Annotated in this window: 29 protein-coding genes, 1 tRNA gene and 2 pseudogenes; 23 read left to right on the forward strand and 9 right to left on the reverse strand. The window is 55.6% G+C overall.

Annotation, left to right across the window (positions count from 1 at the left end; all coding sequences use genetic code 11):
- Positions 1-75 precede the first annotated feature (75 nt).
- A pseudogene (locus ACE6ED_RS26385) lies at positions 76-191 on the forward strand (IS5/IS1182 family transposase); the annotation flags it as partial.
- A 530-nt stretch (positions 192-721) separates the two neighbouring features.
- Here the strand turns inward: ACE6ED_RS26385 and ACE6ED_RS26390 are convergent.
- From ACE6ED_RS26390 to ACE6ED_RS26410, 5 genes are all read right to left on the reverse strand, one after another.
- Positions 722-1,990 (reverse strand): response regulator, encoded by a 1,269-nt coding sequence (locus ACE6ED_RS26390; protein ID WP_410830434.1) that lies wholly within the window; start codon positions 1,988-1,990, stop codon positions 722-724.
- Entirely contained in the window at positions 1,959-3,782 is a 1,824-nt protein-coding gene (locus ACE6ED_RS26395) for a sensor histidine kinase (RefSeq protein ID WP_410830435.1), read from the reverse strand. The genes ACE6ED_RS26390 and ACE6ED_RS26395 overlap by 32 nt, the downstream gene beginning before the upstream one ends.
- Before the next feature lie 332 nt (positions 3,783-4,114).
- On the reverse strand, positions 4,115-5,395 hold the full coding sequence (locus ACE6ED_RS26400; RefSeq protein ID WP_410830436.1) for a glycoside hydrolase family 27 protein: 1,281 nt from the start codon (positions 5,393-5,395) through the stop codon (positions 4,115-4,117).
- A 116-nt stretch (positions 5,396-5,511) separates the two neighbouring features.
- On the reverse strand, positions 5,512-6,393 hold the full coding sequence (locus ACE6ED_RS26405) for a helix-turn-helix domain-containing protein (protein ID WP_410830437.1): 882 nt from the start codon (positions 6,391-6,393) through the stop codon (positions 5,512-5,514).
- 164 nt (positions 6,394-6,557) lie between these two features.
- Entirely contained in the window at positions 6,558-8,543 is a 1,986-nt protein-coding gene (locus ACE6ED_RS26410; protein ID WP_410830438.1) for a beta-galactosidase trimerization domain-containing protein, read from the reverse strand.
- A gap of 179 nt (positions 8,544-8,722) precedes the next feature.
- On the opposite strand from ACE6ED_RS26410, the gene ACE6ED_RS26415 reads away from it, so the two are divergent.
- The 9 genes from ACE6ED_RS26415 to ACE6ED_RS26455 all read left to right on the forward strand — a co-directional run bounded on the left by ACE6ED_RS26415 (position 8,723) and on the right by ACE6ED_RS26455 (position 23,200).
- On the forward strand, positions 8,723-9,664 hold the full coding sequence (locus ACE6ED_RS26415) for an AraC family transcriptional regulator (protein WP_410830439.1): 942 nt from the start codon (positions 8,723-8,725) through the stop codon (positions 9,662-9,664).
- Between the two features lie 232 nt (positions 9,665-9,896).
- Positions 9,897-10,661 (forward strand): SGNH/GDSL hydrolase family protein, encoded by a 765-nt coding sequence (locus tag ACE6ED_RS26420; protein WP_410830440.1) that lies wholly within the window; start codon positions 9,897-9,899, stop codon positions 10,659-10,661.
- A 59-nt stretch (positions 10,662-10,720) separates the two neighbouring features.
- On the forward strand, positions 10,721-13,030 hold the full coding sequence (locus ACE6ED_RS26425) for an AraC family transcriptional regulator (RefSeq protein WP_410830441.1): 2,310 nt from the start codon (positions 10,721-10,723) through the stop codon (positions 13,028-13,030).
- Between the two features lie 413 nt (positions 13,031-13,443).
- Positions 13,444-14,478: an ABC transporter permease gene (locus ACE6ED_RS26430; RefSeq protein ID WP_410830442.1), complete on the forward strand. Its 1,035-nt coding sequence runs from the start codon at positions 13,444-13,446 to the stop codon at positions 14,476-14,478.
- 15 nt (positions 14,479-14,493) lie between these two features.
- Complete coding sequence (locus ACE6ED_RS26435; protein WP_410830443.1) at positions 14,494-15,384, forward strand: carbohydrate ABC transporter permease; 891 nt, start codon at positions 14,494-14,496, stop codon at positions 15,382-15,384.
- 158 nt (positions 15,385-15,542) lie between these two features.
- The gene (locus ACE6ED_RS26440; RefSeq protein WP_410830444.1) at positions 15,543-17,087 is read left to right on the forward strand and encodes an ABC transporter substrate-binding protein; all 1,545 of its coding nucleotides are present in this window, start codon (positions 15,543-15,545) and stop codon (positions 17,085-17,087) included.
- A gap of 140 nt (positions 17,088-17,227) precedes the next feature.
- Entirely contained in the window at positions 17,228-20,998 is a 3,771-nt protein-coding gene (locus ACE6ED_RS26445; protein WP_410830445.1) for an Ig-like domain-containing protein, read from the forward strand.
- A 336-nt stretch (positions 20,999-21,334) separates the two neighbouring features.
- A complete protein-coding gene (locus ACE6ED_RS26450; protein WP_410830446.1) occupies positions 21,335-22,273 on the forward strand; it encodes a copper amine oxidase N-terminal domain-containing protein in 939 nt (312 codons plus the stop codon).
- A gap of 78 nt (positions 22,274-22,351) precedes the next feature.
- Positions 22,352-23,200: an Rpn family recombination-promoting nuclease/putative transposase gene (locus ACE6ED_RS26455; RefSeq protein WP_410830447.1), complete on the forward strand. Its 849-nt coding sequence runs from the start codon at positions 22,352-22,354 to the stop codon at positions 23,198-23,200.
- Positions 23,201-23,335: 135 nt separating this feature from the next.
- Here ACE6ED_RS26455 and ACE6ED_RS26460 read toward each other — a convergent pair.
- Positions 23,336-23,409, reverse strand: a tRNA-Pro gene (locus ACE6ED_RS26460).
- Positions 23,410-23,720: 311 nt separating this feature from the next.
- Positions 23,721-25,688 carry an NAD(+) synthase gene (locus tag ACE6ED_RS26465; RefSeq protein ID WP_410830448.1) on the reverse strand — a complete coding sequence of 656 codons (1,968 nt, stop codon included), beginning with the start codon at positions 25,686-25,688 and terminating at the stop codon, positions 23,721-23,723.
- A gap of 575 nt (positions 25,689-26,263) precedes the next feature.
- Here ACE6ED_RS26465 and alaS point away from each other — a divergent pair.
- The 11 genes from alaS (at position 26,264) to ACE6ED_RS26520 (ending at position 41,223) form a co-directional block, all read left to right on the forward strand.
- Positions 26,264-28,897 (forward strand): alanine--tRNA ligase, encoded by a 2,634-nt coding sequence (gene alaS / locus ACE6ED_RS26470; protein WP_410830449.1) that lies wholly within the window; start codon positions 26,264-26,266, stop codon positions 28,895-28,897.
- A 473-nt stretch (positions 28,898-29,370) separates the two neighbouring features.
- Complete coding sequence (locus ACE6ED_RS26475) at positions 29,371-29,646, forward strand: IreB family regulatory phosphoprotein (protein ID WP_410830450.1); 276 nt, start codon at positions 29,371-29,373, stop codon at positions 29,644-29,646.
- A complete protein-coding gene (gene ruvX / locus ACE6ED_RS26480; protein ID WP_410830451.1) occupies positions 29,643-30,059 on the forward strand; it encodes a Holliday junction resolvase RuvX in 417 nt (138 codons plus the stop codon). The genes ACE6ED_RS26475 and ruvX overlap by 4 nt, the downstream gene beginning before the upstream one ends.
- A gap of 11 nt (positions 30,060-30,070) precedes the next feature.
- Positions 30,071-30,379, forward strand: a complete 309-nt coding sequence (locus tag ACE6ED_RS26485; RefSeq protein WP_410830452.1) for a DUF1292 domain-containing protein — start codon at positions 30,071-30,073, stop codon at positions 30,377-30,379.
- On the forward strand, positions 30,372-30,677 hold the full coding sequence (locus ACE6ED_RS26490; protein WP_410830453.1) for a DUF1292 domain-containing protein: 306 nt from the start codon (positions 30,372-30,374) through the stop codon (positions 30,675-30,677). Before ACE6ED_RS26485 ends, ACE6ED_RS26490 begins: the two co-directional genes overlap by 8 nt.
- A 185-nt stretch (positions 30,678-30,862) precedes the next feature.
- Positions 30,863-31,906, forward strand: a complete 1,044-nt coding sequence (mltG, locus tag ACE6ED_RS26495; RefSeq protein ID WP_410830454.1) for an endolytic transglycosylase MltG — start codon at positions 30,863-30,865, stop codon at positions 31,904-31,906.
- 54 nt (positions 31,907-31,960) lie between these two features.
- Entirely contained in the window at positions 31,961-32,893 is a 933-nt protein-coding gene (locus ACE6ED_RS26500; protein WP_410830455.1) for a peptidase U32 family protein, read from the forward strand.
- 49 nt (positions 32,894-32,942) lie between these two features.
- Positions 32,943-34,244: a peptidase U32 family protein gene (locus tag ACE6ED_RS26505; protein WP_410830456.1), complete on the forward strand. Its 1,302-nt coding sequence runs from the start codon at positions 32,943-32,945 to the stop codon at positions 34,242-34,244.
- 188 nt (positions 34,245-34,432) lie between these two features.
- A complete protein-coding gene (locus ACE6ED_RS26510) occupies positions 34,433-36,727 on the forward strand; it encodes a methyl-accepting chemotaxis protein (RefSeq protein WP_410830457.1) in 2,295 nt (764 codons plus the stop codon).
- 524 nt (positions 36,728-37,251) lie between these two features.
- Complete coding sequence (locus ACE6ED_RS26515) at positions 37,252-39,204, forward strand: methyl-accepting chemotaxis protein (RefSeq protein WP_410830458.1); 1,953 nt, start codon at positions 37,252-37,254, stop codon at positions 39,202-39,204.
- Positions 39,205-39,372: 168 nt separating this feature from the next.
- A complete protein-coding gene (locus tag ACE6ED_RS26520; protein ID WP_410830459.1) occupies positions 39,373-41,223 on the forward strand; it encodes a peptidoglycan D,D-transpeptidase FtsI family protein in 1,851 nt (616 codons plus the stop codon).
- A 296-nt stretch (positions 41,224-41,519) separates the two neighbouring features.
- Here the strand turns inward: ACE6ED_RS26520 and ACE6ED_RS26525 are convergent.
- A pseudogene (locus ACE6ED_RS26525) lies at positions 41,520-42,617 on the reverse strand (AI-2E family transporter); the annotation flags it as partial.
- Between the two features lie 232 nt (positions 42,618-42,849).
- Here ACE6ED_RS26525 and ACE6ED_RS26530 point away from each other — a divergent pair.
- The gene (locus ACE6ED_RS26530; RefSeq protein WP_410830460.1) at positions 42,850-44,250 is read left to right on the forward strand and encodes a polysaccharide deacetylase family protein; all 1,401 of its coding nucleotides are present in this window, start codon (positions 42,850-42,852) and stop codon (positions 44,248-44,250) included.
- 751 nt (positions 44,251-45,001) lie between these two features.
- Here the strand turns inward: ACE6ED_RS26530 and ACE6ED_RS26535 are convergent.
- Entirely contained in the window at positions 45,002-45,208 is a 207-nt protein-coding gene (locus tag ACE6ED_RS26535; RefSeq protein WP_410830461.1) for a hypothetical protein, read from the reverse strand.
- Positions 45,209-45,401: 193 nt separating this feature from the next.
- Between ACE6ED_RS26535 and ACE6ED_RS26540 the strand changes: the two genes are divergently transcribed.
- Positions 45,402-45,991: hypothetical protein (locus tag ACE6ED_RS26540; RefSeq protein WP_410830462.1), on the forward strand; the 590-nt coding region annotated here is incomplete at its 3' end.

The raw sequence follows: 45,991 nt of genomic DNA on the forward strand, positions 1-45,991 counted from the left end.
AGTCCGTACACTTGTACCCCTACTTTCTCTGGCGGCTACAAAAGGCGGGAATCTGGGATGAAATCTGAAAAGCATGAATGCTCTTTTAATAAAATGAAAAATTATCGGCGTTTGGCAACCCGCTATGACAAGACAGCGAGCATGTTCAAAGTTTTTTTGGCGTGATTTCGATGAGGCTATGGCTGAAGTAAGTTTGCGTACAGACTCTAATTGAAAGTGCAGGAGGACTCCGGAAAAAAAGGTGTGGTTTATCTTCCAGCTGCGCTTCCTTCGGCTTCTGCCGCCTTCTGCTGCCTACTGCCGCCTACTGCTGCCTACTGCCGCCTTCTGCCGCCTACTGCCGCCTTCTGCCGGCTTCTGCCGGCTTCTGCCGGCTTCTGCTGCCTACTGCCGCCTACTGCCGCCTACTGCCGCCTACTGCCGCCTACTGCCGCCTACTGCCGCCTACTGCCGCCTACTGCTGCCTACTGCCGCCTACTGCCGGCTTCTGCTGCCTACTGCCGCCTACTGCCGCCTACTGCCGGCTTCTGCTGGCTTCTGCCGCCTACTGCTGCCTTCTGCCGCCTTCTGCCGGCTTCTGCTGCCTTCTGCCGCCTACTGCTGCCTACTGCTGCCTTCTGCCGCCTACTGCCGGCTTCTGCCGCCTACTGCCGCCTACTGCCGCCTACTGCCGCCTTCTGCCGGCTTCTGCCGCCTTCGTCCTCGGGCGGAAGGCCCCGGACTACTGGCGCTCTTTACGGTATTCCGAAGGGGACTTGCCGAAGCGTTTTTTGAACAGGACGCTGAAATACTGCGGGTTCCGGTAGCCGACCTGCTCGGACACCTCATAGGATTTCGAATCGGTGGCAGACAGCAGCTCTGCGGCTTTGTCCATCCGGAGCTGGATCAGATATTCGCTAAAATTCATGCCTTTATATTTCTTGAACAGCGTGCTGGCGTAGGCCGGGGAAATGTGGACATGGTCGGCGATAGCGGCCAGGTTCAGCTCCTCCTCGTGATAATGCCCCTTGATGTACTGCTCCATTTCCCGCAAAAGGGTCTGGTGCGAGCTCTGCGAATGGCGGATTTCGCCGCTGACGAACACGCCCGCACCGCCGAGAATCGGCTTCAGCTGCGAAGCGGCGAGCGCTTCGCTGTAGGACATGGAGATCCGTTCGATGCCTTCGCGGCAGCCGCCGAGCCCGATACTGACAGGCATTTTCAGGCAGGTCTCCAGCGTCCGGCGGATCTCTTCCAGGTGGGCGGTAAGCTCGGCTTCAGCAGCGCCGGATTCACCGGGTGCCGCAAGGTTAAAGAGCAGATTCACCCGGTTATTGTAAACGGCCGAATACCGGTAAGGGTAAGCTTCGGAGCGGAGTTCGGCGCAAATGTTGTGAATGGAGAACAGCAGCAGCTCCGCGTTGTCTCCATCGCCCGGCCGGGCGTAACGCCGGTTGTCGTCCGGCTGGATGACCGCCACCCGGTAATACGGGTTCGGCGCGGCAATCCCGAGCAGCTCCATTTCCCGCTGTGCCCACTCAGGGCTTGCGCAGCCGTCCAGAAGCTCGGACCAAAATTTGTTCAGAATCAGCGTCTGGCTTTTTCGGGCTTTTTCAGCTTCACGTTTTTCCGCAAGAAGTTCACTGCCGGCTTTTTCGGCCGCCTTCAGAATCACCTCGTAATCCTCGTACTTGAGGATATAATCAGCCGCCTGCAAACGCAGGGCCTGCTTGGCATAAGCGAAATCATCATAGCCTGTTAAAAAAACAACCTTGGTCCCGGGATATTCGGCGTTAATCCGTTCGGCCAGCTGCAGGCCGTCGAGAAACGGCATCTGAATGTCTGTCAGCACAAGGTCCGGCCGCTGCGACTCCATTAGCCGGAGCGCTTCTTCGCCGTCCGCGGCGGCGCCTGTAACGGTGATGCCCGCCCGTTCCCACGGAATGTTGCGCCGCAGGCCTTCGCGTATCCACATATCGTCATCTACAATCAGCAGTTTGATGTTCGTCATTTGGGTGTTCTCCTTCCTTATGGAACCGGGGGATGGTAACGGTAATCCGGGTATATTCCGTCTCGATGCTGTCGAGGGCGATGCCGTACGGCCGGCCGAACCGCAGCGCAAGCCGGCGGTGGGCGTTCCATAATCCAAATGTCTGGGCTTCGCCGCCCGCCGTGTCCGAATCCAGCGATTCCCGCAGGGCCGCGAGGCGGGCGGGAGGGATGCCCTGGCCGTTATCGTAAACTTCCAGGATGGCGGTATCTCCCTCCGGATAGCCGGTGATGGCGACCAGGCCTTTGCCCCGTTTTTTCTTGATGCCATGATAGACGGCATTTTCGACCAGCGGCTGCAGGGTCAGCTTGGGAATCCGCAGGCTGAGCAGTTCGTCCGCCACCTCAATCGCAAACTCAAAATCCTCGTTGTACCGGATATTCAAAATCATCAGGTAGCTGCGGACATGGTCGATTTCTTCCGCAAGCGTAATGAGCTCCCGGCCTTTGCTGATGCCGATCCGGAAATAACGAGTGAGCGCGCCAACCATAACGGAAGCCCGTTCTTTTTCGCCGAGATCGATCAGATGTTTGATGGACCCAAGGGTGTTATACAAAAAATGCGGCTGGATCTGCGCCTGCAGCGCCCGCATTTCCGCGCCACGCTTCTGTTCCTGCTCTTCGCGGACTTCGTTTAGCAGTTGCTCAACCGAATCGGCCAGCCGGGTCAGGCCAGTCGCCAGCACGCCGATTTCGTTGCGCTGGTCGATGTCGAAGCTCACGGAGAAGTCACCGCGTTCGAAGCGTTTGACCTGCTTGGACAAGTAGCGGATCGGGTTGCTTAAATTGCGTGCCGCCAGTGCCGCCGCGAGGGCGACGAGCACCAGGATGGCCAGGGTGACGGCAACCGCGATCCACTTGATCCGGCTTGCCCCTTCCAGAATGTCCTTCTCCGGCGCGATCGCCGCCAGCACCCAACCGTTCAGCGGGAGCGTATGGTAGGCGATGTTCATTTTTTCCCCGAGGGCGCTGTCGACAGTAAGGCTGCCGTTTTGCCCCGACCGTCCCCGGAGTACTTCGATGGTGTCCGCGCTTACTGCGTATTCTTGTTTCAGCGTTTTGGAGAACAGCTCCCCGTCCGGGCTGATGAGCGCCAGCGCTCCGTTTGGGCTGATCTTAACGTTCTGCATAATCTCCAGAAAATAGCTCTCCCGCAGGTTGATCAGCACAATCCCGCTTAAGCTTGAAGTGGGGGTGCCGATCATTTTGAAGCTGCTGATCACCCGGCGGTTTTCCACCGTATCGAAGATGGTATCCTTGTGGCTGTTCAGCCAGTAGTAGCCTTTTTCGGAACTGTGGTACCGCTCCTGCCAGGCCGGCAGATCAATCGAGACGTTCCGGGGGACGTATTCCTGCTGCAAATTAAACGAGCGGCCGTTGTTAAAAGCCACAAAAATCGAGTCCACCATGGCATTGTAAGAGTGGTAAACGCTTTCAAGTCGGTTATGCAGTTCGATTATATCGTTGAACTTCTGCGGTGTGTCGGGCTGATCTTTGGCGGACAGCAGGTTCCGCAGCGAAGTTGTATCCTCCAGGTTGACGAGCTGCTCAAAGATCGTCAGGAACTTGTCGTCGAGAAACAATGCCGTCTGATAGGTGGTATCCGAAAGCGAATAAAGTGAGTTTTTGCGCAGCTGGTCGCTGGCGGACCAATACGAAAATAACGCCGTTACAATAACGGACAGGGTGAGCACCGGCAAAAACGTAATCAGCAGCTTGGTTTGAATCGGTTTATCCAGGAAATAACGTCGCATGGCCTCTTCCTCTCTTGAAGCTTGTCCGGATAGGGGTGGATCAGACAATGAGTCTAGCACAGGATTCGACAAATGAAAACAAAAGTTGTCACGGTGCAGCGGCTGGAACAGCGGATTTGAGCAAGCGGCCGACCGTTTAAGCGCATCTACTAACAACTATGCAATCATGGCGGTTTGCCTCGCGGCACGGGGGATTCAGTCCCAAGGGTTTACGGGGGGTTAAGGAGCAGTGAACAGCCGTATACCGCACGGAAAAAATCACACGCAAAAAAAGGCCGTCCCCGCCTTAAACTGGCGGTAGTGGACGTCCTTTTTGGATAAAAATAAAGCGGTTAGCTGAAACGGTACAGGCGCACGCCGTGGGACGGCACCTCTGTCCGGAGCAGCCCGGCCGTAAGATCGGCAGGTTCACCGCTCCAGAGCTCGGCGCCCTCCGCGCGGCCGGCCAAGCCAATCCGTTCGGCCGGAAGCTCATAGGCCTGGCCGCTCTCGCCGGTGTTAAACACGGCAGCGTAACGGGAGCCGTCCGCATGCTCGGCGGTCCAGACGATCAGACCGCCTTCCCGCAGCGCTTCCTGCGCGCCGAAGCTCTCACGGTGCATGCGCAGCACCTCGCGGTTGGTCAGCAGCGACAAGGTCCAGTCGTCACAGTCGCGCAGCTCGCCGCCAAAAATAAGCGGCGAACGGAAGATGCTCCACAGCGACATCATCGTCCGCTGCTCGTCGCGGGTGAAGCGGGTCCAGCGGTCCGAACCGCCGCCGTCGACCGAGCGGATGCCGATATGTCCGAGCGGAAGCATGTCGCAGTCCGGCCAGCAGCCCGGCTGCGGCACGCCCTGCCAGGCGCGGCAGCGGTCGAACATATCCAGGAGCAGCGGCCACTGGTCCCAAAAATCGTCGGTCACCCGCCACATGTTGGCATGCCCGGAGAAAAACGCCGAATATTCCACCGGGGCAGGTCCGGGGGAGAGGCTGAGCACCATCGGCCGGCCGCAGCGTTCGATCGCCCTGGCGATAAGCGCGATTTCCGGCTGATGCGTGTCGTACAACCGGGAGGCGGCGATATCATCCACTTTTACCAGGTCGACTCCCCACTCCGCATACAGCTTGAAGAGGGAATCGTAATACGCCTGGGCGCCATCCTTCGAGGCATCTACGCCGTACATGTCCGTATTCCAGGGACAAATGGAGTTCGTATGCGCGATATCACGGGCGGTCGCGGCGGTGCCCAAAATCGGGGTCCCGGCATGGGCGGCCTGCCGGGGGATGCCCCGCATGATGTGAATGCCGAACTGAAGTCCAAGGCTGTGCACATAGTCGGCCAGAGGTTTAAATCCTTGACCGCCCACCGCGGACGGGAACCGGTTAGCCGCCGGCATCAGCCGTGAATATTCATCCATTTCCAGCGGCACAAACGGCCGGTATTGGGAGGAATTCGCGTAAGGTTCATACCACTGAATATCTACAGTAATGTAGCTCCAGCCGTATTCCTTGAGGTGCTGCGCCATATATTCCGCATTACCACGAATTTCGGCTTCCGTTACGGCGGCGCCGTAGCAATCCCAGCTGTTCCAGCCAAGCGGCGGTGTAGGTGCTGCAAGCTTATGGTCCATTTGTAAGACTCCTTTACAGATCAGTTGTTTATTATTGCTTGTTGCAACTTTATCTTAATAAAGGAGATACTTGATATCTATAGTAATGTTGAACGGAGAACTGTAGAATATTGCGGTCAGTCAAAAAACAGCTTGCGGTAAGTCAGGCTTTCGCTTCCGCTGCGGAATTCGCCCGGCGTGAGACCCGTGACGTTCCGGAATGCCTTAATAAAATAGCTTCCGCTGGAATAGCCGACCCGCTCCGCGATGGCTTCGAGGCCAAGCTGCGTCCCCCGCAGCAGCTCCATCGCCTGTTCGGTCCGGATGCGGGTCAGGTAGGCGACAGGAGTCATCCCTGTGCAGGCGGAGAAGCGGCGGATCAAGTGATATTTGGACAAGGAGACATGCTCCGATAGCTGATCGATGCTGATCATCCGCGCATAGTTCAGCTCGATAAATTCGGCGGCCCGGCGCACGTTTTCCGGCCAGTTCTCCCGGTTCCGCAAGCTTGCGGCAGGCAGCCTGGCCAGTTCCGTCGCAAATTGGTAGACGCAGGAGGAGGCGATCAAAGGATCGCTGATCCGGCCCGCGCCCGCATCGGCCACAATCATCCGCAGCAGCCTGACCGGCGCGCAGTCCATGGGCAGGTAGGGTGCCTCCCCGGCTTCCCGGCGGAATTTGCGCCAATGAGGCAAAATGAGCTGAGGGCGGAACAGCAGGAAGTAGAACTCCCACGGCTCCTTACCTTCCGGAGGATAATAGTACCGGTGGGGTCCCGGGATCTCTGCGAGAAACGCTTGTCCCGCGCCGATGCGGAAGGTCCGGTTCTCCGACTCGTACACCCCTTCGCCGGAGACGGTGTATTGGAACAGCAGCAGCGGTCCATCGGTCCGCACCAGTCCATCCCAGCGGTAAGCCGGGCTGCGGGCGTCTTCGTGGCCGGCGGCGAACAGCCCGCACAGCTGGAGCTCTTTGTCTTCGGCAAACCGGAAACCATAGGTGCCTTTTGGGATATCCACCTTGATCTTCCTCCTAACGCGCATTTGCCTCTAATTGTAGGAGCTGAGCGGGGGAAAAGAAAGAGAAACATGCCGCCGTTTCTTACACCTGCGTCTGGAAAGCACCCCGTTCCCGCTTAACCGGCGGCGCATGGTCCGCCAGTCAAGGATCAAGGAGGTTACGGTCAAGCCAGCTCCAGTACCACCATTTGATGGTTCTCCAGATAAGGAACCTTGCAGCTGATCCCGTCGTCCGTTCCGGAGGTGAACGGCAGTTCTTCCATCGACGGAGCAAGATACACCCGCTTCACAGGCGGCTGGGAAGGCAGCCGCAGGGTGACGGATACATCCCTCAGCGGCACGATGTCTTCGATAACTTCAACGCGCCCTTTCAGCACAGGCGTCGCATACAGCAGATGGTTCACGTAGCGGCGCTCCTCCGGCTGGTACTGCAGCGTTGTGATGCCGCGGGCCGGCAAATCGGTCGTAAGGAGCGGCGAAGGCAGCAGCCTGGACAGCGCGTGCAGCACCATTTCCTTCAGAATCAGATGGCCGTTGTCCGCATAATCAGTAAACACGTTCCAGGCGATATAGATGCCGTTTGCGCTTTCGACCATGCCGGGCCCGGCATCCTGCCGGTTGCTTGGCGTGTGCAGATGAGAACAGAAGGTGAAGACATCGCGGTTAAAATACGGGTCTTCTCTGCGGCCGAGGGATACTCCGCCATTCAGCTGCACCTGCTGTCCTTCGCCGTACATCACATAGGAAGCGGGGAGCAGCGGCCCTGGCGTGAAGTCGGGCCGGAAGTATGCGGGGCGGCAGGGATTTTCCCCCTGCCAATCCAGTCCCATTTTCAGCACAAAAGCGTCTCCGGCTGGATTGAGCCCCGAACGTCCGGTAGCCAGCACCTTCCCTCCGCCAGCGGTAAACTTGTCAATAGCGCCTGCCAGCTCCGGCCATACCGGCACCTCATCCGGCAGGATCAGCACTTTGTACCCGCTGAAGTCGGTTCCGATATCGATCACGTCGAACAGGTAGTGACCTTCGGTAAGCATCCGGACCACGCCCGCATCGGCCAAATTGTCCCGTCCGGCTATGCCGTCCGTCTCCGGGCAGGCTTCCAGCGCCGCTTCGAGCGACAGGACGGCGATGTCCGCCACGGATTGGCTGCCCGCGCACCAAGCTTCTTTGGCCTCCACTTCGCTGTAGGCCGCGCCGATTAAGTGATAAGTCGCCTCGTCCATCAGGCCGCCCGGGTGAAGCTGGTCGCCGATGGAACATTTAGCGCCATGGGCCAGACTGAGGGCGGTTTCATACCGCAGAGCGTTTGGATGCTTGTATCCGCCGAATTCTCCCCAAGAGGTGTGAAACTTGCCGGTCATGCCGAGAAAATCCACCCCCAGCGTCTGCGCATAACGTGCCGACAGCGGAAAATGGTCGTATCCCCAGCCTCCGGTCGGCAGCGATTCCAGCTCCAGATGGCTGTTCACATGGGCAAGCTCGCGCCGGCCGCGCTTTTGATGCCCGCTGTTGTGGAAGACCGGCAGCCCGGGTTTCACCTCATCAATCGTTTCCCGGACACGCCGGGCGTAGTTCAGGTAAGTCTGCTCGCCGAGAGCGATCACCGCTGCCTCGTCGCGGGGGTCCTGGCCGGCTTCACGGAGCGAACGCACACAGTATTGGCACCGGCATTTGCGGAAGCCGACGATATCGAGGAAAATACCGTCTGCGTCATAACGGGTAACCACCTCACGGATTTGATCGAGCAAAATGTCCAGGTAAGGCGTGTTAAAACAAAACTCGTGGTACCCCGGAGTCATAAAGTCCTTCACCCAGCGCGTCCGGTCTTCGGCGTCCCGGATCAGCCATTCGGGGTGGCGCCGCGCCAGCTTTTCGTCGAGCCCCGCCGACAGATACACCGGCGTCCGCACGCCGATCTCATGGGCGGCTTCGATCATTTCGCCAAGCAGGTCAAAGGAGAGATGCGGATGCATTTCATTAGCTTCACTGGGATGGTAAGCCCAGCCGTGATGGCATTTCGAAAATACGGTGATGGAATCCACATGCCCGGCGCGCAGCATGCTTTGGAACTGGGCTTTCGAGAATTCGCTTCCGATGCCCTTGATTGCTTCGGAGGTATGGAAATCGAGATGAACCTGGCGGAATCGCATAATTTAACAGCTCCTTGTCATTTTTGGCTATTTTGTATTCATCATTTAAAGCAGACGGTTTCCGGAAAAGCATATAAAGCCGATTCCCTGACAATGTACCTCTTTTTGCAGGTGCCAACCAGTGATAATATAGACTTGAACTAGCACAAAATCGACTTTGCTGACAGGAGAGGAACGCCGTGTTGTGTCTGGAATTCGCGATCCCGCCGCTGCCGCAGTTTGTCACGGTGGGGCATGCCGTCTGGCCGGCGGGAGACCGGCATTTTGCCCGTACCTTCGGGGTGTATGATCTGCTGCTCGTAACCCGCGGGACCCTATATATGACGGAACAGGACACGGAATATGCAATCGGGGCGGGCGATTTGCTGGTGCTGGAGGCCGGCCGGCCGCATACCGGACACCGTCCGTGCGTAGAAGATACGGAGATTTATTGGGTGCATTTTATTCACGGCTCGCCACCTGCGCAGATTCGTCAGGAGGATATTCCCTGGTCGTCGCTGCTGGACAAAGGGACGGTGGAGGACCTGCTGCCTCGCCCGGAGCAGCGTATGTATATTCCGAAGTTCGCTGCCGTCGACACCGGCGTGCTGGAGCCGATTCTTCAAAGTATGAACGAGCTCCACAGCCGTCTGAACACGGAGAACGCGCTGCAGCTGCATCTGCTGCTGTGCGAGCTGCTTGCGGCGCTGCAGGCGGAGTGTGCCCGTACCTCCGTGCCGGAGCCTTCGGTCCGGTTGGCCCGCGCGGCCGCGGCTTATCTGGACGGACACTGGCGGGAGTCCTTCGACTTGGCGGTACTGGAGGAGGAGCTGCATTTTCAGGCGGATTACATCAGCCGATGCATGAAACGCCATATCGGTAAAACGCCGCTGCAGTATGTGCTGCATCTGCGGCTCGAAGAAGCCAAAAAGCTGCTCAGCGGCACCGTGCTTGGCCTTGCGGAGATCGCCGAACGGGTCGGCATCCGCGATCCAAATTACTTGACGCGCCTGTTTACCGCCAAACTGGGGATAACGCCTGGCGCATACCGCCGGCGGCTGAGACGGGAAGGGGAGGCGCCGGCCGGAGATTTTCCCTCGGAAGCAGGCCAATCGGCAGATTCTCCATCGGATCGGAAGTAGCCAATTCGCATCCTCCCCCGGACTAGAAGCAGTCCCAATCCTTCCGGACCAAGCAGCGGGCGCGGCCGTTTAACATGCAGGTGTTTCCCTGGCTGCGGCTCCATGGCGTTATCATGCTAAAAAAAGTCCGGATCGTGAAGGCGAAAACCGGCCTGCAGCGCTACCATTAGGGTGCGGGCCCGCGCCGCCGCGGCGCTTTCAGAGGCTTCCGCCAAGATCAGGAGGGAGAAACATGCACCCATTGTTGAAGACCATTCAAATGAGAGAAGATTCCGCGAAGCCCACGATCCTTTTTCTCGGAGACAGCATCACGGCCAGCGGTGAGTATATCCGGTACACGCGGGGGTGGCTGGGCACCTATCGTCCGGACATTAACGCCGAGCTGATCGGGCTTGGCTTACCTAGTGAGACGGCATCCGGGCTAAGTGAACCGGCCCATCCGTTTCCCCGGCCCTGTATTCATGACCGGCTGGAATCTGCGCTAGAAGCTAATCCAGCGGATATTGTTGTTGCCTGTTATGGAATGAACGACGGGATTTACCACCCTTTTTCGGAGGAACGGTTTGCCGCTTACCGGGAAGGGATGCTCAGGCTTGGCAGGCGGATTCGCGACACCGGAGCAGCGGTTGTATTCATGACCCCGCCGCCGTTTGATGCTGCTTCGAGCACTGTCCCGCTGGTTCCCGAGGACGCCTCGGATTTCAGCTACCTGACGCCGTACCGGGAGTATGACCGGGTGCTGGAGCGTTACGCGGGCTGGCTGCTCTCCGGGGAATGCCTGGCGGATGCCATAATCGACCTCCGGACTCCGCTGCTGGAGCACATCCGGCGGGAACGCGCGCTGGATCCGGAATACCGCTCGGGTGACGGCATACACCCCAATCCGGCCGGTCACCGGGTGATGGCGCAGACACTTTTAAGCGAACTGTTCTGTGCGGAAGCAGAGATGGCGGAACTGGAAGAGATCGGACGTCTGGATGCGGATAACGCGGATTGACAAGTAAAATCTTGCGGGATTATAGTAAGGTCACTTCGATTGAGCAGGGAGGGAAGACTATGAGCTTGCTGCAGACGCTCCGCTCGCGCAAATACCTGCAGCGGATTTTGCTCAGCTTTATGCTCGTTGTCGCGATGCTGGCTGTCGCTTCGTTTTTTCTGAATTCCAGCGCCCGCGGCAAAGTGCTCAGTCTGCAAAATGAAGCCGACCGCAAGCTGCTGACCCAGATCAACTACAATATCGAGAACATGAACGGCATCGTAAAAAACCTGGCGGTATCCCTCTACAACGACGATGACCTGATCGCGCTGAAGGCCGGCGCCGATTACAAGCAGAGCATTCTGAAGATTGAACGGCTGAACGATACGGTAGCCGCGTCGCCTTATTTGCATGCCGCGATTTTTTACAACGGCAAGCAGCGCCGGTTTTTTTCTTCTCAGAATCATGCGATGGACAGCAGCCAGCTCTACAGTGCGCTTGAGTCTTATATGGCCGCAAGCAAGGATCTGCCGAAGCTGCAGCTGATTCCCCTGGATCTGGACGAAAGCGGCGAAGGCATCGACGTGTTTGCGTTTTTCATTTATGACGGCCCGTCTCTCGGTTCCGTAAATGACAATGTGCTGATTCTGACGGTGCGGCCGGACTGGATGCTGGATAACGTGAAAGCGCTTAATGCTGCGGCTGAGCGGGAAGACAACGTGCTGTTTGTGACCGACAGTAACGGCGAGGTGCTCATCTCCACCGACGGGGAGCTTCCCGACGGGCTTGATATCAAGGCAGACCTGCTGCCACGCGTCAGTTCCTCGGCAGGTACGCTGGATTCTTTTATCTACAAGCATCAAGACAGAAAATACAAGGTGACTTACCTGAGCAAAGCGCTGAACAACTGGCAGATTATCAGCCTTCAGGATTACGATACGGTGCTTGGCAGCGTCCGGCAGATGAAATGGACGGAAATTGCGGTCACGCTGTCGGCGGCGCTGCTTGCCGTGCTGCTGTCCGTCTTCTTTTCGCTGCGGCTGTATAAGCCGGTGGGGCAGCTGCTTACGCTGATGCCGGCTCATGGCAGCGGGACGGCCGAGGCCAAAGATGAGCTGTCGCTGATCGCGGCGAACATGACGGAGATGATCGGCAAGCTCAAAGGGCTGGAGCAGGAGAAGGCCTCTCAGGGGAATATCGCCAAAATTTATCATCTGCGGAGCCTGATTGGCCTCAGCGAAAGTATGGACAAGGAGGAGTTTCTGCGGCTGCGGGAGCAGTACAGCATCGACATCGCTTATCCGTCCCCGCTCCGGCTGGCGCTGGTGCAGATCGACGATCTGCTGGGCATTGGCAGCGGGGCGGGGGCACGGATGGAGTCACTGCTTTATTTTGCCATATCAAATATCGGCCAGGAGCTGTTTCGCAGCGGAGGTTCGTGCGAAGCCGCGGATATGAAAAGCGGTCACCTTGTTTTTGTGATCGGCGGCGATACCGGGACGCTTGAGGCGCTAAATGAGCGCTTCAAAGAGCTGCAAAAGACGATTCTCCAATACTACCGGATTACGTTTACGGTGACGCTGAGCGATGTGTTTGACGATTATACCCAAATCACCCAGCATTACAATATGGCGGTGCGGCGGGCCAACTACCGGATGATTTTCGGGAAGGGATCGGTGCTTGAGCCGGAGCTGCTGCGGGCGAACGAACAGAACGAGACGTTCCGGATTCCGCAGGAACTGGAGCGGAGATTGACCGAAGGCCTGAAAAAAGGCGACCGGGAGGAGACCGGGCAGGCGATCCGCAGCTGGAGGGGACTGCTGGGCGGTTTCAGCTTTGAGAACATGTTCTCCGCGGTGCTGCATCTTGCCGTTACTCTGAGCAACACGCTGGCCGAGATGAATCATCACAACCTGAACCCCGTCTCAGTCAACCTGCAGGCGATTAACCGGCGGATTCTGGAAAAAGAGACGCTGGACGAAATCGAAGCCGTGCTGCTGGAGGTAGTTGATGAGGTGTGCGAACAGCGCCGGAGCGGCCGGGAGGACAAAAACCGGCTGCTCGCCGACACCGTCAAAGAGATTATCGACAAGCATTATGCCGATCCCGACCTCAACGTGCAGCGGATCGCGGATATGCTGAAGATGAGCGCCGTCTATTTGGGGCAGGTGTTCAAAGCCCAGGAAGGGACGACAGTGGTCGACCAGATCAATGCGACCCGCCTGGCTCAGGCGCGGGAGTATCTCGAGCAGCAGGATTTGACCGTGGCGGAAATTATGGAGAAGGTCGGCTTTGGCAACGAAAGCTACTTTTACCGGCTGTTCAAACGCCGCTATGGTGCGACGCCTAAGGAGTACCGGCTGAAGTCGGCGATTGAACGCAGCCGATGAGCCGGCGGGAGGAAAAACAGGATCTCAATAGAGCCGTGCTAAAAAGGATGTATCTGGCCCGTAAACGAGAAGGATCGTTTGCGGGCTTTTTTTCTGTCCGGAAGATGTTCTTCGTTCTCTGCCATTTCAGCACCTGAACCGGGTTGTACTGGATTAGGCCGTACTGGACTGTACCAGTCAGTATTGAACTAGGCTGTACTGTACTGCACACTGCACAGGGCTGCACCAGGCTGTACTGGACTGTACAGTTCCGCAAAACCGCGCCGGTACAGCATTCCGGGATCAATACAGCCCGCCCGTACAGCTATCCTGTAATTGTACAGTAACAATTCCGCCCCGCCGGCGCTATTGTTTAGACATGCAAAGCCTGAAACACAGGCAGGCACAAGGAAGCAAAGGAAGGGGCTTTGATTATGTTGAATACGGTTCCACTCACACGTGATGCGGACGATGCCCGGGGATCGGGACCGGGGCTGGCCGGGCGGGAGCCATACGCGGCGCCGCCGGAAACGCGGGGACGTAAAAAGAAATCCAAATTCCGGAACGAACTGCACCACTTCCGGAACAACCGGGAGCTGTTTTTGCTGTCGCTGCCGGGTATTCTCTACAAATTGATTTTTGCTTATATTCCAATGGTGGGCCTTATTATCGCCTTCAAAAATTACAGGTACGACCTCGGCATGTTCGGCAGCAAATGGGTAGGACTGGAGAATTTCCGCTATCTGTTCTCTACCGATACCGCTTGGCGGATCACACGTAATACGGTGCTGTACAACACCGCTTACATTTTGGTTTCCACCTCGGTGGCGCTGCTGCTGGCTATCCTGCTGAACGAAATCAAGGCGAAATACAGCAAATTCTATCAGACCGCGCTGTTTTTGCCCCACTTTTTGTCTTGGGTGCTGGTGGGCTACGTGGCTTACGCTTTCCTGAATCATGCGGACGGATTCATTAACCGCACGCTTGAGTCATTTGGTATGGACCCGGTCAGCTGGTATCAAAATGCCGCGCCATGGCCGTTTATTCTTATTATTGTGCAGCTCTGGAAGGTAGTGGGCTTCAATACGCTGATCTACTTTGCGGGGATCCTCGGCATCAACGGCGAATATTACGAAGCGGCGCTGATCGACGGAGCAACCAAACGGCAGATGGCCTTTAAAATCACCATTCCGCTGCTGGCTCCGCTCGTCATTATTATGCTGATCCTGTCTATCGGAAACATGTTCCGCGGGGACTTCGGCCTGCATTATTTCATTCCGAACAACTCCGGTTTCCTGTACAATTCCACGGATGTCATCGACACCTATGTATACCGGGCACTGCGCGAGGTCGGCAATGTGAGCATGTCCGCAGCCACCGGATTTTATCAGTCGATCGTCGGTTTTGTACTGGTGTTGACGGCGAACGGTATCGTACGCAAAATCAATCCCGATCATTCCCTGTGGTAAGGAGGCGGCCGGAAGATGCCCAAGAAGAAAAAATTCGAACTGTCCAAAGTTCTCATCAATCTGCTGTTCATCGTGCTGTCGGTCATCGTCGTCCTGCCTTTTGTGCTAGTGGTCGCGGTATCGCTTACGGATGAGAAGACGATTATCAAAAGCGGATACCAGTTTATCCCCGAATCCATCAGTCTGGATTCTTACCGTTATCTGCTCGACGCTCCGGAGATGTTATTCCGGGCCTATGGTGTAACTATTACGGTGACGGTTATCGGTGCGCTGCTCGGCCTGCTGCTGACCGCAATGACCGCTTATGTGATCTCGAGGCCTGATTACCGTTACAACCGCATCACTACGTTTTATGTGTTTTTTACAATGCTGTTCAGCGGCGGACTTGTCCCAAGCTATATTCTGATTACGCAGTACCTGCATCTGAAAGACAGCCTGCTGGCGCTGATTCTGCCGATTCTGCTGTCGCCGTTCAACATCATGGTAATGAAGGGCTTTATGTCAAAAATCCCGCTGGAAATCATCGAATCGGCCAAAATTGACGGGGCGCGGGAGTTCCGGATTTTCTTCCGCATCATTTTGCCTTTGTCCACGCCGGCGCTGGCCACGCTTGGCCTTCTGATCTCGTTCACTTACTGGAACGAATGGTTTAATGCGATGCTGTACATCGACGATCCGAACAAAGTGCCGCTGCAGCTTCTGCTCGTGCGGACGTTAAGCAGCATTGAGTTTCTTACCTCGAATTCCGAGTTTACCTCGCAGCTGGGCATTGATTTGTCGAGCTTCCCGAACAACTCGGCGCGAATGGCGATTGCCGTATTGGCTGGCGGACCGATGATTGTGATCTTCCCGTTTTTCCAGCGGTTTTTCGTCAAAGGACTTACGGTTGGCTCCCTCAAGGGTTGACATAGCTTGTTATGCAGGCATTTTGCGGCACCCTTGAAAAGCGCCTTCCCGGCTGGCGGGCCTACAGAACTCACGTTATATTGTTCTTTAGACCGCAGCCGGAACGGCTGCTGCTTGGATGAGGCAACATGCGAATACAATTACAGGAGGTCACACAGATGAAGAAACGGTTTTATGGGGTTATGGCGCTTATCCTGCTTGTAGCGTCCGTATTGGCCGGCTGCGGCGGCGGAAACGGCGGCAACAACGGAAACGCGGAAGGCGCCGCGGCAGGAGGCAAAGAAAGTACCGCTCCGAATTCAGGCGGCGACGGCGGGGGATTAAAGCCCGTTGAGCTGATCTGGTATTATCCTCTGTCCCAGCTTCAGCCCGACCAAGAGAAGATTCAGGAAGAATTCAACAAAATCGTCAAAGAAAAAATCAATGCTACCGTTAAACTGATGCCAGTCGCCCTCGGGGACTATGTGCAAAAGATGAACACGGTGCTTGCGTCCGGCGAAAAGTTCGACATTCTCTGGACCGGATATATGATGAAGCCGGAAGAGCTGATGCGCAAAGGGGCGATCCAACCGCTTGACGACCTGCTCGACAAGCACGCTCCGGAACTGAAGGCCGACGTGCCGCAGGTGATGTGGGACGGCCTCACGGTCGACGGGCAAATCTACGGGATTCCGAACCAGCAGATCAACGGCTCCCGTTACGGCTACATCATTCAGAAGCGTTTTGCCGACAAATATAAGCTGGACCCCGCTTCCATCAAAAAAGTTCAGGATATCGAACCGTTCCTGGAGCAGATCAAACAAAATGAGCAGGGCATTATTCCGTTCGGCAATTTCGGCGGCAACTTCGACTTTACGCCGCAGGTGCATGACGATCAATACTGGTCCGTTCCTGGACTTGACGGCCACTTCTATGTCAAGACAGACGATCCAACCTACAAGCTGTACCGTTATCCCGAGGAAGAGCTGAACAACTTCCGTCTGGTTACCGATTGGTACAAAAAAGGCTACATTTACAAAGATGCTGCCACAGCTAAAGCAGCGGATTTCTCGACGAAAGGCCAAATCGCAGTGGAGTTCAATCTCATTTTGAAGCCGGGTGTTGAAGCGGAAGTAAAAGTAAAAAATGGCGGCTTTGACGTCATTACCGTTCCGCTAAGCGACTGGTTCTCAAACGGTTACTCGGCAACCACAAATCAATCCATCAGCCGGACCTCATCTAACCCGGACCGTGCGATGATGCTGCTGAACCTGATCAATACGGACAAAGAACTCTATAACCTGATCTGTAATGGTCTGGAAGGCGTTCACTACGACAAGCTGGAAGGCGACTACATCAAAGCAAAAGATGATTCCCGTTACAAACCGAACATGGACTGGGTATTTGGAAGCGTGTTCAACTCCTACCTGAAGGAAGGACAGCCGGAGAATATCTGGGAAGAGACGAAAAAAATCAACTCCAGCGCTGAGGTTAACCCGATTGGCGACTTCAAGTTCAATTCCGAACCGGTCAATACCGAAATCGCCAACCTGAACGCCGTTTGGGACGAATACAAGCGCGGCATTCTTACCGGAACGCTGAACTTCGACGAGACTTGGCCGACGCTGTACGGCAAGCTGAAGGAAGCGGGCGAAGAGAAATACGTAGAGGAGGTGACGCGTCAATTCGAACAGTATCTGAAGGATAAAGGCTTGAAGAAGTAGCTGCAGTTTGGTGTATAGATGAGACCTTAAGCGCACGGATAGGGAAGGCGTGAGAACCTGCTGTCATAGGCGGCTGCGCCGGGAGGATTGAAACTTCCGGCAAGCCGCCCATATCCAAGCCGAGAGGATGAGGAAAGCCAGTGAAAAAAAGTCTGATCGCTGTATTAGCCGCCAGTCTGCTGTTCACGCTTAGCCCCGCTCCGCCGCTTGCCGTCTCCGCGCCGGCCGAAAAAAAAGCCGGCAAGGAATTTTATGTATCCGTTAATGGAAGCGATTCCAATTCAGGAAAGAAAAATGCGCCATTCCGCACGCTGGAAAAAGCCCGTGACGCTATCCGCCACCTGAAGGCGAAAAACAAGCTGCCAAAAGGCGGCGTCAAAGTGTACCTGCGCGAAGGCAGATACGAGCGTTCGGGCAGCTTTGAGCTGCGTGCGCAGGATTCGGGAACCGCAGACAAGCCGATTATCTACACCGCTTATCCCGGTGAGGAAGTCATTTTGTCCGGCTCCAAAAAGCTGCCGAAGTCCGCGTTCACTCCGGTAACCGACGAGGCGGTGCTCAGCCGCATCATTGATACGGACGCGCGAACGAAGGTGCTGGCCGCCGACTTGGCCGGGCTTGGCATCACCGATTACGGCGTGATGAGCCGCCATGGCTACTACCTGGCGAATGACCTCAGCGAGGTCCCGCCAATGGAGCTGTATGTCAACGGGCAGGGAATGACGCTCGCCCGCTGGCCGAATCAAGGGACCGTTCAGATGGATGAAATCATCGATCCGGGCCCGGACCGGTACGATCCGGATGGCGAGGTTCACAAGCGCGGGGGAACCTTCTCTTATACTTACGACCGGCCGCAGTACTGGAAGCAGGCGGACGATATTTGGCTGGACGGTATTTTTGGCTACAGTTGGGAGTGGTCATACAACAAGATTGCCTCCATTGACACGGAAGCCAAAACCATTACGCTCCGTTACGGCGAAATGAGTAAAATCCGCAAAACCTGGTACCCTGATTTCCACTTTGCACAAAACCTGCTGGAGGAAATCGATATGCCGGGCGAATATTACATCGACCGGAAGGCCGGCAAGCTGTATTTTATGCCAAATGCCGAATTTGGCACCGCCAATCCGGATATCGAAGTGACGATGCTCAAAACGCCGATGATCAATGCGCTGGACGCTTCGCACATCACTTTCTCCGAGATGATCCTGGAGAACGGCCGCGACTCGGCCGCGGTATTGGTGGGCGGCAATAACATGCGCATCGAGAAAAGCGAAATCCGCAACTTTACCAACAGCGGTGTGCTGATTAATACGCAAAGCCGGTTCTATTACAACATTTTTGACGGAGCGCCGGGGAAAAACCACGCCGTCGTCAATACGCATATCCACCATATCGGCGGCACCGCTGTCACGCTGGCGGGAGGCGACAAAAAGACGCTTGCCCCCGGAAACAACAGGGTGGAGAGCTCGCATATTCATGATTTTGCGTATTACCATAAGGCCTACAATCCCGGAGTCCTGCTGTCCGGCGTAGGCAACAAAATGGTGCATAACGAGCTGCATGATGCGCCGCATCCCGGCGTGCTCGTGTTCGGTAATGATCATCGGATTGAATACAACGAAATGTATGATGTGTGCAAAACCTTCTCCGACCTCGGCGCCATCTACATGAACGCGGGTGAACAGCCGCATGAACGGGGGACCGTCATCCGCCGGAACTACTTCCACAATATCGGGGAGACGAAGCCCGGCGTGGAGGGCATTTATCCCGACAACTTCACGATGGGGCTGAAGATCGAAGAAAACGTATTTTACAAGATGGGGAACTCGGCTATCCGCAACAACGGCGGCTCGTACATTTTGAGCAAAAACAATATTTTTGTCGACAGCAAGGTTCCTTATGATTATGCGGACCTGTATCTCGGAGACGATCCGGACGACCAGGTTCCAAAAAACTACATGCCAAAATGGAAGGCGCTGTTTGCGGCCAATAACAATTTTGTAGGAACGCCGTACCTGAAGAAATATCCGGAACTGGCGAACTTCTTCACGGAAAACCGCTACTACCCGGATTCGAACACCTTCCACGGCAACGTTATCTACAATCCAACGCTTAAGCGGGATGGCAAGACAAACGCCAATGGAGCATACGACAAATTCAACCTGGTGCAGTACGCGAACAACTGGGTGACAAACGAAGACCCCGGGTTCGTTAATCTGGCGGGCGGCGATTTGTCGCTGCGTCCGGACGCACCGGTGTTTGATGCCATTCCGAACTTCCCGGACATTCCATTTAATGAAATCGGCATTACCGGTAAGGCGGGAACCACAATAGGCAATGACAATCATCCAGTGGAAGCTGTGGCGGTGTATAACGATCAGGTCACAGTGGACCGCTGGAAAACGGTGAAGCTGTGGACGGCAGTGCTGCCTTGGAATGCAGACCATCCGGCGTTGACGTTCACTTCGGCTAATCCGGAGATCGCTTCGGTGGACAACGCGGGTGTGGTAACCGGCCAGTCCGTCGGCGAAACCGTCATTACCGTTGCTTCGGTTGAGAACCCGCAGGCTTCAGCGACGGTTGCGGTAACGGTGGAAGCCGGCGACGGTGTAATGGACTTTACGGATTTTGAATCGGGAGCAGGCAGTTGGGCGCTTGATGCAAACCGCTCTATTGAGAAGGTCGGCGACAACAGGTGGTATAAGGTGAAGAACGGAGCCACCGCGTTCAGTTCGAAAATCTTCTCTGACTATGAGCTGAACTTCAAGCTGAAGACGCCGGAAACGATTGGCGAAAACGCGACGCTGTATATATTTGATAAGCAGGTGGGCGCCAACTCCACCCGGGTCGGTTACAAAACCCGGCCGGACGGCTCCTCTGTCTGGCTGCTATATGACGCGGCTTGGGCGGTGCTGAAGGAAGTGAAGCTGCCGCAGCATGATTTGCAGCCCAATACGGAATATGCGGTCAAAATGCTTGTCAAAGGCAGCGACATTAGCGTGTATCTAAATGGCGGGCTGCGGCTGAAAGCAAGTGATCCGGGACACCGTGCTTCCGGCCAGGTCGGTTTCTACGTCAACAATGTCGACCATATGCTGTTTGACGACATCCAGTTCAAGGCTTTGTCCACAGAGCTGGCCGGCATTATCCCTGCGGAGAACGAAATCCGGCTGGCCGCCGGAGAGGAGAAGCAGCTGGAGCTGAGCTTCGATCCGTCAGATACGCCAAACACGGAGGTCTCCTGGCAGTCCGCAAATCCGGCGGTGGCGACGGTGAGTCCGACCGGTGTTGTCAGCGCCGTCTATGAAGGACAGACCGTGGTCACGGTGACCTCGGCCGTCTATCCGCAGATCAAGGCGGATATTAAAGTAAACGTTACCAATGTAATGCATGAGACGGACTTTGAGCATGGCGGGAACGGCTGGCCTGTTGATCCAAACCGGAGCATTGCCGCCGATCCGGACGGCAACCGGCGGTACAAAATCCTGAACGGGGCGACCGGCCTGCTGGACCGGAACTTTACGGCGTATGAGCTGGACTTTACGCTGAAGACGCCGCCGGAGATGCCGAACGACGGCACAATGTATATTTTTGACCGGCAGGATGCTTCAGGCTCCACCCGCGTCGGCTATCAGACAAGGGCGGATGGCAGCTCGGCCTGGGTGCTGTACGATACCTCCTGGCAAAAGATCAAGGAGGTCGTCAATCCGGGGCATGACCTGCAGCCCGATACGGAATATGCCGTAAAGGTGGCCGTCAAGGACGGTGACATTGCCGTCTCCGTCAATGGCGAACCAAGGCTGTCCGGCACGGACCCGGGCCACCGGCCGGCGGGCAAAGTGGGCTTTTATGTCAAAGGCTTCGCGTACATGCTGTTCGATAACATCAAGTTTACGATCGTGCCGTAAGGCGGGCGCTCTCCCGGTTGGGGGAGCGCTTTTTTTGTGCCGTAAGGCAGTCGTTTTGCTGGTTGGGGGAGCACTCTTATGCCGTAAGGCGGATGCTCTCCCGGAAGGAGGCGCGCTTTTTAATTGCGAGAAAACCATCGCCTGTTGAGATCCGCTGTACTTTTTTCATGAATGGGTCCGTGAACTCAGGTGTGGTAAAATATCCCTAAGAAGGGGGCGGGTTTATTGTTCTACCCAAATAACCAATCTAATCTTGCTGATAGCTTATTTTAGAACGAGCTAAACGAGGTGCTGGGTACACATCATTTTTTACACTAAAATAAGAAGGTGCTTGATTTGAACAAGAGATCGAAGTTATGGATGATGATTGCAGGCCTCTTACTGTTGTCTGGAAGTTATGCGGGAGCCGCGCCTGCGGACAGCCCGCAGCCGGTTCAGCTTATGCTTAACGGCAAATATATTGATTATCCTCTGCCTATTAACGAAAATGGGCGGATCCTCATTCCCATCCGGGCCGTCAGTGAAGGATTACACGCGACGGTCCGGTTTAAGGGTGCAGATCAGCTAGTGGTGATCGAGCTGGGGAAGGACGCGTTGCGTTTTACGCCAGGAAAACCTGAGGCTTTTGTTAACGGAAGGACTGTGCGGCTTGATGTACCGGCACAAGCGGTAGACGACACGATTTATGTACCGGTTCGAATGATTGCCGAAGGGCTAAACACCGATGTGGAATGGAATGCAGAGGCCAAGGTGGTGGTGGTTGAATCTAAACCTGCCGCCGGCACACAGGCGCTGGATGTAAAATCGGCTCAGTCTGTTGTACATCAAGAGATTGGAAGCAGCGCTTCTCTGCAATCCAAGGGGATTCGATTTCTGCGGTTCCACAGCTTTGAAGCATATGATAAAAAATCCTCCCGTTCTACTCTATATCTGGTCGACAAATACAGCGGAGAACTGTTCATTTACGACCCTGCGGTGCGTGACATGCAGAATCTGACCCGGGCGAAGGTATTTAAGCTTGTACAAGCCAAAGTTGAGCCAATTATAAAGTCCATGGGGCAAATGCCATTTTTGGAGGAATACAGTGCGGATCAGACAATAAATGGGGAAGCGTTTTACAGCTTTGATATCTCCTATTCCGGGACGGAAGGACCCGTATACATTACAACCGTGTACGCCAGTAAAGAGGCAGCCCGTCTTTATATGCTGGATGCCAGCGACAGGGTGGTTGCTTTTTCTGAAACATCGTTCCAGAAGCTTATGCAGGATGAATAAATAAAGGAATACGGTCTTAATATAGCTGAGCGGCTGCAACTATTGATATAATATAATTGTAGATTGGAGTTGGCCCTAGTGGAACTGCTCGATCCAAGAGTGGATTTTGTATTCAAACGCATCTTTGGCAGCGAGAACAACAAGGATGTGCTGCTGGCCTTTTTAAACCGAATATTTATGGAAGCGGGGGAACAGGAGTTAACGGAGATTATTCTGTTGAATCCTTATACTGATAAGGAAGCTCCGCTCGACAAACAATCTATATTTGATGTTTACGCAAAGACGGCGGAGGGCAAGCTGATCGATATCGAGATGCAGCTGTTCAATAAATACGATATTGAGAAGCGGACGCTGTTTTATTGGAGCAAAAGGTATGCAGGCCAGCTAAAAGAAGGCGGGAAATACCAGGAGCTTATGAAATGTGTTACCATTAATATTTTGAATTACGCCTTTTTACCAAATAACGAATATCATAATATATTCCATCTCCGTGAGGACCGCACGGGAATACCGCTTATCGACGATATCGAGGTGCATTTCCTGGAGCTTCCGAAGATTGACGACGTCATTCCTTCACAGGGCGGATTGGAGAATTGGCTGCTGTTTCTGAAGGGTGTAGATATAAGCCATTGGGAGGTGCTGAAGATGAATGAACCGGAATTGGAAAAAGCGATGGATACGCTGCAATATTTGAGCCAGGATTCGGAAGCCCGCATTTTGTATGAGGCTCGTCAAAAATATCTGCATGATGAAGCTTCGATGCTGGAAGGGGCGAAGCAGGCCGGAATTAAGGCAGGCATGCAAGAAGGTCTGAAAACCGGAATTAAGGAAGTCGCCAAAAATATGCTGGCTCTAAATATCGATACGGCAACCATTGCCAAAGCAACGGGATTATCGGAAGAGGAGATCCATGCACTGAAAAAATAAACGTAAGGGGAGCTGTCTCAATACGCTCCTTTTTAATCGCTGCAAGTTTTGCTCGGTTACGGTTATGGCAACAAAAAAAGACAACGTCCATGCGGATAAAATCCGTAAGGTGTTGTCTTTGTTGTGTAATAGGAATCGAGACGACAGGATTTGAACCTGCGACCTCTTGCTCCCGAAGCAAGCGCTCTACCAAGCTGAGCCACGTCTCGTTAGTGGGAAAAAGTTGTTGTATTAGCTGCGAACAATATTGAATTATACACGCCTCATAGGGGTTTGTAAATAGCTAATTTATCGTCCCCGCAAAAAAATTGCAGGGACGATGGATGGGTGGTTTACGGACTCAAGACGGATGATTAGAAACTTGTTCCCTGGCGGCATGGGCCGGCTTCTGAACCGTTTCTTGGGCCGGCTCCTGGACCGGTTCGAAAACCCGCCGCTTCCTGGATCGGCTCCTGGACCGGTTCGAAAACCCGCCGCTTCCTGGACCAGCTCTCCTGAACCGAAAACCCGCCGTCCCGGCCTACAGCGCTTCAATCTCCTTCAGCCACAGCGCCGCCGAAGCGTCGCTTGGCATCCGCCAGTCTCCGCGCGGCGACAGGCTGACCGTGCCGACCTTCGGACCGTCAGGCAGGCAGGAGCGTTTGAACTGCTGCGAGAAGAAGCGGCGGTAGAATACCTTTAGCCACTCGACGAGCTGTTCCCGGGTATATCCGCTGCCGAACGCCTGCTGTGCCAAATACAAAATTTTAGCGGGTGGTGCACCGGTGCGAAGCATGTAATAGAGGAAAAAATCATGGACGACATACGGACCGAGAATGTTTTCGGTCAGCTGTGCGATTTCCCCTGTTGGCGAAGGCGGCAGCAGCTCGGGGCTGATGCCCGTCTCAATGATGCTGTGCAGGAATCCGCGGGCGGTTTCATCCGCTTCGTGGTCGGCATACCATTTGACGACGTATTGGATCAGCGTTTTCGGGATGCCCGAGTTGACGCTGTACATGGACATGTGGTCGCCGTTATAGGTGCACCAGCCCAGCGCAAGCTCTGACAGATCGCCTGTCCCGATCACAATGCCGCCGTTTTTGTTGGCGAGATCCATCAGCACCTGTGTCCGCTCGCGGGCCTGTACATTTTCATAGGTCAGATCGTAGACTTCGGGGTCATGACCGATATCGGCAAAATGCTGCAGGCACGCCGGCTTGATATCCACCACCTTCAGCGTGGCGCCAAGCGCGTTAATCAGCCCGACCGCGTTGTCGTAGGTACGGCTCGTCGTGCCGAAGCCCGGCATGGTGACGGCGAGCACGTCGCTTGCCGGACGTCCAAGCCGCTGCATCGCCTGGACGGCGACAAGCAGCGCGAGCGTCGAATCCAGCCCGCCCGAGATGCCGATGACCGCCTGTTTGGTGCCGATATGGCGGATCCGCTTCATCAATCCCGATGTCTGGATGTCCAAAATCTCCCGGCAGCGTTCGTCGCGCCGCAGCGGATTGCCCGGCACAAACGGCATTGCATCAATGCGGCGCATCAATTCGCGGGCGGCCGTCTCCGGCCGGTCAACCGCCAGCACGGGCCCGGAAAAAGCCGGACCGGCATAGCGGATTTCCCGGAACCGTCCGCCGCCCCGGCCCGCGCGAAAGGTACCCATTACCATACGCGAATACTGGAGACGCGGGACATCGATATCGGCAACGATCATCCGGGTCTCATGCGTAAAGCGTTCCGACTCCGCCAGCAGCTGCCCGTTCTCCGCAATCAGTGAATGCCCGCCAAACACGACGTCGGTCGTCGATTCGCCCGTGTTGCAGGCTGCATAGACATAAGCGGCGACGCAGGAGGCCGACTGCCCCGAGACGAGTTGGCGCCGATAGTCCGCTTTCCCGACCAGCTCATTGCTGGCCGAAGGATTAAACAGCAGCACGGCACCTGCCTGAGCAAGCAGGCTGCTGGGCGGTACAGGCACCCACAAGTCTTCGCAGATCTCTACACCAAAGCAGAGATTAGGCTGGCTCTCGCAAACAAAAAGCAGGTCGGCCCCGACAGGCACCGTCTGTCCGCCCAGCGTTATTTCCGTGACCTCCAGTTCCTCTGCGCCGGCAAACCAGCGGGGCTCATAGAATTCACTATATCCCGGGATGCAGGTTTTTGGCACAAGGCCGAGAATTTTGCCTTTTTGCAGAACGGCGGCGCAGTTAAACAGACGGCCCCGGATATCGACCGGAAGTCCGAGTATGACGACAGGCGTCAGCGCGGCAGTGGCCTCGGCAATGGTAACCAGCGCCTCGGATGCCGCTTCCAGCAGGTTCCGCTGCATGAACAAATCCGCGCAGGTATATCCCGTGATGCACAGCTCCGGCAGGGTTAAATACTCCACTTCCTGCTTATCCGCCTCCACCACCGCTTCAATAATCCGCAACGCGTTAAATGCCGGGTCAGCAACCCGGAGCTCGGGTGAGGCGGCGGCGGCTCTTGCAAAACCGTAATTTCGCATGCATTCTCCCATCCTTTGTCTCTATTTTATCTCTATATGCTGCAGCAATGCGCTTCTCCTAAATGTATCACAATGGCGGGCTTTCATATATGTCTGTGTCACATTCCCTTACCTGATTCCTAAAAGGGGGAAATGAGGCAGCAGCAAGCATACCGGCGAGATTGACAGCGGACGGGGCTCTGGCTATACTTGAAATGTTATAGCTGCATAATTTAACGCGAAGATGAAATAGAGTACGCCGGCAGCGGCTTGCCCAGAGAACAGGTTCCTTTACGGAATGATCCGTATTGGCTGCGAGAACCTGGAAGACCGGCCGGATCGGAAAGCTGATTTCGGAGTGCGGGGAAATCCCGCCGGGTGGCGCCCGTTAACCCGCCGCGATAAGGCGATCGCCGTTTTTGGCAAACGGCTGCCCGTCCGTAAGACAAGCTTATGGACAGGGGAGGTTTGCGAAAGACCGGCGATAACCAGGGTGGTACCGCGATTCCAATCGTCCCTGAATGTATATTCAGGGGCGTTTTTTGCGTTATACCGGCCAATGCCAAAACTAATTCAGATAGGAGCTGCATGTACCGATGAAAGCAAGTGAAATCCGTTCCAAATGGCTGGCGTTCTTCGCAAGCAAAGGCCACAAAATCGAGCCAAGTGCTTCGCTCGTCCCGCATAACGATCCGTCTCTCCTGTGGATCAACGCGGGAATGGCGCCGCTGAAGCCGTATTTTGACGGCCGTGTGAAGCCGGAGAACCCGCGGATTGCGAACTCGCAAAAATGTATCCGAACAAACGACATTGAAAATGTGGGCAAGACGCGCCGTCACCATACGTTTTTTGAGATGCTCGGCAACTTCTCGATTGGTGATTACTTTAAGGAAGAAGCGGTCACCTGGGCTTGGGAGTTCCTGACGGGCAAGGAATGGATCGGCTTCGATCCGGAGCGCATTTCCGTTACCGTATATGGTGAAGACGAGGAAGCGTTTAAGCTGTGGAATGAAAAAATTGGACTGCCGGCGGAGCGCATCATCAAGCTGGGCGACGAAAACTTCTGGGACATCGGCGAAGGACCTTGCGGCCCGTGCTCGGAAATTTTTTACGACCGCGGCGAAGCTTACGGCAGCGACCTCTCCGATCCGGAAATGTATCCGGGCGGCGAAAATGAACGCTGGCTTGAAGTATGGAACCTTGTTTTCTCGCAGTTTAACCATAACAAGGATGGCAGCTACACGCCGCTTCCGAACAAAAACATCGATACAGGCGCGGGTCTCGAACGTTTGACCTCCATCCTGCAGGATGTGGACTCCAACTTCGATACCGACCTGTTCCAGCCAATCATTCAGCGGACCGCTGAAATGGCAGGCATTACTTACAAGCAAAATCTTGAGCACGACATTGCGCTGAAGGTCATCGCCGATCATATCCGGACCGTTACGTTTGCTGTGGGCGACGGTGTACTTCCGTCCAATGAAGGACGCGGCTACATTATCCGCCGGCTGCTGCGCCGCGCTGTTCGCTACGGCAAAACGCTTGGCTTGGACCGTCCGTTCATGTACGAGCTGACCGAAACGGTCGGGGACATCATGGGGGTCTACTACCCCGCAGTGGTGGAGAACCGCGAGTATATTGCAAAAATCATCCGCACCGAAGAAGAGCGGTTCCATGAGACGCTGTCGGACGGATTAAACATTTTGGCTGAAGTCAGCGCCAAGGCAAAAGAAGAAGGACGCAGCGTCATCGGCGGCGCCGACGCCTTCAAGCTGTACGACACCTACGGCTTCCCGCTGGACCTCACGGAGGACTATGCGGCTGAGCTCGGGATGACCGTTGACCGCGAGGGCTTTGAGGCGGCGATGCAGGAGCAGCGCGACCGCGCGCGTGCGGCCCGCCACGAAAGTGCCGGAATGAAGGTGCAGGGCGGAGCGCTTGCCGACTTCACGACACCTAGCGTGTTCGTTGGCTATGGAGACTACACCGCGGAAGCCACTGTTACGGCGCTTGTGGTGGACGATGTGCTGGCGGATACAGCCGGTGAAGGCGTGCAGTGCCAGGTGGTGCTCGACGCGACGCCGTTTTATGCGGAGAGCGGCGGCCAGGTCAGCGATACCGGGGTGCTTACAGGCGACGGCTTCCAGGCCAAAGTGACCGGTCTGTTCAAGGCTCCGCACGGCCAGCATGTGCATCTGGTAACCGTATTGTCCGGTGAACTCAAGATGGGCAATAAGGTTCGCGCCGAGGTGAACCGGCCGGAGCGGGAAGACATCGTCAAAAATCATACGGCGACTCACCTTCTGCATAAAGCGCTGAAGGAAGTGCTTGGCACGCATGTCAACCAGGCGGGTTCGCTCGTGGAAGGCGCACGGCTGCGGTTTGACTTCTCCCATTTTGGCGCCATTACACCCGAAGAGCTGGCTGATATCGAGCGCCGGGTTAACGAGCAAATTTGGCGCGGCACCGATGTGGTAATCGAAAACAAGCCGATCGAGGAAGCCAAAGCGATGGGCGCGATGGCGCTCTTCGGCGAAAAATACGGGGACATCGTGCGGGTCGTACAGATTGGGGACTACAGCCTTGAGCTGTGCGGCGGCTGCCATGTCCGCAATACGTCGCAGATCGGCCTGTTCAAGCTGGTGAGCGAAAGCGGGATCGGCTCGGGCGTACGCCGGATTGAAGCGGTAACCGGCCGCTATGCCTACCAGTTCATGGAGAGCCAGCTGGAGCTGCTCAAGCAGTCCTCCGGACTGCTGAAGTCGAACCTGGCCGACGTGCCGAAGCGGATCGAAGCGCTGCAGCAGCAGGTGCGGGAGCTGTCCCGCGAAAACGAGTCGCTGCAGTCGAAGCTGAGCGCTGGGGTTGCCGCGGAGCTTACGTCGAACGTCAAGACGATCGGCTCGGGCGTCCAGCTGCTGGCCGCCGAAGTGCAGGCTGCCAGCATGGATGCACTCCGGTCGACGGCCGACGAGCTGAAGGCGAAGCTGCCGGCGGCGGTACTGGTGCTGGGCGCGGCGATGGACGGCAAGGTCAACTTTGTTGTTGCCGTTCCGCAGGCGCTGACGCAGCAGGGCTTCCATGCCGGGAAGCTGGTCAAGGACATCGCGGCCGTCTGCGGCGGCGGAGGCGGCGGGCGTCCCGACATGGCGCAAGCCGGCGGCAAAGACGCATCGAAGCTGCAGGATGCGCTCGCCAAAGCGGAGGAGCTTGTCACCGCGCTGGCGTAATGCGCCGGACACAGCTGTTTAATGAAGCGTAACAGCGGTTTATAGAGCAGAAGATAAATGCTCTTTTGAATCCAAAAAAGAGCGCCCTTCCCGGGTTCGCATGTTTGCAGCGGCGGGAGCGGCGCTCTTTTTGCCTGTCCGGCGAAGAAAGAGGGAATGAAGCGAGGAATAGGCAGGACATACTAGGAGCGGGCTAATCGTTTTGTATGCTCCGCCGCAGCCGGAAAGCTCATGAGCTCGGCTTGACCGGATGAACAGCCGCCAATCGTCTGCCTAGAAGCCGGGACTTTCGGAATCTATGATTGCAAATTTCCACAAATGATATAGGCAAACTGCCAAAAAATGCGCGATTTTGTGGAAGGATTTCCTTGTAAGGCCCTGAATATGTTATGATGAAAGCGAAACAAAAAGCTGTACAGCAGCAACATTGCGGACCCCCAAGGCGGCGGTTTTGCAGAAGGAAGGTGTCACAGATGGACTCCATGGACAAAACGGTCAAATTCAATGTGAAGGGCGATGAACAGGAAGCTTCTCCCCGAGAGATTCTGCTAACGGTACACGATGCGCTGGTGGAGAAGGAATACAATCCGATTAATCAGATTGTAGGGTATCTGTTGTCGGGAGATCCCGCCTATATTCCTCGTCACAACAATGCGAGAAGTTTAGTCCGGAGGAAAGAACGTGATGAACTGATCGAAGAGCTGGTCCGGTATTATCTGGCCAATCAGCGGGCGGACCGCGCCAAATGAGGATACTCGGATTGGATTACGGGGACCGCAGAATCGGCGCGGCGGTCAGCGATGCGTTCGGCTGGACTGCCCAGGGGCTGGAGACAATCGAGCGCCGGCGGGACGGCGGCGAGATGGAGCGCATCTTGGAGCTGGTCAAGAATCATGAGGTTGAGGAGATAGTGGTCGGGCTGCCTAAGAATATGAACGGCAGCATTGGACCCCGCGGCGAAATATGCCAGGCTTTTGCCGGCGAACTGCGGGAAGCAACGAACCTGCCCGTACACCTTTGGGATGAACGACTGTCGACGGTGGCTGCGGAGCGGCTGCTGATCGAAGGGGACGTCAGCCGGAAGAAACGCAAAGGGGTTGTGGACAAAATGGCCGCAGTCCTGATTTTGCAAAATTATTTGGATGCCAACAGTAAAAGGTGAGGGGTGCGCATATGTCTAACGAGCAGATCGGCATGGAAGAAGAGCCGGAAATTATTTATATTCCCGATGAAGAAGGGAACGAAGAGGAATTCGAGGTCATCATGAAATTTGAAGTGGACGGCTCGGACTCCAAATATATGATGGTGGTGCCGCTGGATTCCGAGGATGAGGAAACGGACGAAGTGTACGCTTTCCGCTACGAGGAAGACGGGGACGATCTGCAGCTGTTCATGATCGAAGACGATGAAGAGTGGGCGATCGTCGAAGAGACGTTCAACACGCTTGTCGACGAGCTTGACGGGGGAGCGGGGAATGACTGAGTTTTCCGCCGACCGGGCGATATGGACCTCCAGACTAAAGGAAGCCTTTGGTGAAAGCGTGGAATTGGAAGAGGAGAACGGCAAATCTTCCGTTTACGATATAATTGCTGAATTTGAAGTGTCCGGCCGCGGTTATGCGGTGCTGCAGCCGGCGAAAGCCGGAGCCGAGCCGGTGCTGCTGCGTCTGGTCCTGTCCCCGGACGGCGTCCCTGAGCTGGAAAGTATCGAGGATGACGACGAGTGGGAAGACGTAATGGAGCTGTACGATGAGATGACCTTCCCCGGGGACGAGAACTGACCTGATCGGCGGGAGGAAACCAAGCGAATGTGTGAAGGAGGGCGGAGTATTCCGCGCTCCTTTTGCATGAGGGGACATGCTGGCCGATCCATTTTTCCAGCATTTGCGGTGTACGGGAGAAAATAATAGTTGAAATTCAGCTAATGAAATTTTAATATAAAGTGTTGGAAAGCGAGGAGAAGGTGTTGAAATCCGCAATCCGCACAGTGCTGTTAATTGTGGCGCTGTTGGCCGTAGCCGCCGGAGGGGCGGCATGGTATATATGGAACGGCATGCAGCCGGTAAAGCCTGCGGGCGAGCCGGTCACTATTACAATTGAGCAGGGGATGGGCAGCGCTCAAATCGCCGACCTGCTGGAGGATAACGGCATTATCCGCAACGCGCTGCTGTTCAAAGGCTATTTAAAATGGAGCGGCGAAGGCTCCAGCTTCAAAGCCGGAACGTACAGCGCGAAGCCTGGAGATACGTATGACGAGCTCATTGCCCGGCTGAATGCGGGCGACGTGGTCAAGAAGGAAACCGTGACCTTTACAATTCCCGAAGGCTACACGGCCAAGCAGGTTGCGGCGGCGCTTGGGGAAGCCTGGGGCACCGGTCCCGAGGTGTTCCAGAAGCTGCTTGATTCGGGCGGCGGCGCTGCCGGCGAAGCCGCCGGAGCTATCCCGGAAGGCAAGGCGCTGCGCCACCGGCTGGAGGGATATCTTTTTCCGGAGACGTATGAGATGGCAAAGGATAGCACTCCGGAGGAAGTGGTCGCCCGGCTGACCGCGGAGCTGGAGAATAAGCTTGCCACGCTGCCGGATTGGGAACAGAAGCTGAAGGAACGCGGAATGACGCTCCACGAACTGCTGACCGTGGCCTCTCTTGTGGAACGGGAGGTTGTGCTCGACGAAGAACGGGCGCTGGTGGCGGGTGTCATCTATAACCGGCTGGAGAAGGGACAGAAGCTGGAAATTGACGCGACGGTGCAGTATTTGCTGGACCAGCCCAAAGAACGGCTGCTTTACAAGGACCTTGAGGTAGAGAGCCCGTATAACACGTACCGCAATGAAGGGCTGCCGCCTGGGCCGATCTGCAACCCGGGGCTGGCTTCCATTCAAGCGGCGCTTGAGCCGGAGCGTTCGGATTACTATTTTTACGTAACGAAAAACGACGGCTCGCGGGGACATCTGTTTGCCCGGACTTACAAAGAGCATCTCGCCAACCAGAAGGATAACGGCAGCAGATAGCTGTGTATTACGAAATAGAACGGCGGCTCCTGCCGCCGGGATGGGGGAACTACCATGAGAGACATACCCGAGCTGCTGACGACGGCCGCCTCCCTGGAGGAGGCCGCTTCACTGCTTGACGCCGGCGCGGATGCGCTGCTGATCGGAGACGACCGGTTCGGCATGAGGCTGGCCGGACATTTCAGCTTGGAGGAGACGGCGGAAGCGGTCCGGATGGCGCATGCCAGGGGGGCGAAGGTCTATGCCGGACTTGGCGCGATTATGTCCAACAAGCTGCTTGCCGAGCTGCCGGATTACATCCGGGCTATTGCGGAGGCCGGCATTGACGGAGCCGAGTTCGGCGATCCGGCCGTGCTGGCTGCGGTGAAGCGGTCCGCTCCGGACCTGCGGCTCCACTGGAACGCCGAAATGACCTCAACGAACTATGCTACCGCCAACTACTGGGGGCGTAAAGGCGCAAAGCGGGCGGTGCTGGCCCGCGAGCTGAACATGGAGGAAATCACCGGCATGATGCCGCTGCTCGAAGTGGAAGCGCAGGTGCAGGTGCATGGGATGACGCATATTTACCATTCCAAACGGCGCTTGGTCCAGAGCTATATGACGCACCAGGGACGTCCCGTCGACGGCGGAAGCCTTGGCAAAGAACGGGGGCTGTTTCTGGTCGAGGCGGAACGGCCGGACGAGAAATTTCCGATTTATGAAGACGACAACGGCACTCACATCATGAGCTCCGACGACATCTGCATTATGGAGGACCTACACGTGCTGATGGAGGCCAAGGTGGACAGCTTCAAGATTGAAGGGCTGCTCAAATCCAAAGCCTACAACACGGCGGTTGTCCGCGCTTACCGGACGGCGATCGACGCTTATGCAGCGGACCCGGACGGGTACCGCTTCCGGGAAGAATGGCTGGATGAAGTGCGGTCGCTGCAGGACCCGGAACGCGAGCTGTCTTTTGGTTTCTTTTACAAAGAACAGGTTTATTGATGGGCGGCCGGACAGAACTTACACACAAGCGACAAGGGGGAGTACAGGGATGAGTACCATGGCCAAGCCTAAGTTTAAGGGCAAACGCTACCGCCTGGACCGACCGGAGCTCCTGGCTCCGGCAGGCAATCTCGAAAAATTGAAATTCGCCGTCCATTACGGGGCGGATGCGGTATATATCGGCGGACAAAAATACGGGCTTCGTTCCAATGCGGACAACTTCAGCTTTGAAGAAATGCGCGAAGGCGTGGAATTCGCGCGTAAATACGGCGCCAAAGTGTTTGTGGCGACCAATATTTATGCCCATAACGAAGACATTGAGGGCATTGAGGAATACCTGCGCAATCTGTATGAAGCCGGCATTGCCGCGATTATCGTGGCCGATCCCGCTATCATTGAAGTGGCGCAGCGCGCTGTTCCCGGGCTGGAGGTGCATCTCAGCACCCAGCAGTCCACCTTGAACTGGCAGGCGGTCTCCTTCTGGAAGGAAGAAGGACTGCCGCGCGTCGTGTTGGGACGGGAGGCAAGCCTGGAGGAAATCGCCGAGATTAAAGCCAATGTCGATATCGAAATCGAAGCATTTATTCACGGCGCGATGTGTTCATCGTATTCTGGACGCTGCGTATTGTCGAACCATTTTACCGACCGGGACTCGAACCGCGGGGGCTGCTGCCAGTCCTGCCGCTGGAAATACGATCTTTTTCAGGATGCTCGTCCGGAGGATACCTGGGTATCCGAGGAACAAGCAGAGGACGCGGGCGGACGGCTTTCGCTGCGCCAGCCGGAGGACAATGCGTTTACAATGGGCTCCAAGGATCTGTGCATGCTGGAGCGTATTCCCGATCTGATTGAAGCCGGCATCGACAGCTTTAAGATCGAGGGACGTATGAAGTCGATCCACTATGTGGCTACGGTCGTTAATGCGTACCGGAAGGCAATCGACGCTTATATGGAAGACCCTGAGCATTACGAATTGAAGCAGGAGTGGATGGATGAGCTGAACAAAGCCGCCAACCGTCCGCTTAATACCGGCTTTTTCTACGATACGCCGGACCATGAAGACCATATTTACGAGCCGGAAGAGAAACCGGCGCCGTATGACTTTGCTGGTCTGGTTCTGGAATACGACGCTTCGACCGGAATGGCGCTCATCCAGCAGCGCAATCATTTCAAGCCGGGGCAGGAAATAGAATTTTTTGGTCCAAACCACGTATCCTTCCGGCAGACGGTAGGCGAGCTGTGGGATGAAGAAGGCCAGCCGATCGATGCTGCACGTCATCCGCTCCAAAAAGTCCGGATGAAGGTGGAACAGCCTGTCGCATATTTCGACATGATGCGCAAAAAGAAATAACATGATGTTCTTGGACGGGACTTGCAGACTAATCTGCAAGTCCCGTTTTTGGTGTGAGTCTGAGCAGAATGTCACGCGATTTGTAAATTTATTTTAAAAAAGGCAAACAAATTCCCAAAGCCTGCCGATATATAGGAAATAGACCGTTTTCAATTTTCCTAAAACAATTCAACTGGCAGGTGATCGGAATGGGTGCTCCTCAGCAGGAGGATCAGCAGCAGGACAAACGAATCGAGGATGGATCAAAGCAGAAGGGCAAGAAAACTTTGTTCCAGGTGAAGCCGGGAAAAGGGGCCAAAGGACCCAAGAACCGGGGAATGGGTAACGATTCGGGCAAGGAGAAGCAGCCCGCCCAGGCTGCAGACAAACCGCAGTCCGTACGGGGCTTCAAAGGAGTATTGAACGGGTCGCTGCATCAAGTCAAAAAAGTCAACCCGGTGAAATCGGTTGGCGTAAAGCTGTTTCTTATCTTTTTGTCGAGCATTATCGTTGTAGTGCTGGTTCTGGGAATCTTGTCGTTTAATGCAGCACAGAACACCATCAAGGAGAATGTCGCGGAAGCCAATCGGCAGACGATCATCCAGACCGCGGAGAAAATGGACATTTACCTTAAACAATATGAGAATATGATGCTCCAGTTGTTCTTCGACCCGCAGGTTCAGGATCAGTTGACCAAACTGCAGTCAGCCAACAATTTCTATGAGAAATTCACGGCCACCAACGATATCGGCAAAAAGCTGACCAGCCAGTCCACCACGGATACCAACATTGTGGCGATCACGCTGGTTCCGGACGACGAGAATGCTTCGATCATCTCCTCCGGCACCTCGTCGTTCAGCAGCGACGGCGTCCGCTCGGAAGCGTGGTTTAAGCAGATTGTGGCCAATTCCAAAGAGTATAAGCCGGTTTATTCGGACAAGCTGGCGAGCCAGTCCAACTATTGGTTCACAACTGCCGTTACAGGCACGGAAAGACCGAATGTGGCAATGGCCCGTCCGCTGAAAAATCTGGGCGATACGAGCGGATATACCGTCATTATCGAGCTCAAGAACAGCATGCTGGAATCGGCATTCGCTACGGTTAATCTTGGGTCAGGATCGCGTATCCAGCTGGTAGATGCCTCCGGCATGGTTGTTGCCTCAAGCAACACCGAAGAGGCAGGCAAAGCAAGCGAATTCACGTTTATCAAAGATTCTCAAAAAAATATGAGCAGCCGCGAAGAATCGAATACGGACGGCAAAGATATGCTGGCGGCGTTCAGTTCCCTCAGCCGTGCGGACTGGAAACTGACCGGCATGGTTCCTACTGGAGAACTGGTTAAGGGCGCACGGCCGATCCTTCTGACTACTTTCATCTCCGCCGCCGGAGCTGCAGTGCTCGCCGTGCTTCTCGGAATGCTGATGGTGCGGATGATTGCCCGTCCGCTCGCCCGATTGAAGGATCTGATGGTCGTCGGAGCTAAGGGAGACCTTAGAGTCCGTACGGAATACACGTCCAAAGACGAGATTGGCCAGCTGTCCGCTTCCTTTAATATGATGATGGAACGGATTACGGAACTTGTCTCTGAAACCAACGAAACAGCAGTCAAAGTACTGGAAACCGCCGGCGAGCTTGGGGGCGCGTCACGCAAGACGGCAATCTCCGCCAAAGAAATCGCTGCGGCTACCGAAGAAATCGCCGGCGGCGCAGGCAGCCTGGCGCTTGAGGCGGAACGCGGCAACGAGCTGACCGATCAGATCGGCCAGCAAATGCAGGCCGTGGTCGCCGCCAACCGCGAAATGGACGAGGCTGCAAGAAGCGTTGGCCGTTCCAGCGGCCAGGGGGCCAAACAGCTGGCAGAGCTGCTGAAGCAGACAAGCCAGACAGGCGAGATGACAAACGCGCTTGTGCAGAAGGTTAATGACCTGAAGGAAACAGCGTTTTCGGTGATCAAAGTGCTGGATGTTATGAAGAATATTACGCAGCAGACGAATATCCTGTCCCTCAACGCTACAATTGAAGCGGCTAGAGCAGGCGAAGCGGGCCGCGGCTTTATGGTCGTGGCGGATGAAATCCGCCAGCTTGCGGACCAGTCCAAGCAGTCGATTGCCGTCGTTGCAGGTATTACCGACCGCATCATGACGGAGATGAACGAAACCGTACAGGTGCTCTCCGATGTCGCTCCGCTGTTCGAGAAACAAATGACGTCCGTAAAAGGAACCAGCGATATTTTTGTTTCCGTTCAGGAGCAGATGGAGAACTTTATTGCCAGTCTCGAATCGGTTACCACGTCGATTGACAGCCTCAGCCATTCCCAGGTGGTACTGTCGGATGCGATGGCGAATGTCAGCGCGGTAGCGGAGGAATCGTCGGCTACTTCCGAGGAAGTCGCTTCGCTGAGCGGCGAGCAGCAGAACGTCAGCGATCAGCTGGTGGCACTGTCCGCCAAGCTGGAGACCGCTTCGGACCAGCTGAAGCAGAAGCTGTCTTCGTTTACAGTGTAAGGTTAAGCTATCCGCAAGGTGCGTGCCAGCACAGGACGAATGGGGCGGGCAGAAGCTTGATCCGCCGTGTTACGAAGGATTTCGTAAGGCTTATGCACAACATCTGAATAACGAGATGACTTGGAAGTCGCTTTCGGCCAGTTGGCCGGGAGCGGCTTTTTTTCAGGTGTTAGACGGTTTAGGGCCTCAGGAGTGTACGTTCGCGCGTGTGAACAAGGAAGGCGGGGCTTGAGACAGGACGTAAAGGAGTGGGGTTCAAGACCTATAAAACAGGTCTTTTGTCTACCTCATAGATCATATCGTGTGCCAGCCGTTCTGAATTATGATGTAAAAACGTATAGCTGCGGCGCATAAGCAGGTTTTTCTGTTTTATGTGATGCGGCAAAATCAAGGTTGGGGTGATCGTTATTCGTAAGCATCAAGCCGGAAGTGGATCGTTCTTTAGCAAGCTGCGACCTTCCAGATCGGTGGGAACGCGGCTTTTTGTTATTTATTTCGTTTCGTCAATGGTGTTGGTCCTGGCTTTGGGCGGCATTTCCTACAATACTGCCAGACGAACGATTGAAGAGCATGTGCTGGAAGCGAGCGAGCAGACGGTGATACAGACGGCGGACAAGCTGGAAGCGGGATTTTTGCGTTACGAGGATGCGGTGCGCCGGATAACGGAAGACCGGGGGCTGCGGAGCGCAGTCCGCGAAGCGCTCCGTCCGGGCGCTGACCCTTCCGTGAAGGAGCGGGCGGATCAGGAAGCGCAAAATGAAGTGGAGGAACTGGCATCGCTCATGCAGAGCATACGGGCGGTATACTGGATACCGGCTGAAAATGGCCTGGAGGGCATCGCGGCCGGACAAGCCGATCCGTCTTTTCTAAGAAAAGCGCGCACGCAGGAATGGTATAAGTCCGCCTCATCCAGCCCAAATCCGGTATGGCGTGTGATAACTGCCGGAGAAGCAGGCGCCGCGCGGGTCCTGCTGGCTGAATCCAATCAGGCTGAAGCCGGCTTGGAGGGCTATACCGCCGTGCTGGAGCTGGAGCTTTCCGCTGTGGCGGAGCAGCTGCAGGGTGTGGACTTAGGCACAGGCTCCTATCTTCAGCTGGTGACCGAGCAGGATCAGCCGATCTTTTCGTCCAAACCGCAGGAAACCGATTCGTATTTGAATCTGGGAGGAACCCTTTTCGCCGGAATCACGGCAAAACACGGGTCGCTGCCTACACGGGATGAAGCAGGCGAACCGATCTTAGCTGTTTACGGAACAGTCCATCCAATGGGCTGGAAGCTGCTTGGCGTCATGCCTTCGGACACGTTGACTGAGGACGCCGGAGCGATCTGGTCGGACGCCTTCCTAACGATCGGAGCAGCTGCGCTGTTGGCGGTCCTGATCGGCCTGTGGATGATGCGTATCGTATCCCGGCCGCTAAATGCGCTGCATCGCCTGATGCTGCGCGGGGCCGAAGGAGACCTTACTGTCCGGACCTCACATGTCTCCTCTGATGAAATCGGCCGGTTGTCCGCCGATTTTAATGTCATGATGGAGCGGATTTCGGGCTTGGTTGAACATACCGCCGGTACGGCGGGGGAAGTGCTGGAAACGGCGGCGGCGCTTGGCGAGGTGTCCCGCAAAACAGCTGATGCGGCAAGAGAAATCGCCGCTGCCACGGAAGAAATTGCGGGCGGAGCCGGCAGTCTCGCGACGGAGACGGAGCGGGGCAATGAGCTGAGCGAACGGATTGCTTTAGGGATGTGCTCCGCTTCGGAAGCGGGGCACGAAATGGAGCGGGCGGCAAAATCGGTCGGGGAGCACAGCCGCGAGGGGTTGGCCCGGCTGGAGCGGCTGCGGGCTCAGACGGAGGAAACGGGCCGGAGCGCCGGCGTTCTATCTGCCAAACTAACCGGTCTCCAAACGACGGTGTCGTCTGTCGTGCAGATTCTTGATGTGATGAAAGGCATCACCCAGCAGACGCATATTTTGGCGCTGAATGCGAACATTGAAGCTTCCCGGGCGGGCGAAGCGGGCCTGGGCTTCCGGGTGGTAGCCGGCGAAATCCGCAAGCTTGCCGACCAGACCAGGGAGTCGATTACGATGGTGGCTGAAATTGCGGAGAATATTTTAAAAGAAATGGACGAAACTGCCGCGGCGTTTGCGCAGGTGGCGCCCGTGTTCGAGGAGCAGAGAGGGTCCGTTGAATCGACCGCCGAATTGTTCCTGGCCGTGCAGCAGCATATGGAAAATTTGATCTCGCGGCTGGATGCGGTGACCGCTTCGGTGGATGGTCTGAACGATTCGCAGAAAGTGCTGGCGGAAACGATGGGAAATGTCAGTTCCGTTGCGCAGGAGTCGTCGGCGTCCACGGAAGAGGTGGCTTCGCTCTGCGACGAGCAGGGAATCGTAGGCGAACAGCTGGTTGCTCTATCGCAAAGGCTTGAAAAAACTTCGGTTTTGTTAAAAGACAAGCTGGCGCAGTTTGTTACGCAATAAGTATTTATTAATGCCGCAGGCCGGTACGGGACAGCTCCCGTGCCGGCCTGTCCGGCGTTGCTGCCGTATCCGCATGCCGGCGTCAGCATCCGGGCGAACGGCGTATTGGTTAAGCACCCGGGGACATACTAGGGAATGAATGGAAAAAGCCAATAAGGAGGTCCCGGCATGCGGCATACCCGGAACAGAAGATTGGCTGCGGGAATGATTGCGCTGACCGTGCTGCTGGCCGTGCTGTCGCTCCGGCTGGCCTGGCTGCAGCTGGCCGCGAAGAACCGGCCGATTCCCGGCGGCCGGCATTCGCTGGCGCAGATGGCCCGCCTGCAGAGCGAGCGGGACCTCGTGCTGGACAGCGGCCGGGGCCGTCTGCTCGACCGGCACGGCCGGCCGCTCGCGGGGGAAACGGTGCTGGCGGCAGCGATGTTCCCGCAGGCGGAGGGCGCGGCGGATGCCCCCGGCGCAAAAGAACGCCTGGCGCGGCTTGCCGCGGTACTCGGCGCCTCGCCCGAGGAGCTGCGCAGCCGGCTGAAGGCGGTGCATCAGCCTGAGGTGTGGCAGGCTCCAGGCGGCACGGGCCCACTGGCTTTGACCCCGCAGCAGGCCCACCGGATCGAAGAAATCGGCGTAGACGGTGTGCGCGTTCTTCCGGTAGTCAGACGGTATGCAGACCGCGAAAACGGCCGGCAGTGGATCGGTTATTTGTCGGAATCCGTAAACGAAACAGCCGGAGAATTGAGGACCGGTCGTCCGGACAGGGGAACCCAAGCGGATGAAATCCCGCATATCCGGATGAGCGGCACGGCAGGGCTGGAAAAAACGCTTGAACCGCTGCTGCGCGGCGCGGGACCTACCGAAGCTTCCGTCCGGGTGGATGCGCGGGGCGCGCGGCTGTCAGAGAAGACGCTGCGTGTCAGTGCTCCCCATAATCCGTATTATCCTCTGTCGGTGTACACAACAATTGACCGGGACATTCAGGAGGCCGCCGAGCAGCTGGCGAAGGAGGAAGGCATCCGGGAAGGGGCGGTGGTGGTACTGGATGCCGCCACGGGAGATATTGAAGCGATGGTATCGCTGCCGTTCTACCGGCCGGAGGAAATCTCGCCGGAAGGCGGGGAGTGGAATAACCGCGCCCTGCAGGCTGCCGTACCCGGCTCGATCTTCAAGATCGTGACGGCGGCAGCTGCCTTGGAGACGGGAGTGGCAGCTCCGGGTGAGCAGTTCCAATGCACGGGCGGATACGGGAAATATCACTTATCCTGTTCGGCGCGGGAGGGACACGGGGCCATCACGTTCGCCCAGGGCTTCGCGGAGTCCTGCAACACGGTTTTTGCCGCCCTGGCGGAACGGCTCACCGCCGACCAGCTGCGCCGCACCGCCGATGCGCTTGGGCTCGGCCGCACGGTAGGCTGGAGCGCGCCCGGCCGGCTTGGCCTGCCCCTGCTGCGCCCGCTCGCCCGGGAGGAACGCGGGACCGTCTTCGATCCCCGCGTTCTTGCGCAGGACGAGCCTGGCGCCCGGGTGCAGACCGCGATCGGCCAGCGTGACGCCGCCGTGACGCCGCTGCAGGCGGCCAACCTGGTCGTCACGCTGCTGCACGGCGGCCGGGTCCAGTCGCCCCGCATCGTCTCGCGGATCGACTTCGCCAACGGCCAGCGGCTGGCCGGGCTGGAGCCGCGGACGGCGGCCTCGCCCGAAGGCGCCATCTCGCCGCGGACGGCCAGCCAGCTGCTCGCCTGGATGCGCGGCGTCGTGACGGACGGCACGGGGCGGTCGCTGCGAAGCGCCAAGTGGCCCCTGGCTGGCAAGTCCGGAACCGCCCAAACCACTGTAAAGGGCGCGCCGCGCAACAACCAGTGGTTTATCGGCTACGGCCCCGCAGACCGGCCGCGTTACGCCGTAGCGGTGGTGGCGGAGAACGTCCGTCCCGGCGGTCCCCATGCCGCAACCCGGCTGTTTGGCCGGATCATGGATTATTTATCGGAAGGAGAGGAAGGGGGAACTTTCGGGGTGCGCTCCTGAGCAGCCTCCGGCTCAACCGAATCAGCTGCAGGGGCTCTTCCGGGCGCACCGGCTGCGCCAGCCGCACTGCCTGAACCACCCGCACCAGTCGCGCTGCCCGCACCCGTCGCACCGGCCGTACCACCTGCGCTGTCTGCGCCCGTCACACCGGCTGCGCTAGCCGCACTGCCTGAACCACCCGCACCAGCCGTGCTGCCTGCACCCGTCCCTGTCGGGCCGGCCGTGCTGCCTGCACCGCCCGCACCAGCCGTACCACCTGCACTGCCCGCACCACCCGCGCCGGGACCGGAAGCGGCAAATGGAGAGACGATGAACTCTTCTTTTGGCAGCCGGATCCACCGCTGCAGATACCCCTGCTGGATTAATTCCTTGATCAATATCAGCAGAATAGGGGACAAGATCAAACCAGCCACGCCAAACACTGAGCTGCAGATCAGGACAAACGACAGCATCAAAAATGCGGAGGATACGCCGATCGAATTTCCGGTGATTTTCGGCTCCAGCAGCTGACGGACGATCAGCACCACCGCAAGCAGCACGATCAGACCAATCGCAAGCGACGTGTTGCCTACGATAAACAGATAAATGATCCAGGGAATCAGAATCGTCGAAACGCCCAGCAGCGGCAGAACGTCGAATATGGCGCAGACAATCGCCATCGTAATTTCATTGCCGCTCTGCAAAATGAACAGCCCGACCAAAACGATCGCAAACGTAATGCTGATCAGAATCAGCTGCGCTTTCAGATAAGAGCCGATGGCCTTAAAGACGTTGCCCTGCAGGAAGGAATAGGCGTCTTTCAAGGTTTTCGGCATTTTGTCGTGTGCAATCCGGCGCCAGTCCTTGATCTCCATGCTCAGGAAAAAGGCCAAAATGATGGCGATGCCGAAGTTGGCCATAAAGGAGGAGAAAGAACCGAGAACACCGATCATATAATTGAAAAAGGCGATCAGCCAGCGGGACATGACGTTGGTCGCCGATGTAAAATACCCTTGGATCTTCACGGCGACGTCCGGGGGAAGGCTGTCGAATTTTTGCTGCAAAACGTGTGTGAACTCGGAAAAATGCTGCTGAATGATGTATGTATACTTAGGCAAATTCTCCTGGAAATTCATCGCCTGCATGGTGATCAACAGACCGATGCCGAACAGGGCGCCCAGGAGCAAAATCAGAAAAAGCAGCACGGAAATGGCCGAAGCAAACGGTTTGGCCAGTCCCCGGCGGTTCAGAAAGCGGGCGAGCGGCTCGATCAGCAGAAACACAAAAAATGACAAAAACACGGGGGCGGCAATCTGGTACAGCTTACTGAAACTGAACATAACCAGATAGACGGTCAGGACCAACAGTCCGATATCAAAAAAAGTGCGCCAATATTTTTTGTACAGCGGCAGCATAGGATAGTTACGTCTCCTTTTCGCTTAGTAATGATTTGAATTCATTGTACACGATTTTAAGGAAAAAACCTCAAATTGTTTGGCGTCTGTGGTAAAATAGGGGGTAACGTTTTTTGGCGGCTCCTTATTCAGATTTTACGAACAGCCGCAGCTTGGCAGGAAGACTGCTCAGACATGCTGCTTGCCTATAAGGGCAAGACTAAAGCCATTTTTGACAAAGCGGGGAATTCACATGCAAACACTGCTGCTATGGCTGTTTTACATTTCGACTTTTTATGCTTTTATTCCCGGCATTGTCAGCCGTTTGTTTGGGTTTCGGGTCTTTCGCAAAGGGTCGGGGAAAGCGGATTTTGCGTTAACCTTCGACGATGGGCCGGATCCGAAGTATACACCCCGGCTGCTTGATCTGCTCAATGCTTACGGCGCGAAAGCAACGTTTTTTGTGGTGGGCGCCCATGCGGAAAAAAATCCGGAGCTGATCCGCCGGATGCACGAGGAAGGGCATTTGATCGGCATTCATAATTATGAGCATAAAACCAACTGGCTCATGCGTCCAGCAGCGGTAAAACGCCAGATCGAGCGGACGTCGGATATCATCTACCGGATTACGGGGGAACGGCCGACCTATTACCGCCCGCCGTGGGGAATTGTGAACCTGTTTGATTTCTCCAAAAGCCGGCAGGTCAAAATCGTATTGTGGTCCGCCATGTTTGGCGACTGGCGCGAGAAGCTTGGAGCCGACAGGCTGACCGAAAAAATGTTTACCCGGCTGCGTCCGGGCGAGGTCATGCTGCTCCATGACTGCGGCACAACGCCGGGCGCCGATCCGGAAGCGCCGGAACAGATGCTGATGGCGCTGGGGCGCGCCCTCGAAGAGGCGGAACGCAGGGGCTTACGCAGCATCCGGGTGGATGAAATGATCCGCAAGGCCGAAGGTTCGGCCGTACGTTCGCTGTCTTTTGGCAAACGTCTGCTGGTGGGGCTCTGGCTCGGCTGGGAGAAGTTGTTCCACGCCATGTTCCAGCTGAAAACCGTACATCCCGAAGATCCGTTTCTGCACTACCGTCTGCGCGACTATCAGGGCCACACGGTAACGACGGACGAAGGGGTGGTGCTGACAAAAAACGATCCCATCATTGAGCTGCACATCGACAACCGGGAGCTGTTTGAGATGGGTGTCCGTTCCCGTTCAACCGCCCAACTGGCCATCCGGATGATCCGGCGTATGGAACGGGATCTGCCTGCCCTGGCCGACCAGGTGGTCGCCGATCCCCGGCTGCTGGGGGCGAAGGCCCTGTACGGGGTCAGTATGATTAACCGGGGGCCGGAAAAGTTTGGTTTTTCGGTGCTGGATCTGCCTGACGGGCTGTTCGCCCGTTCGACCACCCTTTACCTCCGTATCCTGATGAGTGTGATCCATCCGGCGGGAGGCAACCGGCTGAAGGAGCGCTCTGACTTGCTGGTGCCCAAGATGATGCTGATGCCGATTTCGACTCTGCTCTCGCGGACGGGACGCAGTGTCCCTCATCCGCGGCGCATGGATGAGCCGGAAGAAGCGGGAGTAACTGACGGAATAACCGAGTCCGATCTGACTGGCGCTCATGTGCTCCATCATTGCACAGGAACGCGCTAAACGAAAGGCCGGCTAGAGCTTTTATGGATGATGATACGCCTACCGATGAGGATCATTGTTATTGATCTACACCTCTATCGGTGATCTGAAGCAGGATTAGACAACGGGCCGTCTAAGGGTAACCCCTTTAGACGGCCCGTTGTCTTTTGTGCGGGCAGGTCGCAGGTACCCGAACCTGCTGAACCCGAACCTTTGCCTTCCTGGCCCCACGAACCTTCCGAAATTACCTTATCCAAACATCGATAAAGAAAAGGATCTGCCCAAACTACTCCGATACCCAGAGTCAGGCCACTTAGAAAAAAAGCGCCCAGCCCTAGGTGAACTGTTAAAAAAGCTAGATTTGAAGGAAAGGTTGTTGGTAACAAGAGGAATGAACTTAAGAAAGTGCGAATCATTTGAGCTTATTAAGAGCACTGCGAATCAAGGATTTGGGCTTTCCTAACTCGCTGATTTCTCTGCACTTATTGCTGCCCTTGTGAAGTCTGATGGTGCCAGAAAAAATGTGAAATTGCCACGCAGAAAAAACGCATGATTTCTACTCGGGACCTGCCACATTTTTTGAAATTAAACATTAGATGAGACGAAATGGTAATGAGCTTGAAAAGTGATATAAGTATTAAAGATTTATAAGTTAAAAATAGTAAAAATGTCCCAAGGAATTAATGGAATTTTATGATAATCTCTTTGTTCGAAGGGGGTGTTGACATATTTGGATAAAATTTGATGTAATCAAACGTGAACTAACAAAATATTAAGGAGGAATTTTTATTAAATCCCTACTCTCTAAGACCGCAGTTTCTTCCATATTAGTCATCTCTATCATCTTCTCTTCTCTAAGTTCATTAGTTGATGCAAACGTATATAACGTTATTACGAGTACTTCTCTTGATGACACACCCATAGAATCGGTTGTCAGTTCTACATATTCCTCAACCAGAGAGTCTGTTGTTAATTCCACCTACCCTTCATCGGTAACTAATGATGTATATGCTCAGTTACTACAAACGCTGGCTGTAAATGAAAACTATGTTGAAGCAATAAATACATCTGGAAGCATTCTTGAAAACTTCCCTTCCCGCTATGTAGGTGTCTTTGAGAACTATAAATTTGAAATAGCAGCAGATACGACTGATGGAAATAATCCATTAGATGTGGAAAGTAACATAGTAAAGAATGCCGTCATAACCAAATCTGACTCTTTAGCGTTATCTTTAACTGTTGTAAATCATTACAAGGCCAATGTTGTTTTTGTAATTACCGCATTCGACAAAGCTAACAATATTATAGAAAGCAGCGAATCCACAGTTGTCAAACCTACCACTAAGGGTGTTGTTGTTAGTAAGAACTACTCCCTTGAGGCTTCACAAAAAATTGATCATTTTGGCGTTCTGAGAGTTGTTTCAGACTCCTCGGTGATAAGACTTCTATCTGCATATAGTTGGAGGAATAGCAAGGGAGAAATTAGTGTACGTGGTATTGTAGGAAACAGTAATGATAAAAGTCAACACGTTGGAATCGTCGCTACAGGATATGATGTTAACAATCAAGCTGTCGAAACTAAAACGACTGCCACGTATACATCAAAAGGGAGTGTAACAACACATAACCTTGTGTTTGAAGCAGGATCACAAATTAACCGCATAGTAGTCAAGGAAACAGGGCAGGCTTCTGAAATCCTACTATTATCTTCTGGATCGCGATTAGAAAACGGAAAAGTCATTGCAACGGGAGCTGTAGAAAA

Origin of the sequence: Paenibacillus nanchangensis (assembly GCF_046543445.1) — a bacterium.
In the GTDB taxonomy this organism is placed as follows: domain Bacteria; phylum Bacillota; class Bacilli; order Paenibacillales; family Paenibacillaceae; genus Paenibacillus_AQ; species Paenibacillus_AQ nanchangensis.

Coding starts and splice junctions, on each gene's coding strand:
- ACE6ED_RS26500 (WP_410830455.1), top strand. CDS start 31,961: ATGAGAGACATACCCGAGCTGCTGACGACGGCCGCCTCCCTGGAGGAG.
- ACE6ED_RS26390 (WP_410830434.1), bottom strand. CDS start 1,990: ATGACGAACATCAAACTGCTGATTGTAGATGACGATATGTGGATACGC.
- ACE6ED_RS26475 (WP_410830450.1), top strand. CDS start 29,371: ATGGACTCCATGGACAAAACGGTCAAATTCAATGTGAAGGGCGATGAA.
- ACE6ED_RS26505 (WP_410830456.1), top strand. CDS start 32,943: ATGAGTACCATGGCCAAGCCTAAGTTTAAGGGCAAACGCTACCGCCTG.
- ACE6ED_RS26510 (WP_410830457.1), top strand. CDS start 34,433: ATGGGTGCTCCTCAGCAGGAGGATCAGCAGCAGGACAAACGAATCGAG.
- ACE6ED_RS26400 (WP_410830436.1), bottom strand. CDS start 5,395: ATGGACCATAAGCTTGCAGCACCTACACCGCCGCTTGGCTGGAACAGC.
- ACE6ED_RS26530 (WP_410830460.1), top strand. CDS start 42,850: ATGCAAACACTGCTGCTATGGCTGTTTTACATTTCGACTTTTTATGCT.
- ACE6ED_RS26520 (WP_410830459.1), top strand. CDS start 39,373: ATGCGGCATACCCGGAACAGAAGATTGGCTGCGGGAATGATTGCGCTG.
- ACE6ED_RS26420 (WP_410830440.1), top strand. CDS start 9,897: ATGCACCCATTGTTGAAGACCATTCAAATGAGAGAAGATTCCGCGAAG.
- ACE6ED_RS26410 (WP_410830438.1), bottom strand. CDS start 8,543: ATGCGATTCCGCCAGGTTCATCTCGATTTCCATACCTCCGAAGCAATC.
- ACE6ED_RS26430 (WP_410830442.1), top strand. CDS start 13,444: ATGTTGAATACGGTTCCACTCACACGTGATGCGGACGATGCCCGGGGA.
- ACE6ED_RS26440 (WP_410830444.1), top strand. CDS start 15,543: ATGAAGAAACGGTTTTATGGGGTTATGGCGCTTATCCTGCTTGTAGCG.
- ACE6ED_RS26425 (WP_410830441.1), top strand. CDS start 10,721: ATGAGCTTGCTGCAGACGCTCCGCTCGCGCAAATACCTGCAGCGGATT.
- ruvX (WP_410830451.1), top strand. CDS start 29,643: ATGAGGATACTCGGATTGGATTACGGGGACCGCAGAATCGGCGCGGCG.
- ACE6ED_RS26435 (WP_410830443.1), top strand. CDS start 14,494: ATGCCCAAGAAGAAAAAATTCGAACTGTCCAAAGTTCTCATCAATCTG.
- ACE6ED_RS26485 (WP_410830452.1), top strand. CDS start 30,071: ATGTCTAACGAGCAGATCGGCATGGAAGAAGAGCCGGAAATTATTTAT.
- ACE6ED_RS26465 (WP_410830448.1), bottom strand. CDS start 25,688: ATGCGAAATTACGGTTTTGCAAGAGCCGCCGCCGCCTCACCCGAGCTC.
- ACE6ED_RS26490 (WP_410830453.1), top strand. CDS start 30,372: ATGACTGAGTTTTCCGCCGACCGGGCGATATGGACCTCCAGACTAAAG.
- alaS (WP_410830449.1), top strand. CDS start 26,264: ATGAAAGCAAGTGAAATCCGTTCCAAATGGCTGGCGTTCTTCGCAAGC.
- ACE6ED_RS26395 (WP_410830435.1), bottom strand. CDS start 3,782: ATGCGACGTTATTTCCTGGATAAACCGATTCAAACCAAGCTGCTGATT.